Consider the following 56,356-nt stretch of genomic DNA (forward strand, 5'->3'; position numbering starts at 1 on the left):
TATAACTGAGGGAAGCGGCTATGGGCGCCCAGACAATATCCAGCAGCGGGCCAACGGCCGGGATCACTGCCGAGACCATCCCAACGGCATCCAGCAGCACACATTTGATCAGTTTTTTGTATTTTTTATCCATAAGTTTGTTTTATACTTCGGGAATAAAAGTAGAAGGGAGATTTATTCAGCACCTGAGGTTGTGGCGAGCGGGGTATACGTTCTCTTGCCCAGCTCTTTGTCCATCGTATAAATGCCAAATCCGTTATCGCCGATCAGCCTTAATCCGTCAATCATGCTCTGGGCTGTCTCCTCCTCTTCTACCTGTTCGTTTACGAACCATTGCAGCATATTCTCGGTAGCAAAATCGTTCTCTTTACGCGACATAGATGCCAGGTCGTTGATGAGTGAGGTTACTACCCTTTCATGTTCCAATGTGACTTCAAATGCTTTCAGCACCGAGTCCCACGCGGTGTCTACCTTGGCGATGGGCTGCAATTCCACCTTATTCCCTTTGGCAATGAGATAATTCATTAGCTTGTGGGCATGGTCTTGCTCTTCCTTGAACTGTACTTTGAACCAGTTGGCAAAGCCGGGAAGGCCTTTATGGGCAAAATGAACCGACATCGAAAGATAGAGATAGGCCGACCAAAGCTCTGCATTGATCTGTCTGTTGATTGCGGTTTCCAATTCTTTACTCACCATAGTTCTGTTTGTTTATCATATGATACCTATAGACCATACAACGTTTTTCAGCCTAAAATGTTTAAAAGTACGCAGTTTCAGGGGAGAGGACTTCTTGTTCCAAAAATTAACCTTACTTCGGGGAATTTAAATTAATTGCTATCTTTGTGGATCGATTGCGTTCTGTAAAGGCAGGTACTTATGACAGGTCAAAACAAAGTTTTGTATCTGTACTGGGTGAACGAATAACGAAAAGATGCTTCCGGTACCTTTTTTAAGCGGAGGCTTGTTCTTTAAATTTTTTTCAAATGAATCTTCTAAGGGAAAAAATGATGAAATATGATGCTCCGCAGCGTGCAAAGGCAGCGGGTATCTACCCCTATTTCCGGGCTATTGAGAGCGACCAGGATACTGAGGTAGTCATCAACGGAAAAAAAGTGTTGATGTTCGGCTCAAATGCCTATCTGGGGTTGACCAATCATCCTAAAGTAAAAGAGGCGGCCGTTGCCGCTACCAAAAAATATGGTACCGGAATGGCAGGATCCCGCTTCCTGAACGGAACCCTCGATATTCACCTGGAGCTGGAACGAAAACTCGCCAACTTTATGAATAAAGATGAGGCCATTGTTTTCTCTACCGGTTTCACCGTCAATGAGGGGGTATTGGGATGTATGACGGGAAGGGATGATTTTATTATCTGGGATGAAAGAGATCATGCGTCCATTATAGAGGGTCTTCGCACTTCCTATTCGACGAAGTATAAATACCGTCACAACGACATGGGTCATCTGGAGAAACAGTTGAAACGCTGTGATCAGGGAAAGGTAAAGCTGATAGTCGTGGATGGCGTTTTCAGTATGGAGGGTGACCTGGCCAATCTGCCCGAGATTGTAAAACTGGCGCGGAAATACAATGCCAATATTATGGTGGATGAAGCCCACAGCCTGGGAGTCCTCGGCAGGAAATACAGCGGACGGGGAGTGTGCGAACATTTCGGCCTGCTCAACGATGTGGACCTGGTGATGGGAACCTTCAGCAAATCATTGGCGTCAATCGGCGGTTTTGTGGCCGGCGATTATCCCGTTATCAACTATCTGCGTCATAACTCACGTACAAATATATTCAGTGCAAGTATTACCCCCGGCGCCACCGCCGCCGCGTCTGCCGCGTTGGATATCCTGAAATCGGAGCCCGAGCGTGTGAAGAAATTATGGGAGCTGACACATTATGCCATCAACCAATTTGGAGAAAGAGGGTTTGAACTGGGGCCGACCTCGACACCTATCATGCCGCTTTATGTGCGTGACAACGATAAGACTTTCCTGGTAACCAAACTCTTGTTTGAAGAGGGTATCTTTGTCAATCCGGTAGTAGCTCCGGCAGTTGCTCCCGGCGATACGCTTATTCGCTATTCACTGATGGCAACGCATACCCAAGAACAGATCGATTACTCTATTGAACACATCACCAAAATATTCAAAAAGTTAAATATCCTGCCATAAGGAGTGGCGTTTTATTAATTCCGCGGGCTATCATTAAAATTAACATCCTCAATCGGATTAATTCGCGAAAAAATATCTACTTTTGTATGCAATAAAAAAGATAATATTTCCATCAAGCTAAACGGGCATAAGAAAAGTTTACTTTTATTATGCCGTAGCGAGGAAATATCTAATTTGATGAAAGGTAAAAACTTATGTCATTTATTGCAGATAAAATCATCATGGAAGGGTTGACTTTCGACGACCTTCTGTTAGTCCCCGCCTACTCACAGGTACTTCCCAGAAATGTAGATCTTACTACTCAGTTTTCCAGAAATATTTCACTTAATATTCCGATGGTTTCGGCCGCCATGGATACGGTGACCGAAACTACGATGGCTATCGCCATCGCCCGCGAAGGGGGTATCGGCGTCATCCATAAGAATATGAGTATCGCGGAGCAGGCCAAACAGGTCCGTGCGGTAAAACGTGCGGAAAACGGCATGATACTGAATCCGATCAGTATTACTCCCGACAGGAAAGTGTCTGATGCGCTGGCCATGATGGGCGAATTTAAGATCGGAGGAATCCCTGTTGTGGATAGTGACAACAAACTGGTAGGTATTGTAACGAACCGTGATCTCCGTTTCGAGAAATCAATGGATAAGCGGATCGAAGAGGTAATGACGAAAGACAATCTTGTCACCACCCGCCAGACGACCAATCTGGAGGATGCCGCCGAGATCCTTCAGCAGCACAAGATTGAGAAATTGCCTGTCGTCGATTCCAATAATAAGCTGATCGGCCTGATCACCTATAAAGATATCACGAAAGCGAAGGATAAACCGTTTGCCTGTAAAGATGAGCAGGGACGGCTGCGTGTAGCCGCGGGAATCGGTGTGACGCAGGACTCCATCGAGAGGGCGACGGTCCTTATCGAAGCGGGTGTGGATGCAATTGTGATCGATACTGCACACGGTCATTCCAAAGGGGTGGCGGAAATGCTGAAATTAGTGAAAAAGACCTTCCCCGGGATTGATGTGGTGGTAGGTAATATTGCCACTGCCGATGCCGCCAGATTTCTGGCCGATGCCGGCGCCGATGCCGTGAAGGTGGGAATAGGTCCCGGATCCATATGTACTACCCGTGTGATTGCCGGGGTGGGGGTACCCCAACTGTCGGCTATCTATGAAGTAGCTACAGCGCTGAGAGGAACCGGCGTTCCCCTGATCGCGGACGGAGGATTGCGCTATTCGGGAGATATAGTGAAAGCGTTGGCTGCCGGAGGTGCTTCGGTGATGATGGGTTCATTGCTTGCCGGTACCGAAGAGTCGCCGGGAGAGACCATTATCTTCAACGGCCGTAAATTCAAATCTTATCGTGGAATGGGATCACTCTCCGCAATGCAGCAGGGTTCGAAAGACCGTTATTTCCAAGATACGGAAGATGATACCAAAAAGCTTGTTCCCGAAGGAATCGAAGCGCGCGTACCGTTCAAAGGAACATTGCAGGAAGTGATCTATCAGATGGTGGGGGGCCTTCGTTCCGGTATGGGGTACTGCGGAGCAGAGGATATTGAAAAACTGCATGATGCCAAGTTCACCAGGATTTCCGCTGCCGGATATACCGAAAGTCATCCCCACGGAGTGATGATCACACGCGAAGCGCCGAATTACAGTAAGGGGAGTGAGTGATTCCCCCTGGTTTTCAGCAATTGACGATGAATTGATTAGCAGATTTACTGATTAGTAGATTTGCTAATTGATTATTGCCAAATCGTTAAATCATTAAATCATCGAATTATCACATCATCACATTAACCTTTAACAGGTTCTCTTTCCAGATTGGTGTTATATTTTAAAAAATCAGTCAAAAATTTGTTGTATCTCTGCAACGTTTTGCTTTCTGCAAACGTCATTATAGTAAACAGGGAAATTGTATGTCGGAACATCGATTGATACTTGCTTGCAAGCAGGGAAAATTGTGGGCGAGAAAGGAAGTGTACGAACAGTATGCTCCCGCTATGATGGCTCTGTGCAGGCGCTATGTGTCCGATGTGGAAGACGCTAAAGACGTGTTGCAGGAAGGATTCCTGAAAATTTATATTGAAATAGGACAATACTCGGGAAGAGGATCTTTCGGAGGTTGGGTAAGGAAAATTTTTGTGAATACCTCGCTCGATTACATGCGGAAAAAGAACCGGCTGAAACAAAAAGAACTGTTAACGGATGTTGAGATAGAGTATTATGAAAATGTGCCCCCCGATGTGACAGATATCACAGCCGACGAGTTAATGCATTGCATCGGTGAACTTCCCGATACCCATCGGACGATTTTTAATCTGTTTGCTGTTGAGGGTTTTAGCCATCGTGAAATTGCCGCATTGCTGAATATCCCCGAAAGTACTTCACGGTCGTTATTTTTCAGGGCAAGGCAATTATTACAAAAGAAAGTCACACAGTTAATGGAGTGCAAATAATAGAGGGCAAAGATGCGGTCAGATGATAATAAATACATAGATAAGCCGGATGACTTTTCGCGGAAAGCCGGGGAGAAGTTGCGGGAGCACCGTATGCCCGTCGATCCTGAGGTGTGGAAGTCGTTGAAAGATAAGTTTCCGCCGCGCGAAAGGCGTATTCCCGCATATTGGTCCTGGGTGGCGGCGGGCGTCGCTGCCGTGGCACTGGCATTGCTGTTTTTCCTGAATCCTTTGGCAGACGAGCCGTTGCTTACAGAATATCCACAATCCCGGGAACAAATAAAACCGGAGACAGTTATGCCGGAGGTTATTTCAGATGATATAGAAAATCGACCTGATAAAGAATCGAATCTAAAGCAAATTATTGAAGAGAATAGTACGAAGTCGGAGAAAATTGTAGAACCGGAAGGAGTTTCAAAACCAGAGAGAACGGCAAAGCTGGCAGCAATTCCGGAATTGACAGGAATTTCAGAACCGGTAGAAATCGCAGAATCATTAGGAACTTCAAATCCGGAGGAAATTACAGAATTGGCAGTAGTTGTAAAAACTGAGGAAACAGTAACTTCAGAACCGGAAAAAACAGTAACTCCAGAGGAAACTGTAAAACCCGCAGCGAAAGGGCTTCCGGCGGATGAACTCTTCGCGGAAAACGACCATTCCTTTCCCGTTCAGGAACAGCGGGGACTTCGGTCTCTGATCGCCGCATTGGGTGGCGGTAGCACCCCTTTGGATTTCTCATTCGGAAATTATGATGTGGATAGTCCAACCTATTGTGATTTTTTTCTGGGTGGTGAGTTTAATAACGGAGACGGATTAGGTTTGGGCAATAAATACAATGTACTAAAACCCGGTGATTATACCGATATCGAACACCATCTTCCGGTTTCATTCAGTCTGACGGCAGATTTCCCGGTCGGTAAGAATGTAAGCCTGGAAACCGGATTGTCCTACACTTATCTGTTTTCACGCTTCAGGCGAAACGATCATCTCATTTATCGGGGCACGTTACGACAGCATTATATAGGCGTACCGGTGAACCTGAGATATACAATATGGCAAAATGATGTCTGGAACATATATTTATTGGGTGGCGGGAGCATCGAGAAAGGACTTCGTTCCGTTTACAAACAGGAAATTGAACATAATGGCGGCGTTGTGCATCACGCCAATGTGTATAGCGATATCCACGGATTTCAGTTCTCGGCACAGGGTGGTGCCGGCTTCAGTTACCGATTGCACAACAACCTGTATCTGTTTGGTGAGCCGAAGCTTATCTATTATTTCAAAAATAATCAACCGAGGAGCGCCCGTACGGAAAATCCATTGATATTCGGGTTGAACATGGGGATAAGAATACAATTCAACTCAAATAATTAAATGCTATGAGTGTGAGGAATTTAACTTTTTTGTTATTGATTGCCGGTTTGTTTGCTTTACCGGGATGTAATGATTATGTGGACGAGTAGGTTACCTATACCGTGAATGAACCGGTTTTTATGTCGGCCGGTGAGTTCAGGAGCACTATACCGCTGTTCAACAGATAAGGCAATTGAGCCGTTTGCCGATCGGTAAATAAAAACTTCCCTGTTTGCTCAATTCCCTGCTGCCGTTGGAGAAATTCAGCGGCAGCTTTTTTATTCTGTGGGATGAGCGGCTAAACCATCAGGCCCTTTTGGGGAATAGCTACTCTGACGTACCTTTTTGCATAGGAACAAAAATAAAATCCCCGTGCTCCGACTCCTTGAACTCATTGTCGCTTATCCGGCGGATAACGGTCATTTTTTGTCCCGTCCTTCCACCCAGGGGGACGACCATCCATCCGCCCACACGCAATTGTTGCAACAGTTTTTCCGGGATCTTCTCCGGCGCCGCAGTGATCAGTATTTTATCGAAAGGCGCATGCTCAGGCAGACCTTCGAAACCGTCACCAAAAAAGAGATTCGGATAATATCCCAATTTATTCAGTGTCTCTTTGGCGGTCTGATACAAATTGTAATATCTCTCTATGCTGTAAACCTCCGCCTCCATTTCGCATAGCACTGCTGCCTGGTATCCGCTGCCGGTCCCTATTTCCAACACTTTCTCACCCGGTTTCAATTGTAATAGTTCGGTCTGCCAGGCTACCGTGAAAGGTTGAGAGATGGTCTGTCCGCTCTCGATGGGTAAAGGGCGGTCCTGATAAGCATACGCGGATAGTTGTTCATCTATAAAAGAATGCCTGGGAATATTACCGATAGCCGTTAAAACACGTTCGTCGGAAATGCCTTTTCTTTTTAATTCTCTGGCGAGTTTTTGGGCTTCATCGTTCTGCCGGGGAGGATCTGTCATATGGATTTCTGTTTTTTTATGCTGTTTTTTTGTACTGTTGGATGCGCAGGTGATCAGCCCTGCACAGCAAAGGGCAATGATGAATACCGGAATGGGGGGTTGTTTTCCTCTTCTCATAATATTCAAATGGAGTTAGACTATTTGTTCTGCTCTCTCTTAACGAAATAGTTCAATAATTTTTATGTGATAAAAGCAAAGATAATGAATAAAAGTAGTATATTTCGCATAATTTTAATATCCTGCAATTAAAATGAGAAAGATTGCTTTTTTATTTATTTTATGGATCTATTCAACGTTATCTGTTATGCCTCAGAATATCGATATGGACTCTGTGATTAAGCTATTAAAGGAGAAATATGCACCCGACAGCCGTGTGGAAATATTTGATGTTGAGGTTACACAACGAAAAGATACGGTTATACTTAAAGGGGAAACGACCAGTAAACCTGCGTATGAAGAATTGATCTTACAGGCCGGGATCGTATCCGGGCAGGTGAAAGACAGTATCCGCCTTCTGCCCGGTAAGGAGTTGGGCGATGAAATATGGGGCATGATTTACAATTCGGTCGGCACCCTTCGGGCCGAACCCCGTTACGGTTCCGAGCTGGTATCCCAGGGATTACTGGGAATGCCGGTAAAGATACTGGAGAAGCGTGGGGGATGGTTACGCATTCAGACTCCCGATAAATACATCGGCTGGATGAACGGCTCGGTAAAGGTGATGACAAGATCGGAATTACAACAATACCTGCAAAAACCGAAGGTGATCGTCACCTCCGTCACTACACACTCGCTGGAAATACCCGACGGCGATTCGTATCCCGTCTCCGATTTGGTGGCCGGCAATATGCTGGAGATAAAAGATTCAAAAGGAAAATTTTATCATGTGGATTATCCCGACGGACGCAAAGCATATGTCCGGAAATCGGATGTGGCGGAAACAGCCCATTGGTTGAAGAGTGTAGAGATGACCGGTGAAAGTATTGTGAATACGGCGCGCCGGTTTATGGGTATACCCTATCTTTGGGGAGGAACTTCCTCCAAGGGATTGGATTGCAGCGGATTCACCAATGGTCTATTTTATGCACGGTGTCATCTTAGCCCGGGATGCTTCGCAGCAGGTATTAAGCGGTAAGCTGATAGACGTCTCCGGCGATTTCAGCGATGTCCGGCCGGGAGACCTGGTTTTTTTCGGCTCAAAAGCGACGGATGACAACCCGAAAGAACGGGTGGTGCATGTGGGGATATATATGGGGAACAAAAGATTCATTCACGCGTCCGATTACATTCATATTAGTAGCTTTGACCCGTCGGATGCGGATTACGATGAGTACAATACAAAACGGTATTTGTGTTCGCGGCGGATTTTGGACGCGGTAAATACTGATGGAATCGAAGAAATTTACAATAACGGGTTTTATCAATAAATAATTGTCCGATATGAAATTTCGTCTTTCAATATTATTATTGTCTTTTGTCTATTTTGTACCGGGTCGGTCGCAAATATTGGACAACTCCATGTTCCGCATTTATCGGGCGCCTTTCATACTCGGCTGTGTAACACATTTGCGATTTGATAAGGATGCAACGTATCAGATTGCGATTACCGAAATTCATTGTTCTTTGTGCGACCATGAGGAATTAAGAAATTCAATTAATTCTACGGGAACATGGAAACAGAAGAATGATACGATTTTCTTGAAATCGAATAAAGACGAAACAATTGTTTTAAAAGTTTTAACCGACTCATTATTAAGACCCATTTTCCCGATGGGAATTAAACCAGATTTGTTGTCAGATTCTATTAAAACAAAATTGGCAAACGGTCGATTGATAAATAATGGAGATGAATTTCATTTAATTTACGATACATATCCCAATGGCGTTGCCCGAACAATTATCGATAAATACAGGCATAGAAGAAATGAATATGAAATAGGGATAGATGCCAACGGAACGCTTAGAAACCTCCATTATTATTGGGATGAAAAAAGAAGAAAGAGATTACGATAACGGACTTCAAATCAATGGAGAACAAAAATATGTCACAAAACCGGCGCCAATTCCTCAAATCATCAGTTGCGGCGGCAACGGCAATCGCTATTCCGTCTATGCCTTTATTTTCGCAACGATCTAAAAAACAATTCAATACATCGGGTAAAATGAAACTATCCTGGACCCCATACGACCTGCAACTGAACCATACTTTTACCATTTCCGGATTCTCACGTACGACCACCCCTGTGGTGTTGATTAAAATAGGATACGACGGACTGGAAGGGTACGGTGAAGCATCCCTGCCTCCCTATCTGGGAGAAACACAGGCTTCAGTAATTGAATTTCTGAAGAAAACGGATCTTTCCGGTTTCACCGATCCCGGTCATATCGAAGAGATAATGGTGTATGTGGACGGTATTGCTGGGGGGAATACTGCGGCAAAAGCAGCTGTGGACATTGCCCTGCATGATCTGGCAGGGAAGATGGAGGGAGCGCCGTGGTACAAGATATACGGTTTGGATAAGTATAATGTGCCCGACACCACTTTTACCATCGGTATCGACAGCGACGAGGTGGTGCGCGAAAAGACACGCGAAGCGCTGGGACGGTTCAATATCCTGAAAGTGAAAGTAGGCGGAGCAGATGATAAACGGATGATCGAAGCCATTCGTTCGGTAACCGATCTGCCGTTGGCTGTGGATGCTAATCAGGGCTGGAAAGACCGCCATCAGGCGCTCGATATGATTCTCTGGCTGAAAGAGAAGGGGGTGGTGATGGTAGAGCAGCCTATGCCGAAACAGGATCTGGACAACATTGCCCGCCTCACCGAAGAAAGCCCTCTTCCTGTTTTTGCCGATGAGTCAATACAACGCCTTTCTGATGTGGAGCGCATGAAAGGAGTTTTTTCGGGGATCAATATCAAGTTGATGAAGTGTACGGGTATGCATGAAGCATGGAAAATGCGCAAGCTGGCGTATGGGCTGGGAATGAAGGTGATGATGGGGTGTATGACCGAGACTTCCTGCGCCATATCGGCCGCAGCCCAGCTCTATGCGGGAATGGATTTTGCCGACCTCGACGGCGCACTCCTGATAGGGAACGATTGTTTCAAGGGAGCAACACTCGAAAACGGGAAGATCATCGCCTCCGACCAGCCGGGTATCGGAGTAAAACCGGTAAAGGAATTAACCTTTGGAAGATAAAAATCTTGTTTGTAAATTTGCGCGATTTTTTACTTCTTCTTTAGGTTATTACAATGAATTATCTTCTTACTATCGGGCTTTTGATCTGTTCCAATGTCTTTATGACTTTCGCGTGGTACGGCCATTTAAAACTTGCTGAAAATGCGTGGTTCAGTAAACTGCCGCTTTTCGGTGTGATTGTTTTCAGCTGGTTGATCGCCTTTTTCGAATACTGTTTTCAGGTTCCGGCAAACCGTATCGGATTTGAAGGAAACGGAGGAAGTTTTTCACTCGTGCAACTGAAAGTCATACAGGAAGTAATTACGTTGGTGGTGTTTGTCATTTTCTCGTTCCTCGCTTTTCAAACCCAATTGAAATGGAATCACCTTATCGGATTTGTATTTCTGGTGCTGGCGGTCTATTTTATTTTTAAGGGATAAATCACTTCCGGATTGCAGATTCCGGGTCTCATTTTACCAACTCCTCAAACAACCGATCAAAGGTTTTATCCAGATCGCCGGTTTTTCCGGGGTGCGGCCGTGATGTCTGGATGATGGAACTACGCACGGCCGTCAGCCAGCGGAAACGTTCGGGAATATCGAGTTGCGCTATGGGGCCACACTTCGGATCGCCAAGGGCAATCTGTTTATGTGTCTCAAGGTTTTCAATCACATCATCATATTCCGCTTCCGAATGCATCAATCTGAATTTCTCGGGACAGAGATGATACTCAAAGCGTATATACTTTTCTCTCTTGGAAAAAAGAATGAGTCCCACGTTGAAAAATTCTTCCCGTTCAATTCTCGGTACCAATCGAATAACGGCATAATGATACAGTTTATCCTCTTGCATTTTTGGCGGTATTTAGAAAGTTTTGGGAATGCTGCAATCGCGTTTTCAAAAAATTGAGATAGATACTTCTGATCTCATCGGGTGTCTCTTGGGTATGGTTCCACATCAGCCACTCATCGGGGATAAGCGCGGTGATTTCCTCCAACAGGTCAGATGAAAGTATAGCATGTGCGAAATCGTTCGCCTCTTCAAGCATCGATGCCCGGGGTAGCAATACATGATCTTTTATATGGGGGAACGGGTTGAGGGCATGCCTTTCGAAATCGTTCCACGAGTGATGGAAATAGAACGATGCACCATTGTCGATGACCCACAATTCGCGGTGCCACCACAATAGGTTCGTATTGTTGAACGTGCGGTCAATGTTGGTTGTAAAAGCATCGAGCCAGACAATTTTCGAGGCCAGAAAAGGATCGATTTCCACGGAAGGATCGTAAGCCATTGCTCCCGAAAGGTAATGCAGGCCAAGATTGAGCCCTTCGCTTCCTTTCAGCAGATCCTGGATCTCCTCATCGCCTTCGCTGCGGCCGAAATCATCATCGAGAGCGGCAAAAACCAGTTCGGGTATATGCAGGCCCAGTACGGAAGCAATTTTTCCGCCCAGCAATTCCGAAACCAGCATTTTGGTGCCGTGTCCTGCACCGCGGAATTTCAGCACATACTTGAACCCGTCGTCCGCCTCCGCCAATGCCGGCAGGGATCCGCCTTCCCGCAAAGGCAGGATGTAACGGAGAACTTTTACCGTGCGCAATGATATATCTTTTCCCATTGGGTGCAAAGATACGATAATCTCATCAAATTTCTTCCGATTCTATCAGCATACAGCCTTTGGTGTACATCTCCTGCAACGCTTTTTTATCGTCGCTGGGTTGGGCATTTACCGGAGCGATGGCGTCGGTGACCACATAGGTATGAAACCCCTGGGTTGCCGCATCAAGGGCAGTCGCTTTTACACAATAATCGGTGGCGAGACCACATACGTAAAGGTGTTGAATTTGGTTTTCGTGAAGGAAATCCGTAAGCGATGCATTGGTTGCTTCAAAAGCGGAATAGCCGTCGTCTTTATTATCCGTCCCCTTTAACAGCTTCAGGTCTATTTTACCGGTCTCCAGATCGGGGTGCAGCTCCGCACCCCGCGTTCCGGCGACACAATGTACCGGCCACTTCTCAAAATGCACCGAATCGGCCGGATGCCAGTCCTGCGATGAGATCACGAGATCAAACCGATCCATAATCCGGTTGATCACAGGCACCACTTTATCGCCATCCTTTACCCCTAAAGCGCCACCGGGGCAGAAATCGTTCTGAACATCAACTATAAGGAGTGCTTTTTTCATATGATTAAAATATTTTTTACATCAATGTGTAGGGAACTGGCTTTAATCATGTACTTGTGTGATAATGATTATCATGCTCGTTTCATACGATTAATTTATTTTTTCTCTTGTCGATGTATGAAACTCGCAGTTAATCATGTTTTTGTGTATGAATAATGATCCTGCTCGTTTCCTACTCATTTTATTGTTATTTCTACATATAACAATGAGAAATCGTTTGGGTTCGATATCGGTAAATAAACGGAATGCTTGTTTTATGAATGGAAAGAATTTACTATTATTTGTTTGCGTGTCGATGATAATAAACTTTCATCGTTTTTTCAATGGTGTCTGATTTTTTATTAAGATACAGAATGTCATAATCTATCATACTTTTTTTACTTTCCAACCCTGACTCAGGCTTAAAAGTAATATACAGGTGATTGGAGATATGAACTCCCCTATTCGTGGCTACTCTTTTATCTAAAAAACCAAATGATTTTACCATATTCCAGGACTGAAACCCGGTTTTTTTACTCCATATACCATCTTCCGAAATAGATACAAGTGTAGGATACTGTATTAGTTTCATCAAAAAAAACGCAATGCCCATGAAGGATGATAAAGAAAAAATCACATCTATAACAAACTCTGTTGAAGTTCCATCTATTAGCCGCCCGGTCGTTTTGTAACATGCCCACATGCAAACACCAAGAGGGACTAAATAATAAGAGAGAGATCTTTTTATCTCCAATTTACGGGGAATTGAATAATCGTCATTCAATAGGATCTTCAGTGTATTATTTTTAATCCTTTCTCTAACCACCTTCAAGGCTCTCAGTCTCTCTTTTTTTATAGAAAGATGCTGTCTGGAAGGAAAAATATTCACCGAGAAGTTATTGTTTGCTGCTCTTTCTCTGAATTCTCTTACATCATCTACATTTTTGTATGCCCAGGTCTTCCATTTGTCCCCTAAATAGGTCATTATAACTCCGAAAGCAACAAAAGAAAGGATCATTAAGCTAATTGATAATAAAGTCAATATGAAAGAATTATCGTAGGAAACTAAAATATAAATAGCTGCTGCCATAACCAGCATCATCATAATTAATGCAGGGTACACAACTGTGCTACGCGCTCTTTTGATAGCTTTTGAAACGGTAGTATACTTTTTGGTTTGCATTATTATGTATTTAACCTTTTTCTTTCCCCATCATTTCCAGGTGGCAATGCAAAAGTTCGCCTGTTTTTTCATTACGCAGATGGAGTCCGTTCCCCTGGCAGTATTTATACGATTTACAGGATGCACATTTCCCTGTTTTTGTCCAGGAGCGGTCGCGCATAATGTGGTAACGGGTATTCCAGACCGTCCAGAAGTCGTCCCGATAGATATTACCCTGCACGTAATCTCCTCTCAGGCTCGGGCAGGCGCTTATGTCGCCGTTGGCAAGTACCGATGCAATATGAATACCGGCCTGACAAAAGAAAGGAGTATCCCGGACTTCCATTTCATATTCGGACAGATACCCTTCACACCCGTACGATATATCGATCTTTTTCTCTTGGCGCGTATGGCGAATGAAATTCATCATTTGCAGGAACTCTCCGGTGGAGAGTTTCAAGAGCGGATTGTCTTTAGCGCGGCCTTTCGGGAAAACGGTAAAGAGTCTCCAGTGTGTTACGTTTAAGGAAATGAGTAAATCGCGGAGTTTAGCCAGATCATTTATGTTTTTCTTGTTGACACAGGTTACCACATCGTATACCAGACCGGGTGTTGAGGTTACTCTGGAAATGGCATTGACGGCTCGCAACCATGAACCCTGTTTTCCTCTGAACCAGTCGTGTGACTCTTCCGTGTAACCATCCAGGCTGACCGTCACGGAACGTAAGCCTGCATCCAGAAGGGACTGTAATCTTTTTTCGTCCAATCCCCAGCCGTTGGTCACGAACCCCCACGGATATCCCATATCGTACATCGCCTGGCCGCACTCCGCCAGGTCTCTGCGTACCAGCGGCTCACCGCCTGTGAGCACGATCATGGTCTTGTGCGGGTTTACATACTGACGGATATCCGCAAGAACTTTCAAAAAATCTTCTTTTGGCATGTCGGGTACGGCTGCCTGTCTTGTACAATCGCTTCCGCAATGGACACAGTTGAAATTACACCTCAAAGTACATTCCCAGAAGAGATAGGATAGTTTGTGCAGTTTGGTCTGCATAGCCTTGTGTTGTTGGTAGAGAGAAAGAATGAGCCTCTTTTTCGGATCCATAAAACCTTCTTTGATTTTTTACTCTATGTCTCTTTCCATCTCCTTGTATTCGGTGGAAGGTACTCCGTACATTGGCATTATGGTTGCTTGTCTAAGCTTAAAATCAGCTTTACCTTCGAACTTACCGTTGTACCAATTTTTTCTTCTTTTTTCAATCTGCTTTAGCTCATGTGCTTTTATTCGTATGGTATCGGACAGGTATGCACCGTTCGTGTCGTTGTCGATATCCGAGGCGTAAACCGTTAGATCTTTCGCGCCGAAAGCGGTTGCCGTAAAGTTCAGTTCGTAATTCCCACTTGTATCGGTTATCACAGTGTCATTTCCATAAGGCGCTGTGTCCGATTTGCTGATGACCGCCATGCCCCTGATTGGTTGTTGAGTCCTTTCGTCAGTGACCTTTCCCTTGACCACGAAATCAGCGGTAGGGGTGCCGTATTCCACTGGTTCTACGATATCGCAGGAGGTGTAAAGGCCTAAGACGGTTAAGATCCAGGCAATAATCTTACCATAAGTTTTTAAGACAAATTTTTTCATAGATTATTTTATTTAAACTACTTCTGCTTATTCAGCTTAAAGAAAATATTCCCCAAGTGACCGGGTTTTATAGAAAATCAACGATTGTGTTATGCACCGGGTAAAGTTCCATCTATTATAGATAGACGTAAAAAAATAAAAAACGTTGCATCGGGAAGCCTTTTTTATAGATAATCTTTCCGTATTGATGAAAAAAATCACTAATTGTAGTGATTGACAGGTGTGTCATTTTCCTGTTCCTTTGCATCCGAACTTCCGTATTCCTGTTTAGAGAATACAGTATAATCTATTAAAGCGCCCAATAATGAAGAAATTGTTCTTAATTATATTTGTTTTTTGCAGTACTTTTTTTGTATTTGCAGATGATAACGATCCTGCTAAGGAGATCAATCCAAATGACACACTAAAAGTGTATTACCTGAATGAGATAGTGATAAGCAGTTCAGTAAAAGAGACCAATGATCTGAGGAACCTGCCTACGGCGGTATCAGTAGTGTCTCCCCAGCAATTGCAGGATGCCCGTATCGAGTCGCTTCCCCGGTTGAGCGCTTTTATCCCTAACTTTTTTATTCCTTCCTACGGGTCGAAGGTCTCCACGCCAATCTATATCCGTGGTGTCGGAGCCCGCCTCGGATCACAGACTGTAAGCCTCTATGTGGACAATGTGCCCAGTTTCAACCCTTCGGCATTCGATTTTGAATTTCAGGATATCCAGCGGATCGAGGTGCTTCGGGGTGCGCAGGGTACCCTCTACGGACGGAACGCCATCGGCGGTATAGTGAATATATATACCCTTTCTCCCCTCTCTTTTCAGGGCACCAGACTGATGGTGGGCGGCGGCAATTACGGGCAGTTCTCGGTGAAAGGATCGGACTACAGGAAACTCTCCGACCATTTCGGTCTGTCTGTTGCCGGTTATTACAAGCGGGACGACGGCTATTTCATGAATAGTTATACAGGGAAGAAAGTAGATGCCTCGGAGAATGCGGGAGGTAGATTCAAGTTGGAGTGGCAGGCCTCCCCTTCGTTGAAAGCGATGTTCTTTGGGAATTACGACTATGTCTCCGGCGGCGCATTCCCTTATATGCACAAGGACTCAACGGCAGCCAGTTTTAATGAACCGTCGTCATACGACCGTCACCTGTTTACCAACGGGCTGTCGCTCGATTATACCGGAAACGGATACAGTGTTCATTCTACCACAGGGTTTCAATATCTGAAAGATGATATGAAGATGGATCAGGATTATACTCCCAAATCGGTTTTTTCTATTAACCAAAAACAGAAACAGCGTTCAGTGAGCCAGGAAGTAACTGTGAAATCGGATACTCAGGGAGACTACCGATGGGTGGTGGGCGCCTTCGGTTTTTACGACCATCGCGAGATAGATACCCCGGTAGCGCTCAAGGAGGATGCTGTGGCAGCGATGCAGGGCATATTGGATATGTATACGAGTCAAGCACCGTTGACGATTACTTATGCCAACGACCGGATCGACTTGCCGGGGATATACAAGAAACCCTCAAAGGGGGCGGCGCTCTTCCACCAGTCAACCCTCAACAACCTTTTTGGCTTGGACGGGTTGTCGGCGACTGCCGGTATCCGGTTCGATTATGAACACACTTCCATTGATTTCTTTACGGAAAGCGACGGAAGTGATGTGAATCTCGATTTTCAGATTCCCGGTCGCCCCATGCCCTCGATGTTTGTCGATGGCGATACGTTGTTGCAAGGAAAGTATAGCAAGGATTTCTGGAAAATACTGCCTAAATTTGCGTTAAAATACCAAATGTCACCCACTTCGCAGATATATCTTTCCGCCTCAAAAGGATATAAGACGGGAGGGTACAACGAACAGGCATTCTCAAAGATATTACAGAATGCCTTACGAGTATCGCTTATGGGGAGGCTCGCTGAAATGGCGCCTATTCCCTTAGGCCCTCCTGCCGGTTCGGGAAGCGATACGTCAGCGCCGACGCTCGAAGAACAACTCTCCTATGACCCGGAAACCAGTTGGACCTACGAATTGGGCGGCCGTTATGAGATGCTCGACAGGCGGCTTTCATTCACCTATGCCCTCTTTTATACGCATGTCAACAATATCCAGATCATCAAATTAGAAGATCAAGGCACCTCCGGGCGTACTGTCACCAACGCAGGGAAATCTGAAAGTAAAGGGTTTGAGTTGGGTCTGAAATATGTACCGTTAGATAACCTTTCGCTTTTTGCCGACTACGGATTTGCCGATGCCCGTTTCGTTAATTATGTGACAGAGAAACAGAAAGATGATAAAATTGTTGAAGTGGACTATTCCGGGAATCATATACCTTTTGCTCCTCAGCATACGTTAAGTCTGGGAGCCAGTTATGTATACCACCTTCCCTACGGTTCATTGATCGACCGTCTGACGGGGAATATACAGTACCAGGGGGTAGGGAAGATCTACTGGACGGAATCGAATCAGGACTACTACGAAAAAGGAGAGCTTTCCCAACCCTTTTACGGCATCACCAATGCCCGTATTTCGGCAGAGAAAGGGGCTTTCGGATTGGAGTGCTGGGTGGAGAATCTTTTCAACACGAAATATAATTCGTTCTTATTCGAGGCATCCGACATGACGACCAGTGAAACGAATGCGTTTGTACAGCGTGGATATCCTACCCGCTTCGGCGCTACGCTACGTTATACCTTTAACAGGTAATTCGTAATCCATTGAATATACAGAGAGGAGGCTGCCGGGGCGGTCTCCTTTTTTAATACCATGTTAGAGATCGATCTTCCCGGTCAGGATTTGCACGGCAATCAGTGCCGTACCGCAAAGCAGCAGAATAATGACAGCCCATTCCCAACGTTTGGGCTGTTCTCCTTTCTCCTTTTTCGCCTTGATAAACAGCAGGGATCCGATACCGTAGAAAAGTACCGAAAGGAACAGGTATTTGATGCCTACCGCATAGATCACATAGGTTGAATAGAGTGTGCCGAGCAGGGCGATGATCAGATTCCGCAGTGTTTTGTCCTCTTTCCTGTAACGGATCGCAGTCTTTACGGCATATAGCGATGAGAGGAGGTAAGGTATCAGTATGAGTGTAGTGGCAATGGTGATGGCGGCGAGGTAAGTCTCATTCAGTCTTGGCGACAGGATGGAAAGGAGAAAGACTTGTGTGAAGCACTGCGTGAGCAGCAGCGCGTTGACCGGCGTCCCTTTGCTGTTTACTTTAGCAAGGCGGCGCGGCATCACACCGTCGCGGGCGGCCGCATACATGGTCTCGACCGAGAGCAATATCCACGATAGGCTGGCCCCCAATACCGACACCATAATTCCCAACTTGATAATTATACCGCCGGGTGCGCCTATGATTGTCCGTTCGAGCACCAGGGCCAGAGGTGTCTCTGAAGAGGCCAGTTCCTCCGCCGGAATGCTTGACATCGCTATCAGCGTGATGAGCATGTATATTCCCAAAACAAACAAGGTAGAGAGAATAGTAGCAGTGCGTACGGTTTTCTGCTTTTTTGCCCTGCCCGACAACACGGAAGCTGCTTCTATCCCCACGAAACACCACAGTACGACCGCCATCGCGTTTCCCACCTGTTGCAGGGGTGTTGTTGTCGCTCCGGTGGCAGCGAGTTTCCACTGCCATTCCGGGATATGAAAGAGGTCGCGGTCAAAGAGTGCCGGGGCGAGCAGGATGATCAACACGATGGGGATCAGCTTGGCGACTGTCACGATAAAGTTGAGGATGGCTCCTTCCTTGACGCCCGCCATCAGGATGATGTAATAAAGCCATAGGATGGCCGATCCGATAATGAAGGAGTGGATCGGGGAAAGGGCTTGTTCACCCAGCAGATCGTTCAATGTTTTGAAAAAGAGAGCCAGGTAACTTATATTCCCCAGCCAGCCTACCGACCAGTATCCCCAGGCGGAGTTGAATCCCATATAGTCGCCAAATCCGTCGCGCGCGTAGGCATACACGCCGCTCTTTAGTTCCGGCTTCCGTCCCGCCAGATAGACGAATACCAATGCCAGCATCAATGCGCCGGTTCCACCGATGACCCAGGTGAGTATGGTACCCTGTGGATTGGCCACCCGGATAAGGTCTTTCGGGGAATTAAAGATCCCTGACCCGACCATCGAGCCGATCGCCACAAAAACCAGCAGCCATAACCCTAATTTTTCATCTTTTTTCTTCATATCGTAAATGAGGATGGTCAGATGCCCGTTGTATATTATTGAGCAGCGGTCTGTTGATAACCTGCCTCATACTTCTCCGTTCAACCGAATATCCAGATCAGCAGCACGACAATGATCAGCGAGGGGAGCATATTCATGATGCGGAGTTTTTTGATCCCCAATATGTTGATGCCGAGCCCGATCAGTAAAATACCGCCGGTTGAGGTGAGCCCGAGGATGATGTCGTCGGTAAAGAGGGTGGCGGCATATCTGGCAAGCAGGGTGAGGGAGGCCTGGAAGATAAAAAGCGGAAGGGCGGATATCACGACACCCACGCCAAAAGCGGAAGCCAGCAGTATGGCGGAGAAAAAATCCATCAACGATTTGGTGAAAAGCAGGTCGGGCGATCCGCCTGTTCCTTCCTGGATGGTGCCGATGATGGTCAGGGAGCCCACGCAGAAAAGAAGAAATGCAGTGACCAGTCCCTCCGAAAATTTCTCATTGCCGATGCGGAAGCGGTGCTTCAGGTAATCGCTCATCCGTTCGGTCCCTTTCTCAAGATCGGCCCACTCCCCTAAGAGGGAGCCGATAGCGAGGCTGCTGACCACAATGAGGATCTTCTCCATCTCGATGGCCATGGATGCGCCAATGGCCAGTGTAAAAAGGCCGATAGCCTGGAAATAGATGGTTGTGACACGTTCAGGCATCCGTTTTTTCAACAGTAGGCCAATCATGCCACCGCCCACTACCGCTGCTGTGTTTACGAGGGTTCCAATCATTTTTTATCCGATAATTTGCAAAAGTATCATTTTTTTGCGATATACGGTTACCGGGAAGGTCGAATTCAATTCGGCTTTATCGGGGCGGGTCCTAAAAACATCTTATACTCACGTTGCCACAAGCTGCCAGTGATCAAAAATTCGTAATCAATTCATTGGTTGGAATTACTTCCGTTCTGCATTAATAGTAATGCAGAATATATAATGTTTATTGTGTATGTTGAAATGAAAAATAAAATTGTGAAAATTCAGGGTCTTGTTTGAAACATGAGCCCGTGCGCAACACTGAAAAACATATGTGTAAGCCGGACACGGGTATCTTTCAGCTCTGTTTCCGTCAGGTCGAAGTAAAGGATTTTGACAATGGTTGGCGAAATATCGCCTGATTTCTGAAAATCACCATACAAATCCTGGAATGCTGGAAGCTCCTTTCCCAAGGCGGACAGGAAGGACATAAAATTCGACTGGGAATGTATATGTATGGATATCCAGGGTCTGTCCGACATATCCCTTCCACGTGAAATGGCCAAATTCCAATTGGAACGGAAAGTGCTGACGCGAATTGCTCCGAGCAATTCCAGGCAATCCTCCGGAGAAATAGGATACGGTATATCCGGATTATTAATAAACTCGACATACCGTTTGTTGAACCGTATATATGCGTCGGCTTTCTCTTTATCCGACGCTCCGGGGGCGACCCCAATTTTTTGTTCGAACAAGTCAAGCATCGTTTGCAGGTCTTCGATCTCCTCTTTGGGAAAGTATTCCTCCATATCGGGAAACGCGGCCAACGGCTTGCTTCGGTCCCCTGTGCAGCCTGCCACGACCGCCACGGCAATGAAAAGCAACAGGGCGAAAATGTTTTTTTTCATGCGGTTGGTTTTAAAGGGATTTATTTTTCAAAGATAGAAAAACTATGTAAAATAGCCATTTTTAAGGATACTCCTTTCATTTATTTTCCTTAATTTCGTGCTTTCATTTAATTACTCAGGAAATAATATGTACAATTGGTTTGAGTGTAAGATAAGATATGACAAGATGCTGGAGACCGGCATGCAAAAAACAGTAACGGAACCCTATCTGGTAGACGCCTTATCGTTTACCGAGGCGGAGGCGAGGATTATTGAAGAGATCAAACCGTTTATCTCGGGAGAGTTTTCCGTATCCGATATCAAACGGGTGAAATATACGGAATCGTTTTTCAATGAAACGGGCGACCGTTACTATAAGGCGAAGCTCTATTTCATTACCCTCGATGAAAAAAGCGGTTCGGAGAAAAAAACGGCGGTCAATATGCTGGTACAGGCTTCCATGCTGAAGGAAGCAGTAGAGATTGTGGAGACGGAAATGAAAAAGACCATGATCGACTATGCCATTGCTTCGGTAGTGGAGACGGCAATCATGGATGTGTTCCCCTATGGGGAAGAGAAGAGTAAAAAGGAGGAGGAGTGACCATACAATCTCATATTGACGTTTTGCGGGAAACTATTCCTCCCGGGGTGAAGCTGGTGGCAGTCTCCAAATTCCATCCTGCCGGGATGATCCGGCAGGCTTATGATACAGGACTGCGGATCTTCGGAGAGAGTAGGGTGCAGGAATTGGTCGTCAAAAAAGATCAGCTTCCGGGGGATATAGAGTGGCATTTTATCGGTAACCTGCAGCGTAACAAGGTTAAGCAGATTGCCCCTTTTATCTCCCTTATCCATAGTCTGGACAGTGAACGGCTATTGTTGGAGATCGAGAAACAGGGAGCGGCCAATAACCGGGTTATCTCCTGTCTGTTGCAGATCCATATCGCCGAAGAGGAAAGCAAGGCCGGTTTTTCGCCCGACGAATGTCGTCGTTTCCTTGCAGAAGGCAAATGGAGAGTGTGGCCTCATGTCCGGATTGCCGGGGTAATGGGTATGGCTACTTTTACCGACGATGAAAATCAGGTGCGTAAAGAATTCCGGCAGTTGAGATTACTGTTCGATGAGTTCAAAACCGTTTATTTCTCCGATCACCCGGAATTCAGGGAAATATCCATGGGTATGACGGGCGATTATCCGGTTGCGGTAGAAGAAGGAAGCACCATGATACGAATAGGGACCTTGATCTTTGGAGATCGTTGAACATCCCCTATTACCCATTTCCAATTTATTTTCCATATAAGATATTGATTTTATCGATAAAATGCCTATTTTTGTTGATTATAAAATTTTTGAAAAACATCGTAAGTTCATGGTCAATTTAGAAACAACCTTCGCAGGGTTACGGTTAAAGAACCCGTTGATAGCCGGAAGCAGCGGCCTTACCAATTCCATAAAGAAGATTAAAGAGCTGGAAAATGCCGGTATCGGGGCAATCGTATTGAAATCCCTGTTCGAGGAACAGATCGAGAATCATTCTGAAAAACTCTCCCAGATCGCTGATTATCCGGAAGCGAACGATTACATCAATACATACATAGAGATGAATCACATGGAGAAGTACCTGGATCTGGTCCGTTCGGCCAGGAAAGAATGTGATGTGCCCATCATTGCCAGCATCAATTGTTATAAATTGAGCCGGTGGGTTGAGTTTGCCAAAACCATTCAGGATGCCGGTGCCGATGCGCTTGAACTAAATGTGTTTGTACTGAACGCGGGAGAATTTGGAGATACTTATCTGGAAAATTCTTATGTGAACATCGTAAAAGAATTGAGAAAGATAATCCGTATTCCCGTCGTGATAAAAATGGCAAAAAATATAAGCAACCTGCCGGCATTGGTAGGTAAGCTGAAAGCGCTGGGAGCCGCCGGAGTGGTGCTTTTTAACCGCTTTTACCAACTCGATATCGATATTAGGAACATGGAGATCACTTCCGGCCCGGTATTCAGTACTCCTTCCGATTTCAGTGAGACGCTGCGCTGGACAGCCATTGTTTCCGGACGTGTCCCCGACTTTGATATCGCCTGCTCATACGGGGTGCACTCCTGGGAAGATACCGTCAAGGGGATCCTGGCAGGAGCAGGGGCTATTCAGCTTTGCAGCCTGCTTTACGAGCAAGGGCCCGATGTGATAGAAGATATCCTTATGTGTATGGAAGAATGGATGCTTCAGAACAACTACGCGCGCCTAGATGATTTCAAAGGCAAATTGAATTATGCGAATATAAAAAGCCCGGCGCTTTACGAACGGGTACAGTTCATGAAATATTTCTCCAGCTACAAGTAAAATAAAATGAATATTCAGCAATTAGAGTATATTATCGCAGTAGATAATTACCGCCATTTCTCCAAAGCCGCCGAAGCTTCCTTTGTGACTCAGCCTACATTGAGTATGATGATCCAGAAATTGGAGGAAGAACTGGGTGTGAAAATATTCGACCGGTCCCAACTCCCGGTACAGCCTACCGAGATCGGCGAACGGATCATCAACCAGGCCCGTGTGTCGGTAGCTCAGGTAAATCAGATCAAGGAGATCATCCAGGAGGAGAGGGGTATTGTGAGGGGCATCTTCCGTTTGGGGATTATCCCTACCGTATCTCCCTACCTGTTGCCGAAATTGATGCACGTTCATAGTGGAAACAGATACGATGTTCGCATCGTTGTTTCCGAACTGACCACCGGTCAGATACTGAAAGGGCTTTCCAATGACTCACTGGATGGAGGTATTCTGGCCACACCCCTGAAAGAACCCACCATCAGGGAATATCCGATCTATTATGAACGGTTCTTTGCGTATGTTTCTCCACTGGAAAAGGCGTTGTTTGCCAAAACAGCGCTCGACGAGAGCGACCTGAATTCCACCGCACTCTGGTTATTGGATGAAGTGCACTGCTTCAGAACGCAGATACTGCACCTGTGTAACCTGAAGAAAAAGCGGAGTACGAACAATTCTGTTTTTTCCTATGAAGCCGGCAGTATCGATACACTTGTCAATATCGTGGATCAGAACGAAGGGCTTACCGTTATCCCGGAGATGGCGCTTGCCAATATGACTGATAAGCAGAGGAAGAATGTACGACCTTTTAAAAACAGTACCCCGGTCCGTGAGATCAGCCTGATTACCCGGCAGGAATTTTTGCGGGAACGTTTGATCGGGATCATTATCGATGAAGTGAGATCGGCGGTTCCCAAATCATTCCAGGATACGGCCATGAAGAAATATGTCGTGCCGTTGTAATATTTGCCGGCTATAATGAAATAAAGGGTGATGAACTTTTTGGACGAAGAATTTGTTAGATTAATCTAATTTTGTATTTTTGTACTTCCTGACCCTCATATTTTATTAGAGTAAGTTGAAAGCGGCATTCAGAAAGAGCATATCAAAACAGATCGCCCGGTTGTTGATCGTGGTGCTCGGATTGTTTATCCTAAACAATGCTGTTTTTTTGCATGCCCACCGGTTGAGCAATGGTGAGATCATCTTACATGCTCACCCTTATAATAAGAGCCAGGATCCGGCTCCTATCAAAACACACCATCACACGGCAGCGGAACTGTTTTCTATAGCGCATCTTCAGTTGTTATTCTTTGTGTTAGTTACGCTGTCTGCCACGGTTTTCAGAACCGGGCATAAAAGAATCTATTCTTATATTTACCCCTTCCTGTTTCTCGAATTCTCTATGAGAACCAGGGGCCGCTCCCCGCCCATTACCTGCAGGATGGATCTACAACCTGTGTAAATTCAATCATCCCTATTTTCTTTCTCTTCCGGAAAACGGCAGTGGGTACTTCCGGATAAAATCCGCACTTTTGGGTTTGGAGAAAAGACTGCTCGTGCTACACACGTAATTCGCTTTGTATTTTTCGTTTACTTCGTTCACTACGTTCTCGTGGTGCAACTTCGTTGTTATATTCGACTATCCCATTATTCCTAATAACAATCGAATAACAGCTGAATGATAATGGAATATTAAATTTTCAAATCTTTATTCTTTATTCTGCAACAGTCTTGAATCCTGGCTAGCTAGGCCTTGGTCCTTTACTCCTTGTTTTAAAATACAACAGACAACAAAAACATTTAATAAACATATGAGAAAAATTATATTTATTGCAATAATCCTCTTTACCGTAGTGGTTGCGGGAAAGGCGCAAGCGCAGAGAGGTACGGATGCCAACATTATTGGCGATGTGCAGAGCGGAGGAGAACATGTACCCTATATCACTATATCGATAGACGGAACGACCATCGGTACCTCGACTGATGCTACCGGACATTTCCAGTTAATAAACCTACCGGTAGGGGAGTTGACGGTGCGTGTCAGCGGTATCGGCTACAAGAGCGTAACCCGGAAAGTAAATACGAAAGCCAACACTACCGAAGAGATTAAATTCGTCATTGAGGAGGATCCTCTGTTATTAGAGAGTGTAGTGGTTACCGCCGATCGTAATCAGACCAACCGTGCCGAAGCGCCGGTAATTGTCTCATCGATCTCTCCACAGTTGATGATACGAACACAATCGGTGAATATCGCCGAGGGGCTCTCTTTTACTCCCGGGCTGCGTACGGAGACCAACTGTCAAAACTGCGGATTCACCCAGTTACGGATGAACGGGATGGAAGGGCCTTATACACAGATACTATTGAATAGCCGACCGGTATTCAGCGGGCTGGCCGGTGTGTATGGGCTGGAACTGATCCCTGCCAATATGGTGGAGCGGATGGAGGTGGTTCGCGGCGGTGGATCGGCCCTTTTTGGCGGGAATGCTATCGCCGGAACGGTCAACATCATCACCAAGGAGCCGGTCAGGAACTCCTACCGTATCGACGGACGGATCGGAGCAATTAACGTGGGTGGACATGAAGGCTCTACCACAAAAGCCGACGGGCAATTGAACATCAACGCGTCGGTGGTGAGCGACGACCGGAAAACGGGCGGATATATCTATACGATGTTGCGTAACCGCGGGGCATATGATGCCAATGGCGACGGCTTTAGTGAGCTGGTAGAGATGGAGAATACAACATTTGGATTTAATGTGTTCCATAAACCGGGAAGCAAAAGCAAGATATGGCTCGATGGGTACCGGATCAGCGAATACCGGCGGGGTGGTAATATGCTCGATTATCTTCCCCATGAGGCAGATGTCGCCGAGCAACTCAACCACCTTATCTCGGGTGGAAATCTCTCCTATGATCTCTTCACCAATAGCAAGTATGACAAGCTGAGCCTTTATGCGTCGGCTCAGCATGTGGCACGCGCTTCCTATTACGGCGCTGAGCAAGATCCCAACGCTTATGGAGATACAAAGGACCTGACTTCTTCGGTAGGGGCACAGTACAATCTAAACAACGACTGGTTCCTGTTTGCTCCTTCTACTACCGTCTTGGGGATCGATAATACCAACGACAACCTGCATGATGTGAAATTAGGCGCCGGAGGAGAAGAGAATACCACCCTTATCGACCAGTATGTAAATACGCTGGGTACTTTCGTCCAGCAGGACTGGAAATCGGAGAAAGTGAACCTCTCCCTGGGATTGCGTTACGACTACTATTGGATCAAAGATACGGAAAGTGTGGGGGACGATCCAAACGGCGGGGTACTGGTACCGCGTGTAGGGGTGCTCTATAAATTGACACCCGATTTACGCTTCCGTGTGGGATATGCCAGGGGCTATCGCGCTCCGCAGATCTTTAATGAAGACCTTCATGTCGACCTGGTCAACGCCACACGGGTGGAGACCCGGAATGCTCCTGATCTGAAACAAGAGACCTCCAATGCTTTTACTGCCTCTTTCAACTCTGTATTCGATTGGGGAGGTACCTATCACGATTTTCTGGCAGAAGGGTTTTATACGTTGTTGAATGACCCGTTCGCCAATGAGTATGCGCTGATTGACGAGGATGATGAGTCACGTGGTTTTTACTACGAGAGGGTGAATGCCGAAGATGGCGCTTACGTGGCCGGGGTTAATCTCGAATGGAAATCGTTCCTGTCCACTCAACTGGAGACACAGCTCGGTTTTACTTTCCAGTCCAGCCACTACAAAACGGTCCAGGCCTGGGGGGAACAGGAAGAGAGCGTATCAAGGAATTTTATGCGTACCCCCAGTCAGTACGGTTACGCTACTTTTGTCTGGAAACCGACCCATCACTTCAATGCCTCTTTTTCGCTCAACTATACCGGACCCATGGATGTTCCACACTTCGGTCTCTATGCCGATGACTTTGAGGGTGCTGATCGGGAAAGGGTAGAGACCGCAATCAATAACGGTTACATCATAGAAGGAGAAAGGTTAGAGAGAACCCGCAGTTTTCTGGTGGCCGACCTGTTATTCTCCTATGATTTCCATTTGGGCAAAGAGACTACAATGGAGTTCTTCGCCGGTGTGAAGAATATCTTCAACCAGATACAGAACGATTACGACAGAGGTGTGTACCGCGATGCCGCTTACATTTACGGCTCCTCGCTGCCGCGTACCATCAACTTTGGTATCCGGTTCGGTAATTTGTAGGCTTGCCATGCCCCCGGTTATTCGCCGGGAGTAAACAGATTTTATCCGGGTTTCTCCCTGCCGGGAATAAGCCCGGATAAATACTATATTATCCCCCTTATCATCTCACCTTTTTATATTACTTTTGTAACACAAGATGCTGGTTGTTCAGAAAATCCTGTGATGGCAATTTGTTTGCTGACTTTATGGATACACAGAAAATTATCGACAAATATTATAAAGCAGGGACAAAACTCTATGATATCTATATGTCGCATGTGACGGATGTGACAAATAAATCCCTGTCCATCGCCCAGAAACATCCGGAATTGGCGGTGGATGTCCGGTTTATTAAGGAGGCGGGAATGCTTCACGATATCGGTATTTTCCTTACAAAAGCGCCCCATATTGCCTGTGAAGGCAGTTATCCCTATATTTGCCACGGCTACCTGGGGCGTGAATTACTTACGGAGGAAGGTTATCCCAGACATGGATTGGTGTGTGAAAGGCATACAGGTACCGGATTAAGTCTGGAGACCATTATCAACCGGAAACTGCCGATTCCCTATAGGGATATGCGGCCGCAGAGCTTAGAGGAGAAAATTATCTGTTTTGCCGATAAATTTTTCTCCAAATCGCAGTTAGGAAAAGAAAAACCGATAAAGAAGATCAGACAGAACCTGGCCAGTCACGGATGGCATCAGGTAGAGGTATTTGACGAATGGTGCGAAATCTTTCTTTAAAACGGGGTCTTCACTCCGCTTTTTTTATTTTTGGCAAACTATTTGCAATAGAATTATCGGTTCAGGATTTTAAAGAATAAGCCAAGAATCAAGACATCTCATCAAACAGAGATGAAAATTTGGAATGTTCCAGGCTCTAAAATATTTCATAGAAAAAAATAAAACAATTATATGGGAAGCAACGATCAAGGGAATATAGATCCCGAAGAGAGGGATGAAAAGGTGACCAAAGGTCAGGGAGAGACATTAAACGGAGTGTCCGGAGACAAAATGGCAGACGGGCCGGAAGAGGTTGAAGCGACTGAGGAATCAGCGGAGCATCAGCAAGAAATAGACAACCTCCGGCAAAAATATGATGAACTGAATGATAGTTATCTTCGTTTGAATGCCGAATTCGATAATTTCCGTAAACGTACGTTAAAAGAGAAGGCTGAACTCATCAAAAGTGGAGGAGAACGGGTCTTGCTTGATATTATTACTCTTGTTGATGATTTTGAACGGGCACTTGAATCATTGCATAAGACGGAAGACAAAGAAGCCATGCTCGAAGGGATGGACCTTATTTATTCGAAATTTATCGCTTTCCTGAAACAACACGGAGTGAATGAAATCGAAGCAATCGGACAGCCGTTCGATGCCGACAGTTTCGAGGCGGTAACTACTATCCCGGCGCCTGAAGGGTCGCAGAAAGGAATAGTGGTGGATTGCCTCCAGAAAGGTTATCGGCTGAACGACAGGATTATCCGTTTTTCGAAAGTGATTGTGGGGGAATAAGATGGCAGCAAAAAGAGATTTTTATGAAGTACTGGGGATACCCAAAGCAGCTACTGCCGAAGAAATAAAAAAAGCTTACCGTAAGAAAGCTATCCAGTATCACCCCGATAAAAATCCCGGGGATAAAGAAGCGGAAGAGAAGTTCAAGGAGGCGGCAGAGGCTTATGAGGTCCTGAGTGATGAGAGGAAGCGCGCCCGGTACGACCAGTTCGGCCATGCAGGCGTGGGTGGAGCCGCTTCCGGCGGTTTCGGCGGCGGAGGCATGTCCATGGAGGATATTTTCTCTCAATTCGGAGACATCTTTGGCGGCCACTTTGGCGGTTTCGGGGGTTTCGGCGGCTTCGGCAGTTCCCAGCGGGGAAGAAAGGTGAACAGGGGATCCGATCTTCGCGTGAAGGTGAAACTGGATTTGAAAGAAATCCTTAACGGTGTGGAGAAGAAAATCAAGGTGAAGAAATATGTTTCCTGCAGCCATTGCAATGGTAACGGATCTGAAAACGGGAATTCGTTCTCCACCTGTACTACCTGTAACGGTTCGGGCGTAGTGACCCGTGTGGCAAACACCATTCTCGGCCAGATGCAAACCTCCTCCACCTGTCCCACCTGTAACGGAGAGGGGACGACCATCATCAAAAAATGTACTTATTGCAACGGTGAAGGGATCGTGCGTGATGAAGAGGTCTTGTCTATCAGGATACCTGCCGGTGTAGCCGAAGGGATGCAACTATCCATGTCCGGAAAGGGGAATGCTGCCCGGAGAGGAGGGGTGAACGGCGACCTGTTGATCGTCGTGGAGGAGGAACAGGATCCGGACCTGATCCGTGACGAGAATGATGTGATATACAATCTGTTCCTCAGTTTCCCCATGGCTGCCCTTGGCGGTACGGTGGAGGTTCCCACTATCGATGGAGTAGCCAAAGTGAAAATCGAGCCGGGTACACAACCGGGAAAAGTATTGCGTTTGCGAAATAAAGGCCTTCCTTCGGTAAATGGTTTCGGCAAAGGAGATGAACTGGTCAATGTGAATGTGTATGTTCCGGAAAACCTGACTGAGAAAGAGCGGAAGTGGATGCAGGAGATGGATAAGTCGGAGAATTTTATTCCCTCTAAAACAGTACGGAGAAGTGTATTCGATAAATTCAAGAAAATGTTCGATTAGTACAATCTTTATAGATAACTATACTATATAAGCGGTAGGTGTCGATGAGCAATGCGGACAACAGACATATCATACATGAGATTACCCCTTTATCAGATAAGGATTGCTTTTATATTGCCGACCGGAGGAAATCGGAATTCACCTATCCTTTGCATTCCCATAGCGAGTTCGAGATCAATTATATTGAAAATGCCGGAGGGGTAAGACGCATCGTGGGCGACTCCGTCGAGATCATCGGCAAGTACGACCTTACGCTTATCGCCGGTGAGGAGTTGGAGCATGTATGGGAACAGTATCAATGTACCTCGAAACAGATCAGGGAGATAACCATCCAGTTCTCCAAGGATCTTTTTTTTGGTAATCTCCTCCATAAGAACCAGTTCGACAGTATCCGGAAGATGCTCAACAGTGCGCAGAAAGGAATTAACTTTCCGATGGAAACCATTATGAAGATTTATCCCATGCTTGATACGCTTTCTGCCGAGAGATCGGGATTTCATGCAGTGATAAAACTGCTGACCATTCTGTATGAACTTTCCCTGTGTGATAATTACCGTACACTGGCGAGCACTTCTTTTGCCCATATCGATGAGAATTCCGACAGCCGGCGTGTGCGCAAAATACATGAATATATAAATAACCATTACAAAGAGGAAATACGGTTGGAGGACCTCGCGGGCATTATAGGGATGACCCCCGTGGCACTGAGCCGTTTTTTTAAGTTAAGATCCGGAAAAACAGTATCCGATTATATTATAGATATCCGTTTGGGACACGCTGCAAGGCTTTTGGTGGATACAACCAATACCATCGCCGAAATTTGCTATGAATGCGGTTTCAATAATTTATCTAATTTCAATCGTATTTTTAAGAAAAGGAAAAGCTGTCCGCCGAAGGAATTCCGTGAAAATTTCAGAAAAACAAAAATGATCATCTGACTCCCTTTTTGTATAATTCTAACCCTTTTCATCACATCTTTATAAAACTATTTTTCTTTTTTTACAGGAATTTTTCTGTTGAAAAAGTACCATTATAAGATAAAATGATATCTTAAATCTCGCCATTATAGTACTTTTGTTTTGATTTTGTAATCCTATAGTCATCTTCATTTTAATAATGAATGGCTGTGGATATAATTTATAATTATTTTTAATACAGGCAAATATAGTACCTTTTTTGTTTTCGGAAAAAATTCTGGGAAAACGGAAGCATTGATTAAGAAAGTATCGTTATCGGATAAGATAATACTTGTGTTCGCATAGTACGTTAATATATCTTTGTAGCCGATATGCAACTTTTGTTAAATAATAATTTAAATCGTATGAAACGGGTGTGAATCCTGCTTGACTCTAAAAGTCTTGGTTCAGAAACGTTCCATACACCGAAATGAAAAAATGAAATAATCGTATGAAAAACGTGATGATGTTATTTCTGGCTCTTACAATGAGCCTCTCGTTAATGGCACAGCAGCGCAGGATAACCGGTACCGTGACGGACAGTAAGGATAACTCTGCGATGATCGGTGTGAATATTATTGAAAAAGGAACTTTAAACGGTACAATTACCGATGTCGATGGAAATTTTTCCCTGAATGTGATCACCAGAGATCCGGTACTGGTTTTGTCCAGTATCGGGTATGAGACGCTTGAAGTCAGTGTCGGTAACCGTTCCAGCCTGACTATTGCTATGGAAGAGGATACTGAATTATTGGATGAGGTGGTGGTTGTAGGATATGGATCTATGAGAAAAAGAGATCTGTCCGGTTCGGTTGCACAAGTAAAGGCCGATGATATCCTTTCAGGTAATCCGGCTGCGAGCATCAATCAGGCATTACAGGGCCGTATTGCAGGTACAATGGTTAATCAAAATGACGGTGCTCCCGGTGCCGGGATTAGCATGCAAATCAGGGGTACGAATTCATTCTCCTCAAATACACAACCTCTCTATATTGTTGATGGGATTCCTTTTGAAGCGCCGTCAACCCCCAGAAGTGCTGAAAATACGGATGGGAGCCTCGAAGCATCTTCTAATGCACTTTCATTCATCAATCCGCATGATATTGCATCTATAGAGGTTTTGAAAGATGCTTCGGCCACAGCTATCTACGGTTCACGTGGGGCAAATGGAGTTGTGCTTATTACCACAAAGTCAGGGGAAAAGGGAAAGCCGCGGATCGAGTTTACATCCAATCTGAGTACTTCTGCTATTCGTAAACGGATACCAGTTCTTGATGGTTATCATTATGCATTGTACCGTAATGAGCAGCAAGATAATGCATTATTGTATGACGATTCTCCTTTCACCCAGTATGTATACCCCTCACCCGGCACATGGAAATTTGAATCAAGTAATGGAGAGTTTTTAAGCGCTAGGTATAATCCTTCACCCGAAGATTTTTTATCCCCGGGTTGGAAAGAAGGTGTAGATGCCAATGGCGGTGTCTGGAGACAATGGGTAGAAGGAACAAACTGGCAGGATCAGATTTTTCAGACAGGAAGTTCTCAAGAATACAACATGCTTATATCAAGTGCAACAGACAGGGGAAATTATACCTTTTCAGGTAATTATACCACTCAGGATGGTATCATTAAAGGCACCGGATTTGAAAGATATACTCTAAGGTCGAATGTTAGTCAGGATATTTCTAAAAATATTACTGTCGGACTAAATCTCAGTTATACCAATTCTACGACCGACTTCGCCAAAGGGAACTCTTTGGATTATAGTATTCTTCGCTCTGCATTACTCTATCCGTCGACCATTTATTATGGTGATTTTTCTCAGAGCGATGAGTTACTTTGGTTATCTGCAAACCCTCGTACTTATGTGTTATCAGCAAAAAATGAATTATCAAGTAAGAATGTGTTTTCATCGGCATTTGCCAGTGTACGACTGCATGAAAACCTGGTTTTTCGTCAAAACCTGGGATTGAGTAGTTTTGAAAACCAACGTAGTACTTATTATAACCGTGATACAGGAGAGGGTGCAATAGACAAAGTGAACGGTAACGGAGGATTAAGTAACAATAGACAGTCAAATGTAGTGACAGAATCAATGCTGACCTATAATCGTATTTTCGGGAAAATCCATAATTTGAATGCCGTAGCAGCTGTCACTTACGAACATAGGGTAAGTAGTGCAGAGGCAATGCAGGCAACCCAGTTTCCCACTGACATTACCGAAAACTATGATATGGGTGCAGCGTTAGTCCCCGGTAGTCTGGTCAGCTCTAAATTTGAAAGTAAACTATTTTCAATGTTGGGGCGTATTAATTATGTATTGAACGATAAATATATTTTTACTACCAGTTTCAGACGTGACGGATCCAGTAAATTTACCTCTGACAACCGATATGCTAATTTTGCATCCGGTGCTTTTGCTTGGAGAATTTCAGAAGAACCGTTTATTAAAAATTTAAATGTGTTTGATAATTTGAAACTTCGATTGAGCTATGGACAAACAGGCAATCAGGCTATTTCCGATTATCAGACATTATACACCATGCGTGTAGCCAACTATCCACTTGGGGGATCAGAATATAGCGGTTTTGTAAGTGACCATGTTGTCAACGCCGACTTAAAATGGGAGACTACCGACCAGTATAACGTTGGACTTGATTTCGGGTTCTATAACAATCGTTTGAACTTTATTGTCGATTACTATTATAAAAAGACAAACGATCTATTGCAGAATATAAAAACAGCTCAATCAACTGGCTATATTTCTCAAATTATCAATAGTGGTTATGTGACCAATGAAGGTTTAGAGTTATCGGTAAACTATATTCCAATTCAAAATAAAATCTTTAATTGGAGCATTGACGCAAATTTGTCATTCAACAGGAACAGGATAGGCGGATTATCGGCAGATCAATTTTCCAGTCGCCTTTGGTATAAGGCCGATAATGTTTTCATACAACGGAATGGGTTACCAATTGGGGCAATTTACGGATATGTAGAAGACGGGTTCTATGATAATGAGGCTGAGGTGAGAGCCGACCCAACCTATGCGTCAGCAAGTGCCAATGTGGTCAAGTCGATGATCGGTGAGATCAAATATAAAGAAGGGCTACACGTCATTGGCAACACAAACCCTGATTATACATTTGGGGTGACCAATAATTTTAAATGGAACAACTTTACATTTGGGTTCTTTATTCAGGGTGTAATGGGAAATGATATTTTTAATGGAAACCTTATGAATGTTACGCTTTTTAATACAACCAATATACCCCAGACAGTGTATGATTATCGCTGGACTCCCGAAACAAAAGATATAGCCTGGTGGCCCAAAGCTACGAATCAGGCAAAAAGAACCTGGCTCATTTCTGACCGGTATGTGGAAGACGGTTCCTATGTGCGCCTGAAAAATATTAATTTGGGCTATACTTTTAATAAGCCACGATTCCTAAAAGGTGTGAATAGTATCAACCTAAATGCAAGTGCCAGTAATTTGTTGACCATAACTGACTATAGTTGGTATGATCCGGATGTAAATGCTTTTGGAGACGATCCTGCCCGGCGAGGAGTGGATGTTTATTCTTATCCTACAAGCAGGACATTCTCATTCGGTTTAAAAGTACAGTTCTAATTTAAAAAAATGATATAAAGATGAAAAAAAATATCCAACCGGCAGTTATATTTAATCTTCTGCTCACGCTATTACTTTTTTCTTCATGCAGTGATATTTTGGATGTAAATACCTATTCGAAAATAACCAATGAACACATTGAAGATTCAGACAAAGGGGCTGATATGTGGGTTATGGGTGCCTACAACGGACTATCCCGTATGTATGTGTATGACGAGTTTCCCCGTTGTCTGGAACTCGATAATGATTATGTAACCGGTCCGAGCTGGGCTTTCAGTGAACTAGGCGCTGGTAACTTTCAAGGCTTAAACAATCAATCGGATGCAGTATGGAAACTCAGTTATGATCTGATCAACAGAACCAATGAAGCAATTTACCATATTGAGGAAATGAAAAATGTTACTGAAGTCGCGAAGAATAATTGTTTGGGTGAACTCTATTTTCTGCAGGCTTATGGTTATTTTCTGTTGGTACGTGCTTATGGGGCAGTTCCCATTTTTAAAACTTCCATTAATCAAGGAAATGATCCCAATCAACCCCGTCAGTCAATACCGACAGTATATGCACATATCATAAATCTTTTGTCTAATGCAAAAGAGATGATCTATAAAAATACAAATTCTTCATATAAGGAGGGCCGTGTTTCTGCAGGGGCAGCAGCCTCTTTATTGGCGAAAGTGTATGCAACCATTGGTTCTGCATCAATGCCATCAGGTACAGTATATGTAAGAGGGGGTATACCTTTTGTTATGAACGGTGCTACAAAAGAACTTACACAACCGCAAAGATTATTCATTCAGAAGCAACTTGTGGCCGGTTATGAATCTTTTGACTATATTCAATATTACACTCTCGCGAGGGATCTTGCAAAAGAAGTGATGGACAAACAATACGGTGATCATGAATTACTTCCATACGAATCACTTTGGAAAAAATCAGGAAGAAACAGTAAGGAGCATTTTTTTGCCTTACAGACAAAATCGGGCGATGATTATTTCGGAGCTCTTTTTGCAAGGGCATATTCCGGTCAGATTGTGAATGGATACGTACCAAACGGAGGAGGCTTATCGCATGGTTTAAGAGATCATTGGTATAAATTATTTGAAGATCAGGATCTGCGCATTGTGGAAGGGGTTATGCATCGATATGTTCGCCAAAGTGATATGAGTTGGAATGGAGGGGCATTTTATCCCAATACCGAAGAATGGAGAATTAAGGCTACCGGTAAAGATAATGCCGGGAATAAAGTTGGTGATCCGGTGCCACCTTTCAATGATGGACGTTCGTATGGATCTTCGATAGGTGAAAACTATCTGGCTTATGTAACTAAATATACGGATGTTACCGATCGTTCTCTCACCAGAACCGATGCTATGCTCCCTTTACTTCGCTATACCGATCTGGTATTGATTTTTGCAGAAGCATCCAATGAAGTGGATGGTTTGAATAACGAAGCATTGGCTGCTCTGAATTCAGTACGTGCAAGAAGTAATGCTTCTATAAAAACAATGGGGACTTCTGAACCCGGAAGTATAGAATCGATAGAGGAATTCCGTTCGGCTGTTCTCGAAGAAAGAGCTATGGAACTGGCTTATGAAAGCGATCGTCGATGGGATTTGATCCGTTGGGGAATTTATTTGGGGGTGATGAATGGAATAGGTACGGTAGACGAGATAAATACGATTAAGATGAGAGAGTCGAAACATTTACTCTATCCCATACCTCAGGATGAACTCCTGGCCAATCAAGCCATTACAGAGAATAATCCGGGGTGGCAATAAGAATGATGTAACATTAAAATCTTTTGAATATGAAAACAATAATTAAATATATCTCAATTATATTCCTGATGACGATATACCTCATGGCTTGCGACGATATTGTAACATATGACGATAACTTTGTGGATGAGACCAAATCGTATGGACCTCCCGTTATTACACGCATTAGTCCTGTCGAAACTCCTGAAAGAGATACAACACAAGGAGGTTTCAACCAGATGGTAATCATCCATGGTGAAAATCTGAGTAAAGTAATATCAATCAAATTCAACGATCAGTCGGTAGATACCGAAGAAATATATGCTACCTACTCCAGAATTGTCGTGGCTATTCCCGGTAATGTTCCTGATGAAATAACCAATAAGGTTGTGGTAACAACTGAAAAAGGGGAGACTGAATTCCCATTTAAAGTGACTTTTCCCGATTTTATTGTAAATGGATTCAGTTGCGAATTTGGCAATGACGGTGATGAGATTTCTATTCTCGGCGAAAATTTATTGTTGTATGACCTCACCGCCGAAAATGGGGATATAAAAGTGAACGGAACCCCCGCTACCATAGTATCGACAACTGAAAGGGAGGTTAAGATTATCTTACCGACAGGTACAATCGATAATTCAAAGATCACGTTGAGTAGCCCCCGAATTCTTGCAGTGCTGGGCGAAGAACCTATCGAATTGGCCTACCGCGACCTTGGTTTCAGAATTGTGGATATTGGCCCCAACTTTATGACAAATCCCTGGACAAGGGGTTTTGCCACAGACGGTACGCAGGAGGGTGACCCGAAGCCCATATCTCCGGGGACTTGTTTCTCCCGGATTAAAGGAACTGTTGGCGGTTATAGTACCAATGTCACCGTATCTAATTATCCTTTTGATGCACCCACATCTGATCCGTTCTTTGCCGATATGAAAGCGAATCCACAGGATTATGAAATCAAATATGAGCTTCTGGTTAAATCTGATTTCCCAATAATTGCACCACAAGATCGCATCACTCTTCAAATAAATAGTTTACGTGCTATGCCAGTTTTGGAACGTGAGTGGCATCCTGCTAGGTCGGGAGTTGCTTATCATACAGATGACAAATGGATAACACAAACATTTAATGTGGATTTGTTCAAAAATGCCACAGGAGGCTATCCTGTCATGGAATCAGGGAATACTTTTACTTATGCTTATATACATGCTGTAGGCACTGTTGCGCCAACGGATTTTTCCATGGCCAATCTACGTTTTAATAAAAAAATAAATGTTGTAAGGAAACAAATATAAAATATTTTTGAGGGGCCATTGCCTAAAAGCAGCAGTGGTTCCCTCAATAAAAATTATTATGAAAAAATTTATTTTTATAATATCACTTATCGCTCTCGCCTTGGTTACCGCTTGCGAAAAAGGGGAAGATATCAAAACACCGGTTGGGCCCGAAAAACCCGATACTAACCCCGATCCGGGGACTTCCTATCCCAACGCAATGGTCGAAAGTTTTGGAGTGAATCTTTCAGGAGCCGAGTTCGGAGGTGTTTACCCGGGAGTGATCGGAACCCATTATGGGTATCCGACAGCCAATTGTCTCGATTATTTTAAATCTAAAAAATTGACACTTATCCGTTTCCCGTTTCGTTGGGAAAGGGTGCAATATGAACTGAATGGTTCACTGAATCCTCTCGATTTAGGTGAAATGAAAAAATTTGTCAAAGCGGCAGAAGATAGAAACATGCCGGTCATTCTGGATATGCATAATTTTGCCCGCCGTTCGTTCGATGGAGGACAGACCCAGACGGTGATAGGTGCGGGAGCGGAACTTACAAAGGAACATCTGGCGGATGTATGGAAAAAACTTGCGCTTGAGTTCAAGTCGTATAAGAATATCTGGGCGTACGATATTATGAACGAACCCTATTCGATGCCAACCACATCAGCCTGGTTTGAAATTGCTCAGGCAACCATCAACACCATCCGGCAAGTGGATACCGAAACACCTATACTCATTAGCGGAGACCGTTATAGTTCCGCTTTCCATTGGGTTCAGTTCAGTGACAACCTGAGGAATCTGGTCGATCCGTCAGACAATCTTATTTATCAGGCTCATACCTATTTCGATAAAAACAACTCCGGTTCTTACGGAAGTTATGTAAATGACGTTTTCGTCCCCTCAACGTATGAAGCCGAAGAAGCAACGCCGCAAACCGGGGTGGAAAGGATCAAACCTTTTGTGGACTGGCTGAGAAAGTATAACAAAAAGGGGATAGTCGGAGAATACGGAATTCCGGATGATGATCCGAGGTGGAATACAGTATTGGAAAATATGCTTATCTACATGAGGGATAATGGAGTGCCCGGCACCTATTGGTCGGCAGGTCCCAGGTGGGGCAATTATCGCCTGGCCGTGCAACCGACCAACAATTATACAACCGATCGGCCTCAGATGGCTGTATTGGAAAAATATACCGTCACCGATCCGAAGTAAGAAGTTTTAATAATTCATATTCAAAACAATAAATAATGGGTAAAAAAATAAAGTTTTCGTTTTTAGTAGCAGTAATTATGGTGACAAGCCTTACTGCTCAGAATTTCTCAAAAGTAAATAATCCTCCTCAACCCTTTGGGCTGAACCTGGCCGGGGCCGACTTTGGTAAAAACTTCCCCGGGGTATATAACAAAGATTATACTTATCCTACAGCCGCCAATCTCGATTATGTCAAATCAAAAGGGTTCCAGTTGATCCGATTGCCTTTTAAATGGGACAGGATTCAGCATCAGCTTTACGGAGAATTGGAAAAAGAAGAGCTTGAACGCCTGAGATTTGTTGTGGATGAAGCTGCCAAACGGGATATTCTTGTATTGTTTGATTTGCATAATTACGGACGAAGATACCTGGGTGAAACGAGATATATTATTGGAGAAGGTGGATTGGAGATAGCGCATCTTGCTGATTTATGGGGAAAAATTGCAAAAGAATTCCACGAATATGAAAATATCTGGGGTTATGGTTTAATGAATGAGCCAAACAACATGCTGGACGGTACTCCCTGGGTAAAAATTGCACAGGCATCCATACTGGCCATTCGAAAGTATGACATGAAAAACTCGATTGTAGTGGGAGGCGATAGCTGGAGTTCGGCAGAACGCTGGATGCAATTCAGTGATAACCTGAAAAATCTCTTCGATCCTGCTGACAATTTAATTTTTGAAGCGCATGTTTATTTCGATAATGATGCTTCAGGAACCTACAAAAAAAGCTATGAAGAAGAAAAAGCCAATCCCTATAAAGGGATCGAACGTATACAACCTTTTATCAAATGGCTGCGGGAGAATAATTTAAGAGGTTTCATTGGCGAGTATGGTATTCCCGATGAGGATGAACGCTGGCAGGTCTGTCTGGACAATTTCCTCTCTTATCTGCAGGACAATGGAATCAATGGAACCTATTGGGCTGCAGGCCCGTGGTGGGGGAAAAACTTCATGGCCATTCAGCCGATAGAGGGTCAGGAACGCCCACAGATGAAGATTGTAGAAAAATATCTCTGGACAAAATAGATAATTTAGCGTAACTGTTGTATGAAAATAGGATTACTATTGATCGGTCTGTTTTTCGTCTTTTCAAAAGGTGTATCGTCGGAAATCACTCAATTTACCTCGATAAGTTCTTCATGCGGACGATTGGTTATTTCGGATAATAAGAGATTTATCGTCCATGAGGACGGAACACCTTTCTTCTTTTTTGCAGATACCGCCTGGCAACTTTTTCACCGGCTTACAAGAGAAGAGATCGAGTACTATTTTCAAAATCGGGCAAGTAAAGGTTTTACAGTCATTCAGGCAGTCATCTTACCCGAACTGGATGGATTGCAAACCCCAAATCGGTATGGAGCACTGCCCTTAATCAACAGTAATCCGGAAACACCCAATGAAGCATGGTTTGACTGGATTGATGAAGTCGTTGCCATGGCGCAGGAATATGGGTTATACATGGCATTGGTACCCACCTGGGGTGACAAGGTGGACAAGAAATGGGGAGTGGGGCCTGAAATCTTTTCAGTGGAGAATGCGTGTGAATACGGTAAGTTCCTGGGAAAACGCTATAAGGATATGCCCAATATCATTTGGATGAACGGCGGTGATCGTTCGGCCGAAGGTAAGAACTATGAAATATGGGATGCCCTGGCAAGGGGAATCAAATCGGAAGATAAGCATCATTTAATGACCTTCCATCCGCAAGGCGAGCGTTCCTCTTCCGAATGGTTTCACCAATCCGACTGGTGCGATTTCAACATATGCCAGACCAGTCACTCACACACAGACTATGCGATCTATGAGCGATTGCTGGTAAAGGATTATCGGTTGAAGCCGGTGAAACCATGTATCGATGCCGAGCCCCGTTATGAAGATATCCCGGTTGGGTTTAAGCCCGAAAATGGCTGGTTCGACGATACAGATGTGAGGCAGTCGCTTTACTGGAGTCTTTTCTCGGGAGGATTTGGCTATACTTACGGTAGCAACAGTGTCTGGCAATTCTATGAAGAGGGACGCAAACCAATGTGCGATGCACGGAGAAGCTGGCAGGAAGCGCTTGACTTACCCGGCTCATTTGCGATAAAGCATGCCAGCACATTATTGGGATCCTTTGATTATCTGAGCCGCGTGCCGGATCAAAGTCTCATCGTCAGTGCCAATAGTAACAATCGGGAAAAAGTAGTGGCGACACGAGGTGACGGCTACGCCCTGGTATATATTCCCACTGGAAAAGAGACCATTGTATCTCTTGAAAAAATGAACACCACAAAAAAAATCAGGCTCTCGTGGTTTCAGCCCGTCACCGGTATAAAAACAGCCATTAAAATAACCAAAGCAAAAGGAAACTATGTTGCCAAACCGGCGACTCATGGAAAAGGAAACGACTGGATTTTAGTCATTGAAGAGATAAGATAGGCAGGACAATTAAAAATTCATTAGAAAAATATATGGACAAAGAGATATTACGTATTATCAGTGAGCACGAGAGTCTGGTGACACGTAAAAATGAAATAGTGAGCAAAAGTAATGGCGTATATAACCGCTATAAATACCCCATTCTCACCGCAGAACATGTTCCGGTGAACTGGCGGTATGATCTGGATTCGGATACCAATCACTATATGATGGAACGTATTCAGATGAATGCGGTGATGAATTCGGGCGCTATTAAATTAGGGGATAAATATATATTGGTTGTCAGGGTAGAAGGAGCAGATCGCAAATCATTCTTTGCCGTTGCAGAAAGTCCCAATGGTATCGACAATTTTCGTTTCTGGGATTACCCGATCCTGATGCCGGAAGGAGAAAATCCGGATGTGAATGTGTATGATATGCGTCTGACGGCACATCAAGATGGCTGGATATATGGCATCTTCTGTACAGAGCGTAAAGACCCTGATGCTCCTAAAGGCGATCTGTCTTCAGCCATCGCTTCAGCGGGTATTGCCAGAACAAAAGACCTGAAAGAATGGGAACGGCTGCCCGATTTAAAAACCAGGTCACAACAGCGGAATGTAGTGCTGCATCCCGAATTTGTTGACGGTAAATATGCACTCTACACCCGCCCGCAGGACGGTTTTATCGATACAGGCAATGGAGGAGGAATTGGTTGGGCATTGGTAGATGATATCTGTCATGCCGAGGTTACAACCGAAAAAATAATCGAACCGCGTATTTACCACACCATCAAAGAATTGAAGAATGGAGAAGGACCTCACCCGATCAAAACAGCGAAAGGATGGCTGCATTTGGCCCATGGGGTACGCATGTGTGCTGCCGGACTTAGGTACGTTTTATATTTATATGTGACCGATCTGGATGATCCAACCAGACTCATCGCCTCGCCCGGAGGGTATTTTATGGCACCCGAAGGAGAAGAACGGGTGGGTGATGTTTCCAATGTATTGTTTTCCAACGGATGGATTGTTGATGATGATGGAACGGTTTTTATCTATTACGCCTCATCCGACACCCGGATGCATGTAGCAACTTCTACCATAGACAAACTGATAGACTACTGTTTCAATACTTCTGAAGACGGCCTTTGTTCAATGAATTCCGTTATGTCGATTTTGAGATTGATCGAAAAGAATAAAAAAGGTTTTTCGGAAATAATGATGAAAGATCATTTATATAAATACTTATGAGACCTACGATTAATATACTGTTGTTATTTGTTTTTAATTCATTCCTGTCCGTTGCCCAACTGTCCGAACAATTGGTGATAGTGCACGTTTCTCCCCAGAACAGGGACTGGGACTATACCCTCGGCGAAAATGCCAGGTTCGATATAATGGTCACCAAAAACCGATTCCCCTTGGAGAACGTGGAACTGCGTTATGAGTTGTCGTACGATATGATGCCCGCTTTCAAAAAGGGAACGGCATTACTCAAAGACGGCAAAATGCAACTTGAAGCGGGTACAATGAAACAACCGGGGTTTCTGCGTTGTCTTGTCTATGCTTCATATAATGGAAAAGAGTATGAAGGGCGTGCGACAGTGGGTTTCGAACCTGAGAATATTATTCCTGTAACCCGGATGCCTGACGATTTCAATCAGTTCTGGTCTGATGCGATCAGTTATAATGCACGCCTGCCGCTGGATTTGCGTATGCACCTGTTGCCCGGCAGAAGCACTGCGAAGGTCGATGTATATGAAATCGATTTTCAGAATTACCATGAAGGAGGGCGTATGTATGGTATACTATGCATGCCGAAAGCGCCGGGAAAATATCCTGCTTTGCTGCGTGTACCCGGAGCGGGGATCCGTCCATATACCGGTCATATTCCTGGCGCTGAAAATGGTTATATTACACTCGATCTCGGTATTCATGGTATTCCGGTGACCATGGATAATTATATTTACGAGAATCTGGGCAAGGGCGCCCTTTATAATTATCAGTATACCGGCTGGGAGAATAGGGATAAAGTTTATTATAAAAGAGTATATCTGGGATGCATAAAAGCAGTCGATGTCATTTTCAGCCTGCCCGGATTCGATGGTCAAAATCTCGTTGTACAGGGGGGCAGTCAGGGCGGCGCATTATCCATCGTGACCGGGGCCCTGGATAAGAGGGTGAAAGGAGTCATAGCCCTTTTTCCTGCTCTTGCCGACCTTACTGGGGTGTTACATGGGCGGGCCAGTGGATGGCCTGCAATTTTCAGCGACACAAACGAACCTGCTTCACTTCGCGACCTGAAGGTGCAGAATACGCAGTATTATGATGTGGTAAATTTTGCCCGCATTCTTACTGTGCCCGTATTTTTCTCTTTTGGCTATAACGACATGGTGTGCCCCCCGACCTCAATGTTTGCCGCCTACAATGCAGTCTCCTCTCCCAAAGAACTGATGGTAGTTCCGGAGACAGCCCATTATGCCTTTCCTGAGCAGTGGAACAGTTCCTGGAAATGGTGGCTGGTCATCAAAGATAAGTAAACATTCAGGCCATTGGGCATCATCCCATGGATTGAGTCACTCAATTTGAATGAATTATATCTGTTTTATTCACTACATAATTGATTTTTGATATGCGATTAAAAGACCGCTATTGGATACTTTATCTGGGTATATTGGCTGTAATGTCTCTACCTGTTACTGCTTTTGCCAGTGCTCCTTTCATAGAAGGTTTTAATAATATTACATTGGAAATGTCGTTGAAACCTTTTAAGAAAAATGATCAGGAATATATCCGGGATGTCTGCCGGAAGGCATTTCGTCAATGGCAGCCTTTACTTCAACATGCCGATACTGTTTCAGTGATGTTATGGACATCTGACGGATCCGAAATTCTTGATTATTCCGGTGATATGAACCAGGAACTGGAATGGGCAAAATACATCGGTAACCCGAATGCTCCCCACCCGGTAAATTCCGGCCCGCGATCACTCACATTGCACGACAGGGCTTATACCTATATTGAGCAGCCGCCCGTGTTTACATATGGTGATCTGAAGTTTATTGTCCGGACCATCAGGGAAGAGGGAGTGAAATTGACGGGGAAACCCATCCGGGTGGGAGCTACTTTTGATCCCGGACCGGAGTTTGCTGTTTCCTCTTTCAAGTATGAGCGCCACCCCGAAGTGTGTATGGCCAATACCATGGGTACCAAATCATTTGTAGTTTGTTATGCCACATTGAATGCTGATAACTATCCCTATGCAGCTTATCCCGAAGGAATCCCTCAGGGGACACTCTTCGGCACCTTCCTGGGTAAACAAAGCACTGCCTTTCTGGGTGATCTGGGCTTCGATTATTTATGGCTCTCTAACGGATTCGGTTTTGGGATGGAGACCTGGAATACCATAGGTGCTATTTTCGACGGACAGGTTTTCCATGGCGAGAAAATGGAGGATATCAGAAGTAAGATATTGTTGTTCTGGACATCGTTCCGGGAAGGTTGTCCGGATTTCAGGGTGGAAACCAGGGGTACCAACCTTTCGACCGGGATTGACCTGGCAAGGGATGGGGTGGACCTGAAAAGTATCTACGAAGGGAATTTTAATATTCTGCCGCCTCCCAACTCCCCATGGGCTGCGTTGGATGGAGATTTCGGCCTTGAACTCACGGGATTTATGTCCCGAATGGCGGAACTGCCGGATGATCGCTATCTTTTCCGCTTTTACACCCACGACCCATGGTGGGCAAATAGTCCCTGGCTTGATCGTTATGGACGTGAATCGCACGATATCTATATGCCCATGTCGGTCAGCCGCATTGACAGTAAAGGCAAAGTGAAACTTCCGACCCACCTTAATTTCCTGTCTATTGACGACTCTTATGGCAATATGCCCGATCAGGTTCCCAATGAAGTAATCCCGCATATCTTACAAGCTCGTAAAAATTCTCCGGATGCTGCCGGACCGGTTGTCTGGGTATACCCCTTTGATGAATATCATCGTTATGCCTTTAAAGAATCCGAACGTCTGGAAGAAATTTTCTATGGAGACTGGTTCATTCGTCAGGCAATTAATGAGGGGTTTCCCGTAAATACAGTCGTTTCCACCACAAACCTCACCACACTCATGAAGCAGGGAAACAAGGTGCTCGATGCTTCAGTACTGGTAACGATAGTACCTGATGCGGGTTCCGACATGGAAAAACAGTTGATGGATTTTATCAAAAAAGGTGGCAAGGTTATGCTTTATGGGCCGGCCGGCCACGCAAGCAATGAATTCCTCGATTTTATGAATATCCGGCTGGTAGAAGCATTATCAGGTACTTTCAATCTGGAAATATCCGTAAAAACAGACCATGTACAACTGGCGGGTCAGATCCGGCATGATGCGCGCATGTCGGGTGGCGGAGTCGAAACAGTTCTCGATAAACCGGGAAAAGATACAAAGGTATTGGCATCCGTAGTGCAGGACAACCAACGGCGTGATGTGGTTGTATTACGGGAAGACCCTGCATGGAACGGAGGTTCAGTCTGTTATGTGAGAGGGACTAATTCGGCTACTTACACCGGAAGTATGTTGCTCTCAAATGACGATCCGGACGAATGGTTCATCGGCGGTTCTTTGATGCGTTATGCTTTGTCGGAACTGGGTTATGCCATTTTTTTCAGTAAAGATGAAGCAGCATTAAGAAACCCTGTCAACTGTATATCACGGCAGGGTAACGGTTTCTATTTTGCCGGTTATGTACCGAACCAAACCGTAGAACAACAGTTCCGGTTTCCCCAGGGTGTACCTGTTTTTACCGGAACCGAGACCAGGTTGAAGAATGGTTTTTCAACCTATCGCTTCCCTAAATCATGGAACAAGGAATGCCGTGTTTTTGTGGAGCAGGATGATGGAATTGTTGCTTGCCGTGAGATGGCGCCGGTTGAATTCAATGTTAGCCGGAAGATTGGCATAACCGGGCTGAACAATGCAACGGTAAGGGTCTATCCTGAAAATGACGGTAAATACTATAAAGCGATGCCCCAAAACAATCATTATCCTGCGGAAGAGATCATCCTTGAATCGAAAAAAGGAAACGATTTTGAGGGTAATTATTACGAATATAAAAATATAACCGGTGAGTTGGTAATCACATGGTAAGAAACAAGCATGATAATCAAGTGCATATCAAAATAACATATGAACAAGAAAGAGCAGACATATATACCATGGTTAGTGGTCGGGTTGTTGTTTATTGTGACAGCGCTGAGTTTTCTTGACCGGCAGGTTCTCTCAATGTCCATCATCAGGATTAAAGAAGATATCCCAATCTCCGACAGCGATTATAGCTGGATCACTAACGGGTTTATTGTCGGATATGCCCTGATGTTTACCCTGGGTGGGGTATTTATCGATAAGTTCGGGACAAAACTGGGGCTTGCTCTATCGTTGGCTATATGGACCATCGCCTCGGGTTTGCATAGCATCGCCACTTCAGTTTCTGCATTCGTTATCTTCCGGTTTATCCTGGGAATAGGTGAGGGAGCTTGTTTCCCGGGTGTTATCAAAAGTGTGATCGAGTGGATACCTGTGCAGAAGAGATCACTGGCGACCGGTATAGCCATAGGTGGTTCAGCCATTGGAGCTGTCATTGCACCCTTGATGGTCATTTATTTGCTCGATAGTATCGGTTGGCGGTCCTTATTTCTTGTTACGCCTGTCATCAGTTTTATCTGGATCGGCTTCTGGTTGTTTTTTAACAACAAAAAGAATAGTGCCTATAAAGTGCGGGGAATTCCATTATCCGGAAGCCAACCGGAAAAAAAATACTCATTTAAAGCAGTGCTGAAGAATAAAAATGCATGGATTTTTATCTTTATGCGGATATTATTCGACCCGATTTTTTATTTTCTCATGTTCTGGATACCTAAATTTATGAATGAGAGCCGCGATATATCATTGGAGTTGATAGGTAAACTCTTCTGGATACCTTTTCTTGTTTTGGGTATTTCCAATATACTGGGCGGATATATTTCTGATAAATTGTTCTTCAAAACACAAAGCATCGATAAAGCAAGAAAAATATTGATGGGCGTAGCGGCATTGTTGACGCTTTCCGTTCTCTTTGTGCCGGGTATTGATTCTGCATATGCTGTAATTGCCCTGATTTCCCTTTTTTTCTTTGCTCATGGGATATGGATCACCAACTACTCAACAGCAATAGGCGATGTTTTCGGTATGAAGGCTACATCTACCATGTTCGGATTGACCGGTACATTTGGTGCAATTTCGGCTTTTTTTGCGAATCGCGGGATTGCCCATATTGTTACTAACTATTCCTACGATCCGCTTTGGTTATGGGCAGGTTTGATGTATCCGTTCGCCTTCGTGATTCTGATGGTCTTTATTCCGAAAATAAAGAAACTGGATGCTTTTGCATAAAAAACAGATAATATATAAGTGTTAAATTGATTGTCATGAGAAATGTTATAAAAATAGATTATGCCTCGCAGGCGGCAAGTAAAAATCCGAGAGTCGGAGTAGTAGGCGTTGGCCATCATACCTACTGGGGACAGTTTCCGGGTTTGTTGGATGAAATGTATAAAAAGCTGGACATCTTCGTTGAAAAATTACCGGATTATGTGGATGTATTTGATTTCGGTTTGATTGATGATGCTGAAAAAGCGTATAAAGCAGTCAATACCATGACCACGGCGAATCTTGATTTGCTTTTTTGTGATATGGTAACTTACGCCACTTCCGGCACTTTCGCAGTAATTATGAGAAATCTGAATATCCCTATTGTGCTGGTAGCATTACAACCTTTGCAGGGGCTTGATTATACCAAAGCTTCCACTTTCATGCAATTGATGAATGACGATGTTTGTTCACTTCCGGAATTTACCGGAGTGGCGATGCGGCTGGGGAAACCCATTCCTGAAACAATAATAGGTACCTTGCATGATGATCCGGAGGTAGAGGCCCAAATCAATGAATATTGCCGGATCGCCAAAGTGTTGCATGGGTTGAAACATGCCCATTTCGGGCACATTGGCCATTCATTGAATGCCATGCTCGACATGCACTTTGACCCGACGATGTTTACTACCTTCTTTGGATGTCATATTAAAGCTTGTGAAGCAAATGAAATTGTGAAGGAATACAATGACGTGACCGCTGAAGAAATTGAAAAGGCCCAAAAACAGATTTTGGCTTTCTTCGACACACCGGATCCTGTATCTGATCCAATCTCAATGAAACTCAGGGATGAAGACCTGTATGTGGCTGCGAGAGTATATATAGCATTGGAACATTTTATTACAAAAAGCAGATTGAGCGGATTGGCCTATTATTACGACGGATCTGTTGATAGCCTGGAGCGTCAGATAATGAGCAACCTCATAGTCGGTAACTCATTGCTGACAGCCCGGAATATTCCTATGTGCGGGGAATCCGACGTAAAAACTCTGATCGCCTTGTTTATCATGGACAGAATGGGGATTGGCGGAAGCTTTGCTGAATTACACCCTGTCGACTTCGAGGGGGAATTCATCCTGGTAGGGCACGACGGCCCCCATAATATTTCAATAGCCGAAGGAAAACCAGTCATCCGAAGTCTGAAGAAATACCATGGAAAACCCGGTTCGGGTGCAGGTGTGGAGTTTAAAATCAAAACCGGTCCCATCACCATGCTGAGCATCAATTCAACGTATGATGGGAAATTCAAATTTGTCATCGCGGAAGGAGAATCCGTCGATGGTCCCATACCCCCGACAGGGAATACCAATACCCGCGGAAAATTCAAACCCGACATTCGGACTTTCCTGACTAACTGGGTTAAAGAGGGACCGACACATCATTTTTCCCTTGGGATTGGACACCATGCCAGAACCCTGAAAAAAATAGCCAATTATCTTGGACTGGAAGCTGTAATAGTAACCGACAAACAATAATACACAACTCAAATTTGAAAATACTTCCCGAATGATGAACAAAACATTGTTGTCAACGCTTGATATTGCAATTATCGTTATTTACCTTGGATTATTAATTTTCATTGGCTTTTATCTTAAACGAAGGGCTTCCAGAAACCTGGAGTCTTATCTGCTTGGAGGAAAATCTATTCCCTGGTATATGCTTGGTTTGTCAAACGCTTCCGGGATGTTTGATATTTCCGGTACCGTTTGGCTGGTAGCTATCACGGTTATTTACGGATTGAAAAGTATATATATCCCCTGGCTCTGGCCGGTGTTTAACCAGATTTTCCTGATGGTTTACCTGTCAGCATGGTTACGCCGATCCGGGGTAACAACCGGTGCGGAATGGATCGGATTTCGTTTCGGTAATGACAAGGGAGCGGTAACTTCGCACTGGATTATTGTGGTCTTTGCTATTCTCGTTTGTTTAAGCATGCTTGCCTATGGTTTTATAGGTATTGGGAAATTTATAGAAATATTTCTCCCCTTGAAAACCATATTTCCGTCATTAAGTTTTATTCCTGATGCATATGTTCCGCATGTCTGGGGTATTGTTTTTACTTTGTTTGCCGCTTTTTACGCTTTGATGGGGGGAATGATGAGTATTGTTTGGGCTGACGTGGCACAATATGCCATCATGACATTGGCTGCAATAGCGGTAGCTGTTATTGCTATGGTACACCTGGATATCATCGAATTCTCATCCTTGGTTCCGGAGGGTTGGTTCTCACCGGCATTTGGTAACCATCTTGCACTGGATTGGAGTGGCAAACTATCCGAATTCAACTCAAAGATTCAAACCGACGGGTATCAGTTGTTTTCTTTTTTCTTTGGGATGGTACTTATGAAAGGAATATTGGCCAGTATGGCTGGGCCGGCACCTACCTATGATATGCAGAAAATTCTTTCCACTAAATCTCCCCGCGAAGCATCATTAATGAGTGGATTTGTGTCCGTTATTTTACTTCCTGTGCGTTATTTTATGATCGCGGGGTTTGCAGTGATCGGACTGATCATCTTTGATCAGATCAAAGGGCAGATTACAGTGAACGGAGTAGTTGATTTTGAGTTGGTTCTTCCTGCAGTAATTGCCCATGAATGGATTCCTGCAGGATTGGTAGGGATAACTCTTGCCGGACTTCTGGCTGCCTTCATGTCTACATTTGCAGGCACCTTGAATGCTGCACAGGCATATTTAGTCAATGATATATACATTAAGTATTTAAAACCAGATGCTACCTCTAAACAATCCAATCGAACAAGTATCATTGTAGGCGTGGTTGTTGTAATAATCAGCATTCTTTTCGGGGTAGTTGCCGAGAATGTAAACAGTATATTGCAATGGGTAACAGGCGCGTTATATGGGAGTTATATTGCTGCCAATATTTTAAAATGGCACTGGTGGAGATTTAACAGCAATGGATTCGCATGGGGAATGATTGGAGGATTGATTCCGGCGCTTATATTGCCTTATGTGCCGGTTGTGAATACCATTCTGCCTTTATATTATTTCCCTGTTATCCTGGTATTTTCAGTCATCGGCTGCATTTGGGGAACCTACGCTGCTCCTGCAACAGATACAGCAGTACTGAAACAGTTTTATGCAAAGACACGTCCGTGGGGATTCTGGAAACCAGTACATGATATGGTCGTGGCAGAACAGCCTGATTTCCAGAAGAACAAAGCTTTTGGCAGGGATATGCTCAATGTAACCGTGGGTATTATCTGGCAAACAGCATTAGTCGCTGCGCCCATTTATCTGGTAGTGAAACAGGTTAGCTCTTTCGTTATTGCACTGGTAATTGTCGGTATAGGTTCTGTGGTACTCAAGAAAAACTGGTACGATAAACTTGAGGAGTAGAAATAATACCTTATCCTTAAATAATATTAAATTAGAGCGAAAAGGCATGAAAATATTATAGAATGAAAGTTTAAATGGATTTTTTTTATTTATTTGCAACTATTAAAAATCCAGTTAAGATGAGTAGTTATTCGATCAAATCCTTGGAACAATACTTTAAGGTATACCGGAAGTCGATCCGGAAGCCCAAGAAATTCTGGGCGAAGATAGCCGAGAATAATTTTACCTGGTACCGCAAATGGGACAAAGTGGTGGAATTTGATATGGAACAGGCGGAATTCACCTGGTTCAAAAATGGCAAACTCAATATTACCAAAAATTGTATCGACCGGCATTTAGCGAACCAGGGCGATCAGAATGCCATTATTTTTGAGCCCAACGATCCGGAAGAGCCGCCCCGCTATTATACCTACAGCCAACTTTATGCCGAGGTGTCCAGGATGGCCAATGTGCTTCGGGAACAGGGAATTCAAAAAGGCGACAGGGTATGTATTTACCTGCCTATGATCCCTGAACTGGCTTTCAGTGTGCTGGCCTGCGCACGTATCGGCGCGATTCATTCCGTGGTGTTTGCCGGCTTTTCTTCCAACGCATTGGCTACACGTATTAACGATTGCACCTGCAAGCTCGTTATTACTGCGGATGGTGGGTTCCGTGGAGCCAAGACTATCGACCTGAAACGTATCGTAGACGAGGCGCTTGTTAAATCCCCGACGATAGAAAGAGTGCTGGTGGTAAAGCGCACGGGTCAGGAGATAGATATGGAAGAAGGACGGGATCTCTGGCTGCAGCCTCTCCTGGATGAAGCGCCTGCTACCAGCAAGGCAGAGGTAATGGATGCCGAAGACCCGCTGTTCATTCTCTACACTTCCGGTTCTACGGGAAAACCGAAGGGGATGTTGCATACCACGGCAGGGTATATGGTCTACACTGCATACACCTTTAAAAATATATTCAATTATATGCCGGGCGATATCTATTGGTGTACGGCCGACATCGGATGGATTACCGGACACTCTTATACTATTTACGGCCCGTTGCTCAACGGAGCCACCACCGTCATTTTCGAGGGGATTCCTTCTTATCCCACCCATAGCCGTTTCTGGGAGGTGATCCAAAAACACCGGGTGAATCAGTTCTATACGGCGCCCACCGCGATCCGTTCCCTGGCAAAAGAAAAAATTGAATATGTACGGGATTTCCGGCTGGAATCGCTCAAGGTGATCGGGTCGGTCGGCGAGCCCATCAACGAGGAAGCCTGGCACTGGTATAACGACCACGTAGGCAACAAGCGATGTCCGCTGGTGGATACCTGGTGGCAGACTGAGACAGGCGGGATACTGATATCGGCCATCCCTTTTGTTACGCCGACCAAGCCCACATACGCTTCTCTGCCCTTTCCCGGGATCAAGCCGGTGTTGATGGATGAGTTGCGGAATGAGATCGAAGGCAATCAACAAATAGGCAACCTTTGTATCGAATATCCCTGGCCGGGCATTGCAAGGACTATCTGGGGAGATCATCAGCGTTATATCGATACCTACTTCAAAACATTTCCCGGTAAATATTTCTCGGGAGATGGCGCCCTGCGTGATGAAGTAGGCTACTATCGTATTACCGGGAGGGTAGACGATGTGATTATCGTCTCGGGACACAACCTGGGAACCGCGCCTATCGAAGATGTGATCAACGAGCATCAGACGGTAGCAGAGAGCGCTATTGTTGGATATCCGCACGATATCAAGGGAAACGCTTTGTACGGGTTCGTGGTGCTGAAAGAGACCGGTTTGTGGCGTGACCGGCAGAATCTCGCAAAAGAGATCAATCAACTGATCTCCGACCAGATCGGTGCCATTGCCAAGTTAGACAAGATCCAATTCGTAACAGGATTGCCCAAGACCCGTTCCGGGAAGATCATGCGGCGTATCCTCCGTAAAATCGCCGAAGGAGAGCAGTCCGACTTTGGAGATATCACCACGTTGGTCAATCCCGAAATCGTAGAGGAGATCAGCCGGGAGAGAATATAGCATTTTGTATCTATGTCAATTGGTTCTTGTTAAGTCTCGAAGTTATTCAGGTATTATAGCCTGAAATATCACTTTCGGTTCAATCTTTTCCCGGTTTATAGCATATATTTTAAACTTTTTAATTTTTGCTCTCCTCGTTTATACAATAAATTCAGTTTATATTCACAGTCATTAGTATCCCATTAAAATTGGGATGTTATTAAAAATCAAATAAACTTGGCCCATTATGCCCAAATCGTTCTTTGTCATTTTGAAATTTAGTTTTGTCAAAGAGGTTGAAGATGAGTTTTATCGGCCAATGGAATAAGGAAGAGGAGACACTGCATATCCTCCCGCACTGGAGCTGGGAAGGGCGGGAAGGAGAGGTAACCCCTGTCTTTGTGTATACCAATTCCCCTTCGGCTGAATTATCAATGGAAAGAGTCAGGGAAAAAGAACGAAAGACCTTTCCGTTCCGCTCGACGGAAGTTATACCGAAGAGGCGCAAAAGAATTTCGAACGGCAGAAACGGTATCGCCTGATGTGGATGGGTATCCGGTACGATCCGGGAACAGTGAAAGTAGTGACATGTGATGAGAAAGGAAACGCCATGGCTGAAAAAGAGATCCGTACTGCCGGAAAACCGTACGGATTGGTGCTCGAAGCTGATCGCGCCGTAATCAGTGCCGACGGCAAAGATCTGGCATTTATTACGGTATCGGTAACCATCGTCGAGTCGACGGAAAAGCCCGGTACCAAACCGCTGGAAGCAACGGCCAGCGGTTTGGGGAAGGCGAGTATAAAGATACAGACAAACTAATCCGGGCTTCCTAGTCGGGTATGATATCAGTCAGTTTTACGGCCTGGAACGTCATGTGGGCCACGCTGCTTTCGTATATAATACCGATTGTCTCTCTGTCGATCATCGTCAGGCATGAATAACCCCATCCGTGATCTTCGTCGAGAAGTAACTGATACTTATCGGGGAAAGAAGCTCCTCCATCCAGGCTGATTTTGATCGTTATCTTATTTCTTTCCTTGTTGGAGTTGGGATTTGAGAACACCAGGATATCTTTGTTCAGCACATTGTCTTTGGCGTTTACCTGTAAAAGGCTGGCCATGCACACCGGTTCCTGTAAAGCTTTCCGGGAGGAAGAGTGCTCCATCCATGTCAATCCCAGATCTTTGGTAGTTGAAATGGCACGGCTGCCGCCCCTGTTGTCACGCATGTTCAGCATAAGTAAGCCTGGTGCTGTTTCAGCCACTTGTGCTTCTGTCGTATTCGGGCGCGCCGGGTTATGTATTTTCCATGTTTCACCCCCGTCTTTACTGTACATGATGCCGGCAAAAGGAACGGAAGTCGAATCGATAAATTGTATCGGAAAGACCAATGTCCCGTCCTGCATGGTGATGCCTCTTCCGGGGCCTTGCAGCAGAAGTCTCCACGACGGGTCTTTTACCTGCTGCGTAATATTGATCGGTTCGGACCATGTTTTACCGTCATCGGTACTTTTTGCCAGGACAAGTTGTCCGGTTTCATTGATGTCCATTCCGGCCTGTGAGTTGTGCCATGCCCGTCTGTTCCCCATGCCGTGTGTCCATAACGCTATCACCCAGATTGTCCCTGCTTTCGTATCAACCAGTATGGCCGGATCGCCTACCCCGTTTTGCGCTTTCGGTAATCCGCCGTATTGGCCGAAACTCAAAGGAATCCGCATATCCTCCCAGGACTGCCCCTTGTCAGTGCTCCTGCTCAATCCTACGTCTACATACTCTTGCAGATCGACGCTGTTGTTGTAACGGATGTCGTAAACAGCCAGGAGTGTACCTTCTTTGCTCGTGGCTAATCCCGGGATACGATAAGCGGCAGCGCCGTCGTCACCGGCATGGCGTACCCCGATTCCCATGCGATGTGTCGCCGGCTTATCCTCCCTTGCTATAAGGGCATTTTTCCCGTCGAGTTTAGCCGAAGCAATATCTACATCAACCTTTGAGAGGAGTGAAGCGTTCGGTTTCATTTGCAAGCTAACCCAAAAATAGTTAATTCCCGGGAACAGGATATGTTCCGGCTTAAAAACCACTTCATTGGCTGGCGAAGGTTGCCCGCCTATTTTGATAGAATACGATGGAATTGCTTCACGTGTTTTCCCTTGTGCGTTATGACTCGAAATATACTGTACCGGGGCATAATGGATATTTTCCTTCCGTTCCGGTGCTTCGGTACCTCCATAATATAGTTTTACGGATGCTATCTCACCGAGATTGGTATCCCCGGCAAACCTGAGTTTTATCTCATCCAGTATCTTCGAATTCCGGGCATCTATTCGGATGTAAAACAATACGTTATCCGATCTGTCAATTAAGATCGGAATTTTTGTTTGTTTTACCTGTATCGTATCTGTTGCCTGAATAAAGAGAGAGAAGCAAAAGAATAAACAGCCTAAAAATAGTTTTTTCATCATCAATTATTTTTATTTATTGTTGAATAATGGAGTCACTAAATTCTTTAAATTCTATTACACCGTTCAAAAAACCCAATAGATTCCAGTTCTTTTTTGATAATAGTTTCCTCTTCGTCCGTAACGTTCCGGAATGGTGTACACGGTTGATGTCCTATCCAGGCCGATCAGCTTCATGATACACTTCCCGGCCACAATATTACCCCGGTAGCATGCGATTACGCTACTCACTCCGTTACTATTTCAATCAATATTTAAAATATATGCTGATATAATGGATGTAATATAAATATTTCTGCAGAATAAATATATTAATTTTATAAGTAAAAGATAGAAAATAATTTATTAAATAGGGAGCTGTTAATGATGTTTAACTGTTTTGTGTTCGGGGATGTTGTCAGGAGGATTTTATTGATTGTTATTATAATATGAACGAAGATAATCCGCAGGGAGAGAGGCGGTGAACGAAAAAGGAGAGGATAAGTTTCTATAAAAATATCCTTTATTTATTTTTTATTTAAAAAATATCCCTATATTTGTCAAGGATTTTAATTTTTATTATTGATCTGATAAAATAAACACATATATGAACTGGCAAAATGAATTTATACCGGCCTTTTCCCTTATATTAATAAAAGTTAACGG

Annotated in this window: 46 protein-coding genes and 3 pseudogenes; 35 read left to right on the forward strand and 14 right to left on the reverse strand. The window is 44.6% G+C overall.

What is annotated here, in order from left to right; genetic code table 11:
* Window positions 1-174: 174 nt before the first annotated feature.
* Complete coding sequence (locus Q0502_RS03435; protein ID WP_298647168.1) at window positions 175-696, reverse strand: ferritin; 522 nt, start codon at window positions 694-696, stop codon at window positions 175-177.
* A 287-nt stretch (window positions 697-983) separates the two neighbouring features.
* Between Q0502_RS03435 and Q0502_RS03440 the strand changes: the two genes are divergently transcribed.
* The 4 genes from Q0502_RS03440 (at window position 984) to Q0502_RS03455 (ending at window position 6,012) form a co-directional block, all read left to right on the forward strand.
* Window positions 984-2,177 carry a pyridoxal phosphate-dependent aminotransferase family protein gene (locus Q0502_RS03440; protein ID WP_298647171.1) on the forward strand — a complete coding sequence of 398 codons (1,194 nt, stop codon included), beginning with the start codon at window positions 984-986 and terminating at the stop codon, window positions 2,175-2,177.
* Between the two features lie 194 nt (window positions 2,178-2,371).
* Window positions 2,372-3,850, forward strand: a complete 1,479-nt coding sequence (gene guaB, locus Q0502_RS03445) for an IMP dehydrogenase (RefSeq protein ID WP_298647174.1) — start codon at window positions 2,372-2,374, stop codon at window positions 3,848-3,850.
* 245 nt (window positions 3,851-4,095) lie between these two features.
* Window positions 4,096-4,635 (forward strand): RNA polymerase sigma factor, encoded by a 540-nt coding sequence (locus Q0502_RS03450; protein WP_298647176.1) that lies wholly within the window; start codon window positions 4,096-4,098, stop codon window positions 4,633-4,635.
* Between the two features lie 12 nt (window positions 4,636-4,647).
* A complete protein-coding gene (locus tag Q0502_RS03455; protein WP_298647178.1) occupies window positions 4,648-6,012 on the forward strand; it encodes a PorT family protein in 1,365 nt (454 codons plus the stop codon).
* Between the two features lie 306 nt (window positions 6,013-6,318).
* Here Q0502_RS03455 and Q0502_RS03460 read toward each other — a convergent pair whose 3' ends face one another.
* A complete protein-coding gene (locus Q0502_RS03460) occupies window positions 6,319-7,080 on the reverse strand; it encodes a protein-L-isoaspartate(D-aspartate) O-methyltransferase (RefSeq protein ID WP_298647181.1) in 762 nt (253 codons plus the stop codon).
* Window positions 7,081-7,213: 133 nt separating this feature from the next.
* On the opposite strand from Q0502_RS03460, the gene Q0502_RS18920 reads away from it, so the two are divergent.
* Genes Q0502_RS18920 through Q0502_RS03485 form a run of 6 tightly spaced genes read left to right on the forward strand, consistent with a single transcriptional unit; the run spans window position 7,214 to window position 10,582 of the window.
* Window positions 7,214-8,098 (forward strand): SH3 domain-containing protein, encoded by an 885-nt coding sequence (locus Q0502_RS18920; protein ID WP_366521745.1) that lies wholly within the window; start codon window positions 7,214-7,216, stop codon window positions 8,096-8,098.
* A complete protein-coding gene (locus tag Q0502_RS18925; protein WP_366521746.1) occupies window positions 8,046-8,390 on the forward strand; it encodes an NlpC/P60 family protein in 345 nt (114 codons plus the stop codon). Before Q0502_RS18920 ends, Q0502_RS18925 begins: the two co-directional genes overlap by 53 nt.
* A 13-nt stretch (window positions 8,391-8,403) precedes the next feature.
* Window positions 8,404-8,976, forward strand: a complete 573-nt coding sequence (locus Q0502_RS03470; protein WP_298647184.1) for a hypothetical protein — start codon at window positions 8,404-8,406, stop codon at window positions 8,974-8,976.
* The gene (locus Q0502_RS03475; RefSeq protein WP_298647187.1) at window positions 8,948-9,100 is read left to right on the forward strand and encodes a hypothetical protein; all 153 of its coding nucleotides are present in this window, start codon (window positions 8,948-8,950) and stop codon (window positions 9,098-9,100) included. Before Q0502_RS03470 ends, Q0502_RS03475 begins: the two co-directional genes overlap by 29 nt.
* Window positions 9,066-10,163 (forward strand): dipeptide epimerase, encoded by a 1,098-nt coding sequence (locus Q0502_RS03480; RefSeq protein ID WP_366521750.1) that lies wholly within the window; start codon window positions 9,066-9,068, stop codon window positions 10,161-10,163. The genes Q0502_RS03475 and Q0502_RS03480 overlap by 35 nt, the downstream gene beginning before the upstream one ends.
* 53 nt (window positions 10,164-10,216) lie before the next feature.
* Window positions 10,217-10,582 (forward strand): DMT family protein, encoded by a 366-nt coding sequence (locus tag Q0502_RS03485; protein ID WP_298647192.1) that lies wholly within the window; start codon window positions 10,217-10,219, stop codon window positions 10,580-10,582.
* A gap of 28 nt (window positions 10,583-10,610) precedes the next feature.
* On the opposite strand, the gene Q0502_RS03490 is transcribed toward Q0502_RS03485, so the two are convergent.
* The 6 genes from Q0502_RS03490 to Q0502_RS03515 all read right to left on the reverse strand — a co-directional run bounded on the left by Q0502_RS03490 (window position 10,611) and on the right by Q0502_RS03515 (window position 15,114).
* On the reverse strand, window positions 10,611-10,994 hold the full coding sequence (locus Q0502_RS03490) for a DUF3037 domain-containing protein (RefSeq protein WP_298647195.1): 384 nt from the start codon (window positions 10,992-10,994) through the stop codon (window positions 10,611-10,613).
* Entirely contained in the window at window positions 10,981-11,751 is a 771-nt protein-coding gene (locus Q0502_RS03495) for a HipA family kinase (protein ID WP_298647272.1), read from the reverse strand. The genes Q0502_RS03490 and Q0502_RS03495 overlap by 14 nt, the downstream gene beginning before the upstream one ends.
* Before the next feature lie 37 nt (window positions 11,752-11,788).
* The gene (locus tag Q0502_RS03500; RefSeq protein WP_298647198.1) at window positions 11,789-12,331 is read right to left on the reverse strand and encodes a nicotinamidase; all 543 of its coding nucleotides are present in this window, start codon (window positions 12,329-12,331) and stop codon (window positions 11,789-11,791) included.
* A 277-nt stretch (window positions 12,332-12,608) separates the two neighbouring features.
* Window positions 12,609-13,493 (reverse strand): hypothetical protein, encoded by an 885-nt coding sequence (locus Q0502_RS03505; RefSeq protein ID WP_298647200.1) that lies wholly within the window; start codon window positions 13,491-13,493, stop codon window positions 12,609-12,611.
* Between the two features lie 10 nt (window positions 13,494-13,503).
* On the reverse strand, window positions 13,504-14,580 hold the full coding sequence (locus Q0502_RS03510) for a TIGR04133 family radical SAM/SPASM protein (RefSeq protein ID WP_298647203.1): 1,077 nt from the start codon (window positions 14,578-14,580) through the stop codon (window positions 13,504-13,506).
* A gap of 18 nt (window positions 14,581-14,598) precedes the next feature.
* Window positions 14,599-15,114: a radical SAM-associated putative lipoprotein gene (locus Q0502_RS03515; protein WP_298647206.1), complete on the reverse strand. Its 516-nt coding sequence runs from the start codon at window positions 15,112-15,114 to the stop codon at window positions 14,599-14,601.
* 304 nt (window positions 15,115-15,418) lie between these two features.
* Between Q0502_RS03515 and Q0502_RS03520 the strand changes: the two genes are divergently transcribed.
* The gene (locus tag Q0502_RS03520) at window positions 15,419-17,815 is read left to right on the forward strand and encodes a TonB-dependent receptor (protein WP_298647209.1); all 2,397 of its coding nucleotides are present in this window, start codon (window positions 15,419-15,421) and stop codon (window positions 17,813-17,815) included.
* A gap of 63 nt (window positions 17,816-17,878) precedes the next feature.
* Here Q0502_RS03520 and Q0502_RS03525 read toward each other — a convergent pair whose 3' ends face one another.
* The 3 genes from Q0502_RS03525 to Q0502_RS03535 all read right to left on the reverse strand — a co-directional run bounded on the left by Q0502_RS03525 (window position 17,879) and on the right by Q0502_RS03535 (window position 20,933).
* Window positions 17,879-19,303 carry a basic amino acid/polyamine antiporter gene (locus tag Q0502_RS03525; RefSeq protein WP_298647212.1) on the reverse strand — a complete coding sequence of 475 codons (1,425 nt, stop codon included), beginning with the start codon at window positions 19,301-19,303 and terminating at the stop codon, window positions 17,879-17,881.
* 80 nt (window positions 19,304-19,383) lie between these two features.
* Window positions 19,384-20,061 (reverse strand): DUF554 domain-containing protein, encoded by a 678-nt coding sequence (locus Q0502_RS03530; protein WP_298647214.1) that lies wholly within the window; start codon window positions 20,059-20,061, stop codon window positions 19,384-19,386.
* Between the two features lie 248 nt (window positions 20,062-20,309).
* Window positions 20,310-20,933 (reverse strand): hypothetical protein, encoded by a 624-nt coding sequence (locus Q0502_RS03535; RefSeq protein WP_298647217.1) that lies wholly within the window; start codon window positions 20,931-20,933, stop codon window positions 20,310-20,312.
* A 127-nt stretch (window positions 20,934-21,060) separates the two neighbouring features.
* Here Q0502_RS03535 and Q0502_RS03540 point away from each other — a divergent pair, with 127 nt between their 5' ends.
* The 23 genes from Q0502_RS03540 (at window position 21,061) to acs (ending at window position 53,273) form a co-directional block, all read left to right on the forward strand.
* Window positions 21,061-21,513 (forward strand): DUF4494 domain-containing protein, encoded by a 453-nt coding sequence (locus tag Q0502_RS03540; protein WP_298647220.1) that lies wholly within the window; start codon window positions 21,061-21,063, stop codon window positions 21,511-21,513.
* Window positions 21,510-22,172: a YggS family pyridoxal phosphate-dependent enzyme gene (locus Q0502_RS03545; protein WP_298647221.1), complete on the forward strand. Its 663-nt coding sequence runs from the start codon at window positions 21,510-21,512 to the stop codon at window positions 22,170-22,172. The genes Q0502_RS03540 and Q0502_RS03545 overlap by 4 nt, the downstream gene beginning before the upstream one ends.
* Window positions 22,173-22,281: 109 nt before the next feature.
* Entirely contained in the window at window positions 22,282-23,256 is a 975-nt protein-coding gene (locus Q0502_RS03550; protein ID WP_298647223.1) for a dihydroorotate dehydrogenase-like protein, read from the forward strand.
* A gap of 6 nt (window positions 23,257-23,262) precedes the next feature.
* Complete coding sequence (locus Q0502_RS03555; RefSeq protein ID WP_298647225.1) at window positions 23,263-24,207, forward strand: hydrogen peroxide-inducible genes activator; 945 nt, start codon at window positions 23,263-23,265, stop codon at window positions 24,205-24,207.
* A 115-nt stretch (window positions 24,208-24,322) separates the two neighbouring features.
* Window positions 24,323-24,709: a hypothetical protein gene (locus Q0502_RS03560; protein ID WP_298647228.1), complete on the forward strand. Its 387-nt coding sequence runs from the start codon at window positions 24,323-24,325 to the stop codon at window positions 24,707-24,709.
* A 349-nt stretch (window positions 24,710-25,058) separates the two neighbouring features.
* On the forward strand, window positions 25,059-27,485 hold the full coding sequence (locus tag Q0502_RS03565; RefSeq protein WP_298647231.1) for a TonB-dependent receptor: 2,427 nt from the start codon (window positions 25,059-25,061) through the stop codon (window positions 27,483-27,485).
* Window positions 27,486-27,670: 185 nt separating this feature from the next.
* Window positions 27,671-28,207: an HD domain-containing protein gene (locus Q0502_RS03570; RefSeq protein ID WP_298647234.1), complete on the forward strand. Its 537-nt coding sequence runs from the start codon at window positions 27,671-27,673 to the stop codon at window positions 28,205-28,207.
* Between the two features lie 171 nt (window positions 28,208-28,378).
* Window positions 28,379-28,981 (forward strand): nucleotide exchange factor GrpE, encoded by a 603-nt coding sequence (gene grpE, locus Q0502_RS03575; protein WP_298647236.1) that lies wholly within the window; start codon window positions 28,379-28,381, stop codon window positions 28,979-28,981.
* 1 nt (window position 28,982) lies between these two features.
* Complete coding sequence (dnaJ, locus tag Q0502_RS03580; protein WP_298647238.1) at window positions 28,983-30,140, forward strand: molecular chaperone DnaJ; 1,158 nt, start codon at window positions 28,983-28,985, stop codon at window positions 30,138-30,140.
* Between the two features lie 44 nt (window positions 30,141-30,184).
* On the forward strand, window positions 30,185-31,078 hold the full coding sequence (locus Q0502_RS03585) for an AraC family transcriptional regulator (RefSeq protein ID WP_298647240.1): 894 nt from the start codon (window positions 30,185-30,187) through the stop codon (window positions 31,076-31,078).
* Window positions 31,079-31,547: 469 nt separating this feature from the next.
* Window positions 31,548-34,730, forward strand: coding sequence for a TonB-dependent receptor (locus tag Q0502_RS03590; RefSeq protein ID WP_298647242.1), 3,183 nt, complete (start codon window positions 31,548-31,550; stop codon window positions 34,728-34,730).
* Window positions 34,731-34,750: 20 nt separating this feature from the next.
* Window positions 34,751-36,511 (forward strand): RagB/SusD family nutrient uptake outer membrane protein, encoded by a 1,761-nt coding sequence (locus Q0502_RS03595; RefSeq protein WP_298647245.1) that lies wholly within the window; start codon window positions 34,751-34,753, stop codon window positions 36,509-36,511.
* A gap of 29 nt (window positions 36,512-36,540) precedes the next feature.
* The gene (locus tag Q0502_RS03600; protein ID WP_298647247.1) at window positions 36,541-37,785 is read left to right on the forward strand and encodes a glycan-binding surface protein; all 1,245 of its coding nucleotides are present in this window, start codon (window positions 36,541-36,543) and stop codon (window positions 37,783-37,785) included.
* A gap of 58 nt (window positions 37,786-37,843) precedes the next feature.
* The gene (locus Q0502_RS03605) at window positions 37,844-38,980 is read left to right on the forward strand and encodes a glycoside hydrolase family 5 protein (RefSeq protein WP_298647249.1); all 1,137 of its coding nucleotides are present in this window, start codon (window positions 37,844-37,846) and stop codon (window positions 38,978-38,980) included.
* 35 nt (window positions 38,981-39,015) lie between these two features.
* The gene (locus tag Q0502_RS03610) at window positions 39,016-40,050 is read left to right on the forward strand and encodes a glycoside hydrolase family 5 protein (protein WP_298647250.1); all 1,035 of its coding nucleotides are present in this window, start codon (window positions 39,016-39,018) and stop codon (window positions 40,048-40,050) included.
* 21 nt (window positions 40,051-40,071) lie between these two features.
* Window positions 40,072-41,442: a glycoside hydrolase family 140 protein gene (locus tag Q0502_RS03615; protein WP_298647252.1), complete on the forward strand. Its 1,371-nt coding sequence runs from the start codon at window positions 40,072-40,074 to the stop codon at window positions 41,440-41,442.
* 32 nt (window positions 41,443-41,474) lie between these two features.
* Window positions 41,475-42,674, forward strand: a complete 1,200-nt coding sequence (locus Q0502_RS03620; protein ID WP_298647254.1) for a glycosidase — start codon at window positions 41,475-41,477, stop codon at window positions 42,672-42,674.
* Window positions 42,671-43,963 carry an acetylxylan esterase gene (locus tag Q0502_RS03625; RefSeq protein WP_298647256.1) on the forward strand — a complete coding sequence of 431 codons (1,293 nt, stop codon included), beginning with the start codon at window positions 42,671-42,673 and terminating at the stop codon, window positions 43,961-43,963. The genes Q0502_RS03620 and Q0502_RS03625 overlap by 4 nt, the downstream gene beginning before the upstream one ends.
* Window positions 43,964-44,055: 92 nt before the next feature.
* A complete protein-coding gene (locus Q0502_RS03630; RefSeq protein ID WP_298647259.1) occupies window positions 44,056-46,569 on the forward strand; it encodes a hypothetical protein in 2,514 nt (837 codons plus the stop codon).
* A gap of 39 nt (window positions 46,570-46,608) precedes the next feature.
* A complete protein-coding gene (locus Q0502_RS03635; protein WP_298647262.1) occupies window positions 46,609-47,850 on the forward strand; it encodes an MFS transporter in 1,242 nt (413 codons plus the stop codon).
* 35 nt (window positions 47,851-47,885) lie between these two features.
* The gene (locus Q0502_RS03640; RefSeq protein WP_298647263.1) at window positions 47,886-49,361 is read left to right on the forward strand and encodes an L-fucose/L-arabinose isomerase family protein; all 1,476 of its coding nucleotides are present in this window, start codon (window positions 47,886-47,888) and stop codon (window positions 49,359-49,361) included.
* Window positions 49,362-49,392: 31 nt separating this feature from the next.
* On the forward strand, window positions 49,393-51,246 hold the full coding sequence (locus tag Q0502_RS03645) for a sodium:solute symporter family protein (protein WP_298647265.1): 1,854 nt from the start codon (window positions 49,393-49,395) through the stop codon (window positions 51,244-51,246).
* A gap of 119 nt (window positions 51,247-51,365) precedes the next feature.
* A complete protein-coding gene (gene acs, locus Q0502_RS03650; protein ID WP_298647269.1) occupies window positions 51,366-53,273 on the forward strand; it encodes an acetate--CoA ligase in 1,908 nt (635 codons plus the stop codon).
* A 199-nt stretch (window positions 53,274-53,472) separates the two neighbouring features.
* Here acs and Q0502_RS03655 read toward each other — a convergent pair.
* Window positions 53,473-53,578, reverse strand: a pseudogene (locus tag Q0502_RS03655) (IS4 family transposase); the annotation flags it as partial.
* Here Q0502_RS03655 and Q0502_RS03660 point away from each other — a divergent pair.
* Window positions 53,573-54,072 (forward strand): annotated as a pseudogene (locus Q0502_RS03660) (DUF4982 domain-containing protein); the annotation flags it as partial. The pseudogenes Q0502_RS03655 and Q0502_RS03660 overlap by 6 nt on opposite strands.
* A 10-nt stretch (window positions 54,073-54,082) precedes the next feature.
* Here Q0502_RS03660 and Q0502_RS03665 read toward each other — a convergent pair.
* A complete protein-coding gene (locus Q0502_RS03665) occupies window positions 54,083-55,711 on the reverse strand; it encodes a sialidase family protein (RefSeq protein ID WP_298647274.1) in 1,629 nt (542 codons plus the stop codon).
* A 47-nt stretch (window positions 55,712-55,758) separates the two neighbouring features.
* Window positions 55,759-55,942 (reverse strand): annotated as a pseudogene (locus tag Q0502_RS03670) (N-acetylneuraminate lyase); the annotation flags it as partial.
* Between the last annotated feature and the right edge of the window lie 414 nt (window positions 55,943-56,356).

It is taken from the genome of uncultured Proteiniphilum sp. (assembly GCF_937873925.1).
Lineage (GTDB): Bacteria > Bacteroidota > Bacteroidia > Bacteroidales > Dysgonomonadaceae > Proteiniphilum.

Excerpts from the sequence above, each read along its gene's own strand:
- Q0502_RS03435 (WP_298647168.1), bottom strand. The coding sequence starts at position 696 with ATGGTGAGTAAAGAATTGGAAACCGCAATCAACAGACAGATCAATGCA.
- Q0502_RS03440 (WP_298647171.1), top strand. The coding sequence starts at position 984 with ATGAATCTTCTAAGGGAAAAAATGATGAAATATGATGCTCCGCAGCGT.
- guaB (WP_298647174.1), top strand. The coding sequence starts at position 2,372 with ATGTCATTTATTGCAGATAAAATCATCATGGAAGGGTTGACTTTCGAC.
- Q0502_RS03450 (WP_298647176.1), top strand. The coding sequence starts at position 4,096 with ATGTCGGAACATCGATTGATACTTGCTTGCAAGCAGGGAAAATTGTGG.
- Q0502_RS03455 (WP_298647178.1), top strand. The coding sequence starts at position 4,648 with ATGCGGTCAGATGATAATAAATACATAGATAAGCCGGATGACTTTTCG.
- Q0502_RS03460 (WP_298647181.1), bottom strand. The coding sequence starts at position 7,080 with ATGAGAAGAGGAAAACAACCCCCCATTCCGGTATTCATCATTGCCCTT.
- Q0502_RS18920 (WP_366521745.1), top strand. The coding sequence starts at position 7,214 with ATGAGAAAGATTGCTTTTTTATTTATTTTATGGATCTATTCAACGTTA.
- Q0502_RS18925 (WP_366521746.1), top strand. The coding sequence starts at position 8,046 with ATGCACGGTGTCATCTTAGCCCGGGATGCTTCGCAGCAGGTATTAAGC.
- Q0502_RS03470 (WP_298647184.1), top strand. The coding sequence starts at position 8,404 with ATGAAATTTCGTCTTTCAATATTATTATTGTCTTTTGTCTATTTTGTA.
- Q0502_RS03475 (WP_298647187.1), top strand. The coding sequence starts at position 8,948 with ATGAAAAAAGAAGAAAGAGATTACGATAACGGACTTCAAATCAATGGA.
- Q0502_RS03485 (WP_298647192.1), top strand. The coding sequence starts at position 10,217 with ATGAATTATCTTCTTACTATCGGGCTTTTGATCTGTTCCAATGTCTTT.
- Q0502_RS03490 (WP_298647195.1), bottom strand. The coding sequence starts at position 10,994 with ATGCAAGAGGATAAACTGTATCATTATGCCGTTATTCGATTGGTACCG.
- Q0502_RS03500 (WP_298647198.1), bottom strand. The coding sequence starts at position 12,331 with ATGAAAAAAGCACTCCTTATAGTTGATGTTCAGAACGATTTCTGCCCC.
- Q0502_RS03505 (WP_298647200.1), bottom strand. The coding sequence starts at position 13,493 with ATGCAAACCAAAAAGTATACTACCGTTTCAAAAGCTATCAAAAGAGCG.
- Q0502_RS03510 (WP_298647203.1), bottom strand. The coding sequence starts at position 14,580 with ATGGATCCGAAAAAGAGGCTCATTCTTTCTCTCTACCAACAACACAAG.
- Q0502_RS03515 (WP_298647206.1), bottom strand. The coding sequence starts at position 15,114 with ATGAAAAAATTTGTCTTAAAAACTTATGGTAAGATTATTGCCTGGATC.
- Q0502_RS03520 (WP_298647209.1), top strand. The coding sequence starts at position 15,419 with ATGAAGAAATTGTTCTTAATTATATTTGTTTTTTGCAGTACTTTTTTT.
- Q0502_RS03525 (WP_298647212.1), bottom strand. The coding sequence starts at position 19,303 with ATGAAGAAAAAAGATGAAAAATTAGGGTTATGGCTGCTGGTTTTTGTG.
- Q0502_RS03530 (WP_298647214.1), bottom strand. The coding sequence starts at position 20,061 with ATGATTGGAACCCTCGTAAACACAGCAGCGGTAGTGGGCGGTGGCATG.
- Q0502_RS03535 (WP_298647217.1), bottom strand. The coding sequence starts at position 20,933 with ATGAAAAAAAACATTTTCGCCCTGTTGCTTTTCATTGCCGTGGCGGTC.
- Q0502_RS03540 (WP_298647220.1), top strand. The coding sequence starts at position 21,061 with ATGTACAATTGGTTTGAGTGTAAGATAAGATATGACAAGATGCTGGAG.
- Q0502_RS03550 (WP_298647223.1), top strand. The coding sequence starts at position 22,282 with ATGGTCAATTTAGAAACAACCTTCGCAGGGTTACGGTTAAAGAACCCG.
- Q0502_RS03555 (WP_298647225.1), top strand. The coding sequence starts at position 23,263 with ATGAATATTCAGCAATTAGAGTATATTATCGCAGTAGATAATTACCGC.
- Q0502_RS03565 (WP_298647231.1), top strand. The coding sequence starts at position 25,059 with ATGAGAAAAATTATATTTATTGCAATAATCCTCTTTACCGTAGTGGTT.
- Q0502_RS03570 (WP_298647234.1), top strand. The coding sequence starts at position 27,671 with ATGGATACACAGAAAATTATCGACAAATATTATAAAGCAGGGACAAAA.
- grpE (WP_298647236.1), top strand. The coding sequence starts at position 28,379 with ATGGGAAGCAACGATCAAGGGAATATAGATCCCGAAGAGAGGGATGAA.
- dnaJ (WP_298647238.1), top strand. The coding sequence starts at position 28,983 with ATGGCAGCAAAAAGAGATTTTTATGAAGTACTGGGGATACCCAAAGCA.
- Q0502_RS03585 (WP_298647240.1), top strand. The coding sequence starts at position 30,185 with ATGAGCAATGCGGACAACAGACATATCATACATGAGATTACCCCTTTA.
- Q0502_RS03590 (WP_298647242.1), top strand. The coding sequence starts at position 31,548 with ATGAAAAACGTGATGATGTTATTTCTGGCTCTTACAATGAGCCTCTCG.
- Q0502_RS03595 (WP_298647245.1), top strand. The coding sequence starts at position 34,751 with ATGAAAAAAAATATCCAACCGGCAGTTATATTTAATCTTCTGCTCACG.
- Q0502_RS03600 (WP_298647247.1), top strand. The coding sequence starts at position 36,541 with ATGAAAACAATAATTAAATATATCTCAATTATATTCCTGATGACGATA.
- Q0502_RS03605 (WP_298647249.1), top strand. The coding sequence starts at position 37,844 with ATGAAAAAATTTATTTTTATAATATCACTTATCGCTCTCGCCTTGGTT.
- Q0502_RS03610 (WP_298647250.1), top strand. The coding sequence starts at position 39,016 with ATGGGTAAAAAAATAAAGTTTTCGTTTTTAGTAGCAGTAATTATGGTG.
- Q0502_RS03615 (WP_298647252.1), top strand. The coding sequence starts at position 40,072 with ATGAAAATAGGATTACTATTGATCGGTCTGTTTTTCGTCTTTTCAAAA.
- Q0502_RS03620 (WP_298647254.1), top strand. The coding sequence starts at position 41,475 with ATGGACAAAGAGATATTACGTATTATCAGTGAGCACGAGAGTCTGGTG.
- Q0502_RS03625 (WP_298647256.1), top strand. The coding sequence starts at position 42,671 with ATGAGACCTACGATTAATATACTGTTGTTATTTGTTTTTAATTCATTC.
- Q0502_RS03630 (WP_298647259.1), top strand. The coding sequence starts at position 44,056 with ATGCGATTAAAAGACCGCTATTGGATACTTTATCTGGGTATATTGGCT.
- Q0502_RS03635 (WP_298647262.1), top strand. The coding sequence starts at position 46,609 with ATGAACAAGAAAGAGCAGACATATATACCATGGTTAGTGGTCGGGTTG.
- Q0502_RS03640 (WP_298647263.1), top strand. The coding sequence starts at position 47,886 with ATGAGAAATGTTATAAAAATAGATTATGCCTCGCAGGCGGCAAGTAAA.
- Q0502_RS03645 (WP_298647265.1), top strand. The coding sequence starts at position 49,393 with ATGATGAACAAAACATTGTTGTCAACGCTTGATATTGCAATTATCGTT.
- acs (WP_298647269.1), top strand. The coding sequence starts at position 51,366 with ATGAGTAGTTATTCGATCAAATCCTTGGAACAATACTTTAAGGTATAC.
- Q0502_RS03665 (WP_298647274.1), bottom strand. The coding sequence starts at position 55,711 with ATGAAAAAACTATTTTTAGGCTGTTTATTCTTTTGCTTCTCTCTCTTT.